44 protein-coding genes and 1 pseudogene are annotated in these 51,039 nt (G+C 32.3%); 30 read left to right on the top strand and 15 right to left on the bottom strand.

The features are described 5' to 3' along the window. From BOW55_RS12110 to BOW55_RS12090, 5 genes are all read left to right on the top strand, one after another. A partial coding sequence (locus tag BOW55_RS12110; protein WP_129024331.1) for a gliding motility-associated C-terminal domain-containing protein occupies window positions 1–2,647 on the top strand: 2,647 nt, incomplete at its 5' end. Window positions 2,648–2,693: 46 nt separating this feature from the next. Further along, entirely contained in the window at window positions 2,694–3,626 is a 933-nt protein-coding gene (locus BOW55_RS12105; protein WP_129024330.1) for a type IX secretion system membrane protein PorP/SprF, read from the top strand. A 12-nt stretch (window positions 3,627–3,638) separates the two neighbouring features. After that, on the top strand, window positions 3,639–5,573 hold the full coding sequence (locus tag BOW55_RS12100) for an OmpA family protein (RefSeq protein ID WP_129024329.1): 1,935 nt from the start codon (window positions 3,639–3,641) through the stop codon (window positions 5,571–5,573). Between the two features lie 245 nt (window positions 5,574–5,818). After that, window positions 5,819–7,825, top strand: coding sequence for an NAD-dependent DNA ligase LigA (gene ligA / locus BOW55_RS12095; RefSeq protein WP_129024328.1), 2,007 nt, complete (start codon window positions 5,819–5,821; stop codon window positions 7,823–7,825). After that, window positions 7,812–8,507 carry a hypothetical protein gene (locus BOW55_RS12090; protein WP_089056055.1) on the top strand — a complete coding sequence of 232 codons (696 nt, stop codon included), beginning with the start codon at window positions 7,812–7,814 and terminating at the stop codon, window positions 8,505–8,507. Before ligA ends, BOW55_RS12090 begins: the two co-directional genes overlap by 14 nt. Here BOW55_RS12090 and BOW55_RS12085 read toward each other — a convergent pair. Next, complete coding sequence (locus BOW55_RS12085) at window positions 8,493–9,404, bottom strand: bifunctional UDP-sugar hydrolase/5'-nucleotidase (RefSeq protein WP_129024327.1); 912 nt, start codon at window positions 9,402–9,404, stop codon at window positions 8,493–8,495. The two genes, BOW55_RS12090 and BOW55_RS12085, sit on opposite strands and share 15 nt — an antisense overlap. A gap of 124 nt (window positions 9,405–9,528) precedes the next feature. Further along, the gene (locus BOW55_RS12080; protein WP_129024326.1) at window positions 9,529–10,308 is read right to left on the bottom strand and encodes a 5'-nucleotidase C-terminal domain-containing protein; all 780 of its coding nucleotides are present in this window, start codon (window positions 10,306–10,308) and stop codon (window positions 9,529–9,531) included. Window positions 10,309–10,355: 47 nt separating this feature from the next. On the opposite strand from BOW55_RS12080, the gene BOW55_RS12075 reads away from it, so the two are divergent. From BOW55_RS12075 to BOW55_RS12000, 16 genes are all read left to right on the top strand, one after another. Beyond that, window positions 10,356–10,868 (top strand): hypothetical protein, encoded by a 513-nt coding sequence (locus BOW55_RS12075; RefSeq protein ID WP_129024325.1) that lies wholly within the window; start codon window positions 10,356–10,358, stop codon window positions 10,866–10,868. Window positions 10,869–10,881: 13 nt separating this feature from the next. Then, the gene (gene dapA, locus BOW55_RS12070) at window positions 10,882–11,760 is read left to right on the top strand and encodes a 4-hydroxy-tetrahydrodipicolinate synthase (protein WP_129024324.1); all 879 of its coding nucleotides are present in this window, start codon (window positions 10,882–10,884) and stop codon (window positions 11,758–11,760) included. Window positions 11,761–11,899: 139 nt separating this feature from the next. After that, the gene (locus BOW55_RS12065; RefSeq protein ID WP_129024323.1) at window positions 11,900–12,694 is read left to right on the top strand and encodes an outer membrane protein assembly factor BamD; all 795 of its coding nucleotides are present in this window, start codon (window positions 11,900–11,902) and stop codon (window positions 12,692–12,694) included. A gap of 8 nt (window positions 12,695–12,702) precedes the next feature. Then, window positions 12,703–13,020 (top strand): DNA-directed RNA polymerase subunit omega, encoded by a 318-nt coding sequence (locus BOW55_RS12060; protein WP_008463064.1) that lies wholly within the window; start codon window positions 12,703–12,705, stop codon window positions 13,018–13,020. Between the two features lie 9 nt (window positions 13,021–13,029). Further along, on the top strand, window positions 13,030–14,241 hold the full coding sequence (gene coaBC / locus BOW55_RS12055) for a bifunctional phosphopantothenoylcysteine decarboxylase/phosphopantothenate--cysteine ligase CoaBC (RefSeq protein WP_129024322.1): 1,212 nt from the start codon (window positions 13,030–13,032) through the stop codon (window positions 14,239–14,241). 68 nt (window positions 14,242–14,309) lie between these two features. After that, window positions 14,310–15,194 carry a DUF4835 family protein gene (locus tag BOW55_RS12050; RefSeq protein ID WP_129024321.1) on the top strand — a complete coding sequence of 295 codons (885 nt, stop codon included), beginning with the start codon at window positions 14,310–14,312 and terminating at the stop codon, window positions 15,192–15,194. 51 nt (window positions 15,195–15,245) lie between these two features. Then, window positions 15,246–16,898, top strand: a complete 1,653-nt coding sequence (gene recN / locus BOW55_RS12045; RefSeq protein WP_129024320.1) for a DNA repair protein RecN — start codon at window positions 15,246–15,248, stop codon at window positions 16,896–16,898. A gap of 106 nt (window positions 16,899–17,004) precedes the next feature. After that, window positions 17,005–18,195 (top strand): enoyl-ACP reductase FabV, encoded by a 1,191-nt coding sequence (fabV, locus tag BOW55_RS12040; protein WP_129024319.1) that lies wholly within the window; start codon window positions 17,005–17,007, stop codon window positions 18,193–18,195. 121 nt (window positions 18,196–18,316) lie between these two features. Next, a complete protein-coding gene (locus BOW55_RS12035; protein ID WP_129024318.1) occupies window positions 18,317–19,315 on the top strand; it encodes a glycosyltransferase family 2 protein in 999 nt (332 codons plus the stop codon). A gap of 3 nt (window positions 19,316–19,318) precedes the next feature. Further along, the gene (coaE, locus tag BOW55_RS12030) at window positions 19,319–19,915 is read left to right on the top strand and encodes a dephospho-CoA kinase (RefSeq protein ID WP_129024317.1); all 597 of its coding nucleotides are present in this window, start codon (window positions 19,319–19,321) and stop codon (window positions 19,913–19,915) included. 59 nt (window positions 19,916–19,974) lie between these two features. Next, complete coding sequence (locus BOW55_RS12025) at window positions 19,975–21,561, top strand: sensor histidine kinase KdpD (RefSeq protein WP_089055961.1); 1,587 nt, start codon at window positions 19,975–19,977, stop codon at window positions 21,559–21,561. Window positions 21,562–21,564: 3 nt separating this feature from the next. Continuing rightward, on the top strand, window positions 21,565–22,281 hold the full coding sequence (locus BOW55_RS12020) for a response regulator transcription factor (protein ID WP_071637402.1): 717 nt from the start codon (window positions 21,565–21,567) through the stop codon (window positions 22,279–22,281). A gap of 787 nt (window positions 22,282–23,068) precedes the next feature. Further along, window positions 23,069–24,460, top strand: coding sequence for an RtcB family protein (locus tag BOW55_RS12015; RefSeq protein ID WP_129024316.1), 1,392 nt, complete (start codon window positions 23,069–23,071; stop codon window positions 24,458–24,460). A gap of 10 nt (window positions 24,461–24,470) precedes the next feature. Then, window positions 24,471–25,082, top strand: coding sequence for a hypothetical protein (locus BOW55_RS12010; RefSeq protein ID WP_129024315.1), 612 nt, complete (start codon window positions 24,471–24,473; stop codon window positions 25,080–25,082). After that, window positions 25,070–25,759 carry a peptide chain release factor H gene (prfH, locus tag BOW55_RS12005; protein ID WP_129024314.1) on the top strand — a complete coding sequence of 230 codons (690 nt, stop codon included), beginning with the start codon at window positions 25,070–25,072 and terminating at the stop codon, window positions 25,757–25,759. The genes BOW55_RS12010 and prfH overlap by 13 nt, the downstream gene beginning before the upstream one ends. Continuing rightward, window positions 25,746–26,273, top strand: a complete 528-nt coding sequence (locus BOW55_RS12000; protein ID WP_129024313.1) for a hypothetical protein — start codon at window positions 25,746–25,748, stop codon at window positions 26,271–26,273. The genes prfH and BOW55_RS12000 overlap by 14 nt, the downstream gene beginning before the upstream one ends. Before the next feature lie 216 nt (window positions 26,274–26,489). On the opposite strand, the gene BOW55_RS11995 is transcribed toward BOW55_RS12000, so the two are convergent. The 6 genes from BOW55_RS11995 to BOW55_RS11970 form a co-directional block, all read right to left on the bottom strand. After that, window positions 26,490–27,236, bottom strand: a complete 747-nt coding sequence (locus BOW55_RS11995; RefSeq protein ID WP_129024312.1) for an acyl-[acyl-carrier-protein] thioesterase — start codon at window positions 27,234–27,236, stop codon at window positions 26,490–26,492. A 283-nt stretch (window positions 27,237–27,519) separates the two neighbouring features. Beyond that, complete coding sequence (gene miaA, locus BOW55_RS11990; protein WP_129024311.1) at window positions 27,520–28,440, bottom strand: tRNA (adenosine(37)-N6)-dimethylallyltransferase MiaA; 921 nt, start codon at window positions 28,438–28,440, stop codon at window positions 27,520–27,522. 155 nt (window positions 28,441–28,595) lie between these two features. Then, complete coding sequence (locus tag BOW55_RS11985) at window positions 28,596–29,435, bottom strand: ion transporter (RefSeq protein WP_129024310.1); 840 nt, start codon at window positions 29,433–29,435, stop codon at window positions 28,596–28,598. A 29-nt stretch (window positions 29,436–29,464) separates the two neighbouring features. After that, window positions 29,465–30,826: an exonuclease domain-containing protein gene (locus BOW55_RS11980; protein WP_129024309.1), complete on the bottom strand. Its 1,362-nt coding sequence runs from the start codon at window positions 30,824–30,826 to the stop codon at window positions 29,465–29,467. A 234-nt stretch (window positions 30,827–31,060) separates the two neighbouring features. Then, window positions 31,061–31,357 (bottom strand): putative quinol monooxygenase, encoded by a 297-nt coding sequence (locus BOW55_RS11975; RefSeq protein WP_129024308.1) that lies wholly within the window; start codon window positions 31,355–31,357, stop codon window positions 31,061–31,063. Window positions 31,358–31,572: 215 nt separating this feature from the next. Then, entirely contained in the window at window positions 31,573–32,400 is an 828-nt protein-coding gene (locus BOW55_RS11970) for an S-adenosyl-l-methionine hydroxide adenosyltransferase family protein (protein ID WP_129024307.1), read from the bottom strand. A 280-nt stretch (window positions 32,401–32,680) separates the two neighbouring features. Here BOW55_RS11970 and BOW55_RS11965 point away from each other — a divergent pair, with 280 nt between their 5' ends. The 7 genes from BOW55_RS11965 to BOW55_RS11935 all read left to right on the top strand — a co-directional run bounded on the left by BOW55_RS11965 (window position 32,681) and on the right by BOW55_RS11935 (window position 39,927). Next, the gene (locus BOW55_RS11965) at window positions 32,681–33,631 is read left to right on the top strand and encodes a PhoH family protein (protein ID WP_089055972.1); all 951 of its coding nucleotides are present in this window, start codon (window positions 32,681–32,683) and stop codon (window positions 33,629–33,631) included. Between the two features lie 256 nt (window positions 33,632–33,887). Then, a complete protein-coding gene (locus BOW55_RS11960; RefSeq protein ID WP_164975028.1) occupies window positions 33,888–34,478 on the top strand; it encodes a hypothetical protein in 591 nt (196 codons plus the stop codon). Then, window positions 34,475–34,837 (top strand): DUF1801 domain-containing protein, encoded by a 363-nt coding sequence (locus BOW55_RS11955; protein ID WP_129024305.1) that lies wholly within the window; start codon window positions 34,475–34,477, stop codon window positions 34,835–34,837. The genes BOW55_RS11960 and BOW55_RS11955 overlap by 4 nt, the downstream gene beginning before the upstream one ends. Window positions 34,838–34,847: 10 nt before the next feature. Further along, complete coding sequence (locus BOW55_RS11950; protein WP_129024304.1) at window positions 34,848–35,309, top strand: hypothetical protein; 462 nt, start codon at window positions 34,848–34,850, stop codon at window positions 35,307–35,309. Window positions 35,310–35,466: 157 nt separating this feature from the next. Continuing rightward, window positions 35,467–36,303, top strand: coding sequence for a Cof-type HAD-IIB family hydrolase (locus BOW55_RS11945; protein ID WP_129024303.1), 837 nt, complete (start codon window positions 35,467–35,469; stop codon window positions 36,301–36,303). Between the two features lie 193 nt (window positions 36,304–36,496). Then, window positions 36,497–38,845 (top strand): prolyl oligopeptidase family serine peptidase, encoded by a 2,349-nt coding sequence (locus BOW55_RS11940; protein WP_129024302.1) that lies wholly within the window; start codon window positions 36,497–36,499, stop codon window positions 38,843–38,845. A gap of 128 nt (window positions 38,846–38,973) precedes the next feature. Continuing rightward, window positions 38,974–39,927 carry a phosphoribosylaminoimidazolesuccinocarboxamide synthase gene (locus BOW55_RS11935; protein ID WP_129024301.1) on the top strand — a complete coding sequence of 318 codons (954 nt, stop codon included), beginning with the start codon at window positions 38,974–38,976 and terminating at the stop codon, window positions 39,925–39,927. Window positions 39,928–40,053: 126 nt separating this feature from the next. Here BOW55_RS11935 and BOW55_RS11930 read toward each other — a convergent pair whose 3' ends face one another. After that, window positions 40,054–40,596 (bottom strand): SRPBCC family protein, encoded by a 543-nt coding sequence (locus BOW55_RS11930; protein ID WP_129024300.1) that lies wholly within the window; start codon window positions 40,594–40,596, stop codon window positions 40,054–40,056. Window positions 40,597–40,945: 349 nt separating this feature from the next. On the opposite strand from BOW55_RS11930, the gene BOW55_RS11925 reads away from it, so the two are divergent. Continuing rightward, the gene (locus tag BOW55_RS11925) at window positions 40,946–41,326 is read left to right on the top strand and encodes an ankyrin repeat domain-containing protein (RefSeq protein ID WP_129024299.1); all 381 of its coding nucleotides are present in this window, start codon (window positions 40,946–40,948) and stop codon (window positions 41,324–41,326) included. Between the two features lie 162 nt (window positions 41,327–41,488). Here BOW55_RS11925 and BOW55_RS11920 read toward each other — a convergent pair whose 3' ends face one another. The 6 genes and pseudogenes from BOW55_RS11920 to BOW55_RS11895 all read right to left on the bottom strand — a co-directional run bounded on the left by BOW55_RS11920 (window position 41,489) and on the right by BOW55_RS11895 (window position 50,215). Next, window positions 41,489–44,587: an efflux RND transporter permease subunit gene (locus BOW55_RS11920; protein ID WP_129024298.1), complete on the bottom strand. Its 3,099-nt coding sequence runs from the start codon at window positions 44,585–44,587 to the stop codon at window positions 41,489–41,491. A gap of 3 nt (window positions 44,588–44,590) precedes the next feature. Then, on the bottom strand, window positions 44,591–45,676 hold the full coding sequence (locus BOW55_RS11915; RefSeq protein ID WP_089055981.1) for an efflux RND transporter periplasmic adaptor subunit: 1,086 nt from the start codon (window positions 45,674–45,676) through the stop codon (window positions 44,591–44,593). Window positions 45,677–45,688: 12 nt separating this feature from the next. Beyond that, the gene (locus tag BOW55_RS11910) at window positions 45,689–46,936 is read right to left on the bottom strand and encodes a TolC family protein (RefSeq protein ID WP_129024297.1); all 1,248 of its coding nucleotides are present in this window, start codon (window positions 46,934–46,936) and stop codon (window positions 45,689–45,691) included. An 87-nt stretch (window positions 46,937–47,023) separates the two neighbouring features. Then, on the bottom strand, window positions 47,024–48,382 hold the full coding sequence (locus BOW55_RS11905; RefSeq protein WP_129024296.1) for a HAMP domain-containing sensor histidine kinase: 1,359 nt from the start codon (window positions 48,380–48,382) through the stop codon (window positions 47,024–47,026). After that, window positions 48,379–49,059: a response regulator transcription factor gene (locus tag BOW55_RS11900; RefSeq protein WP_089055984.1), complete on the bottom strand. Its 681-nt coding sequence runs from the start codon at window positions 49,057–49,059 to the stop codon at window positions 48,379–48,381. The genes BOW55_RS11905 and BOW55_RS11900 overlap by 4 nt, the downstream gene beginning before the upstream one ends. Window positions 49,060–49,127: 68 nt before the next feature. Next, window positions 49,128–50,215: pseudogene (locus BOW55_RS11895) on the bottom strand (M42 family metallopeptidase). 81 nt (window positions 50,216–50,296) lie between these two features. Between BOW55_RS11895 and BOW55_RS11890 the strand changes: the two are divergent. Further along, window positions 50,297–50,980: a DUF4294 domain-containing protein gene (locus tag BOW55_RS11890; RefSeq protein ID WP_129024295.1), complete on the top strand. Its 684-nt coding sequence runs from the start codon at window positions 50,297–50,299 to the stop codon at window positions 50,978–50,980. The last annotated feature ends 59 nt before the right edge of the window (window positions 50,981–51,039 follow it).

The raw sequence follows: 51,039 nt of genomic DNA, 5'->3' as shown, positions 1-51,039 counted from the left end.
TGCTGCCTTAAAAGATGGGACAACAACTTGTGAAAGCAAAGTAAGACAAGCTGTAGTTGTAAATGTTACAGATCCGGGTACGCCAAATATTGCAGATAAAGATCAAGACTTCTGTTTGATAAATGCACCAACAATTGCAAGTATTAATACAAATCCAGAAACAGGAAATATAGTTTGGTACGATGCCTCAACAGGAGGAAATGTAGTAACATCAGCAACAGCATTAACTACAAAAACGTACTACGCTGCTCTTAAAGATGCTACAACAACTTGCGAAAGCAATGTAAGATTAGCAGTTGCGATAAATGTATCAGATCCGGGTACGCCAAATATTGCAGATAAAGATCAGGACTTCTGTTTAATAAATGCACCGACAATTGCAAGTATAAATGTAAGTCCAGAGGCAGGAAATATAGTTTGGTATGATGCATTAACAGGAGGGAATGTAGTAACAGCAGCAACAGTGTTGACTACAAGAACGTACTATGCTGCTCTAAAAGATGCCGTAACAACTTGCGAAAGTAATGTAAGGTTGGCAGTAGTGGTAAATGTTACAGATCCGGGTACAACAAACATTGCGGATACTGATCAAGATTTCTGTTTGGTAAATGCACCGACAATTGCAAGTATTAATGTAAGTCCAGTAACAGGAAATATTGTTTGGTATGATGCATTAACAGGAGGAAATGTTGTAACAGCAGCAACAGCATTAACTACAAGAACTTACTATGCAGCTTTAAAAGATGCTGCAACGACTTGCGAAAGCAAAGTAAGACAAGCTGTAGCTGTAAGTGTTACAGATCCAGTTACACCAACAACAACTTCTGGAACGCAGGTTTTCTGTTCAGGAAATAATCCAACAGTAGCCAACATCCAAGTTAATGAAAGTAATGTGATTTGGTATAACGCAGCGACTGGAGGAACAATGATTGCTTCAAGTACACCATTAGTAAATGGAGATTATTTTGCAGTATTAAAAGATGCTGTAACAGGTTGCGAGAGCAGTAATAGATTAAAAGTAACCGTTACTGTTGGTAATTCAATTACACCGACAACTAATAATGCAGCGCAGGAGTTTTGTTCAACGACAGCACCAACCATTGCTAGTATTAACGTAAATGAAAGCAATGTATCATGGTTTAATGTTCCTTCTGGAGGAACTGCAATTCCTGCCGCCACTACGCTAACTTCTGGTATCTATTACGGAGAAATCACAGAAACTACAACAGGATGTAAAAGCGCAGCTCGCTTAAAAGTTACAATTACAGTAACAAATCCGAGTCCAACGCCAACTACAACAGATACAACACAAGATTTCTGTTCAACTGCTTCGCCTACTGTAGCAAGTATACAAGTTAATGAAGCAAATGTAATTTGGTATAACACCCAAACCGGAGGTACTGCTATTCCTGCTTCTACAGCTTTAGCAACCGGAACTTATTATGGAGCGGTAGCAAGCACTAAAAACTGCGAGAATCCTAATAGATTAGCAGTTGCAGTAACAGTAAATACGCCTGGAAGAATTACAACACCAAGAACAGCACAAATATTCTGTTTAGCAGCGTCACCAACATTAGCTAATATTCAGGTTAATGAAGCAAATGTGGTTTGGTATTCAACACCAACAGGAGGAGTTCCGTTAACTGCAAGTACATTGTTAACTGCTACGACATATTATGCAGATGCGCTTGTCAATCTTACAAATGGTTGTGGAGGAGCTTCAAGATTAGGTGTAACAGTTAGTTTTGAAAATGATGCTTTAGTTCCAATTACAACCAATGATGATACACCATGTGTTTTTCAAGGTGTGACTTATTCAATAGCAAATGGAAAATCAAATTACGTTTGGTCTGTAACTAACGGAACCATAATTAATGGCGGTGGAACATCAGATGATGATGTTACAATTTCATGGTCAGATATTGGACCGGGTAAAGTTCAAGTTACGTATATCAATACTTGTAATGAAACTACCACCAAGACTTTGGGTGTAACAGTTGCGACTTGTTCAGATATAACAATTACAAACACAGTCGATAATCCAACACCTAATTTTGGCGATCATGTAACCTTTACAGTGACTGTAAATAATGTAGGACAAGGTAGTTTTATAAATACCATCGTCAGCGAATTGCTGCCTAGCGGTTATGATTTGGTAAGTTCAAGTACAACAATAGGAGTTTATGACCCAAAGACACAGCTTTGGACGATTCCAACGTTGAATTCTGGTCAAAGTGCTATACTTACAATTGTGGCTGAGGTATTGCCAAGCGGAAATTATTTGAATGTGGCTACAATAGAAATTTCAACGCCACTAGATGTTGATGCTTCAAATAATTCAGCTTCAGTTTCGGTTACTCCAATTTGTTTAACAGTTTACAATGAATTCACGCCAAATAACGATGGAGCAAACGATCTTTTCAGAATCGATTGTATCGAATCATATCCAAATAATGAGCTGAAAGTTTATAACAGATATGGAGCATTGGTATATAGTAAACAGCATTACGAAAATGATTGGAACGGAACGGCCAATGTGTCGGGAGTAATTAATAGAGGAGATATGCTGCCAACAGGTACTTATTTTTATGTGATTACCATTGGAGATGGAACGGTTAAAAAAGGATGGTTATCTATTATGAGATAAGCGTTTTGATTAATCATCTAATTAATTAAACTAAATAAGTATCGTTATGAAACTATATATAAAATCATTAGAAACGTATTTTGTAATAATATGTTCTTTAATCACATTTTGTGCAACTGCGCAGCAAGATCCAGAGTACACACAATATATGTACAACACAATGGCGGTAAATCCAGCTTATGCTGGGTCTACCGGCAGTTTAGAAGCAGCTCTTTTATATCGTTCGCAATGGATTGGAATTCCTGGAGCACCAGAAACACAGTCATTTTCTCTTCAGACACCACTTCGCAACGAAAAGATTGGTTTAGGATTAAGTATTGTAAATGATAAAATCGGCCCGTCAGATGAATTGTATCTAGATGGAAACTTCTCTTATTCGATTCCTTTAGGTTACGAACAAAGATTAGCATTCGGATTAAAAGCGGGTATGCGAATGTTAAATATAGACTGGTCAAAAGGGAGATATTATGATTCAAACGATGTTTTACTCAATCAAAACATTAACAATCAGGCAAAATTGGCTGTTGGAGCAGGAGTGTATTACTATACAGATAAATGGTATGTAGGTTTATCAGTTCCTAGTTTTATTCAAAGCACTTATTACGATGATGTTCAGGAATCTGTTGATTATGACCGTTTACATTATTATTTAATGGGAGGTTATGTTTTTGACTTAAATCCAAACTTAAAATTCAAGCCCGCATTTTTAGTAAAAGCAGTGAGTGGAGCACCACTTACTGCTGATATTTCGGCAAATTTTATGATTGCCGAGAAATTTGTCATCGGTGCATCGTATAGAACAGATGATTCTGTCAGTATTTTAGCGGGTTTTCAAATATCTAAGAGTTTTTATTTAGGATATGCTTTCGATTACACAGTGAGCCAGTTAAATAAATATAACGATGGAACACATGAAATCATTTTGCGTTACCAGTTCAACAAAGGTCAAAGTAAAATTAAATCTCCTCGATTCTTCTAAAATTAAAAACCTATGAAAAAACTATATATCCTTAGTTTAGTATTGAGTTTGACATTTGGTTTTGCTCAAACTAATTTAAAAAAAGCCGATGCCTTGTTTAGAAACTATTCTTATCTCGATGCTTCAAAAGCCTATGAAGAATGTTTGCAAAACATTAAAAAACCATCGACACAAACGTTGAAGAACGCCGCCGATTCCTATTATTTTATATCCGATGCTCGAAATGCGCTTAAATGGTATAAAAAACTATATGAAGCTCAGGATAATAATATGACAGACGTTTATTATCTGCGATACATCCAAACAATGAAAGCAGTTATGGATTATGATGATGCTGATAGAATTACGAAAGAGTATCTTAATAAAAAAGGAGATCAAAAAGAGATTAATCGTTATGTGACTCAGAAAAAACAAATGGACAGTTTAGCGAAAACAAAATCGCTGTATCAGATTAAAAACTTGGATATAAACACCAATAAATCTGATTTTGGAGCTACTTTTTTTCAAGATAAAATCGTATTTACATCTGCAAGAGATACAACAAAATTTAGTCAAAAATTATACAACTGGAACAATCAGCCATTTCTAAACTTATATATTGCTGAAAGAAACGCTGCTGATGGAAATTTGCTCAATGCAGAATTATTCCTTCCAAACGTAATGACTAAGTATCATGAAGCTACAGCAACATTTGACAGCAGCGGAAAAACCATTTATTATTCGACAAATATTGTAAAGAAAAAGAAATTAGTAATTGACGAAAGTAAAACGAATAACTTTCAGATTATTAAAGGTTCAATAGTCAATAATAAACTAGAAAATTCTGAAAAAGTCTTCTTTGACAGTGACGATTACTCCGTAGGACATCCTTCTTTAAGCGAAGACGGTCAATTACTTTTCTTTGCATCAGATATGCCGGGCGGATTTGGCGGAACAGATTTATATGTGGTAAAAATTGCAACCGATGGCACAATGAATTCACCTAAAAATCTAGGGCCGAATATTAACACTCTTGGTAATGATCTTTTTCCATTTTTCAGAAACGGAACATTGTATTTTTCTTCCGATGGACATTACGGATGGGGAGATTTAGATGTTTATGAAAGCACATTATTAGACGACGGAAGTTTTTCAATACCGCGAAACCTCGGAGCACCTATTAATAGTAATAAAGATGACTTTGCATTTATTATTGATAAAACCGAAAGCTTCGGATACGTTTCATCAAATAGAGCTGGAGGAAAAGGAGACGATGATATTTATTCGTTTACAAAAGGAAAACCTACTTGCAATCAAAGCATATCAGGTATTGCAATTGATAGAAAATCCAGACTTCCCTTAACAGATGTTACCGTAATGGCATATAACTCATTTAGCGAAGTACTTGGCGAAACAAAAACAAATTTCGAAGGTAAATACGCTATAACAGTTCCCTGTGGAAAAGTAGTAAAAATGATTGCAGCAAAACCAAACTACAGCAGTGATGAAAAAACCGTAGAAACCACAAATGAAAACGAAGGTGAAATTAAAGATGTCAACTTCGAACTAAGCAATTATGATGATTTAGTAGTGAAAAAGCAAGGAGTTGAAAAAGTAGATGTAAAACCAATTTATTTTGATTATGACAAATACGACATTACACCTCTAGCCATCGAAGAACTCTCGAAAGTAGTATTTGTTATGAAGAAATTCCCAAATATCCGTATCAAAATTGAGTCACATACAGATTCGCGAGGAAAAGACGCTTACAACATGAAACTATCCGATAACAGAGCCAAATCGACACGCGATTACATCATTTCGCAGGACGTAGATCCTTCAAGAATCGAAAGCGCCATTGGTTACGGTGAAAGCAGATTAATTAATAAATGTAAAAACGGTGTAAAATGTACCGAAGAAGAGCATTTATTAAATAGACGTTCAGACTTTATTATTATCCAAAAATAGCGTTATATTTGCAATTTAATTACTTGATAGTCAGTATTGAAAATATAAAAGTAGAAACCATTTGGAAGTTGGTTTTGTTTAATTCTTTTTTAAGAATAATGGACAAGAAGAAAATCAGGCTGCATGATTTTGCAGCTTGATTTTTGATTTTAAAAACTTTCAATTCTTATGCTTTTTGAACAAAAAATAATCCTAATTTTGATATTCAATTATTCTCGATCAAAATCAGCATCATTTTATTATTTATGAGTATCCAAGAAAACATTCAATCTTTAAGAAACGAACTAAATCAGCACAATTACAACTATTATGTGCTGGATAATGCCACAATTTCAGATTATGATTTTGATCTTAAATTAAAAGAATTACAAGATTTAGAAAGTAAATATCCTGAGTATTTTGACGAAAATTCACCTACACAACGTGTTGGAGGAACCATAACAAAGAATTTTAAAACCATTGCACATCAGTACAGAATGTACTCGCTTGATAATTCCTATTCAAAAGAAGATTTAATTGATTGGGAAAACCGTATTCAACGTGTTTTAGGCAATGTAGATTTACAATATACGTGTGAATTAAAATACGATGGAGCTTCAATCAGTATAACTTATGAAAACGGAAAACTAGTGCAAGCATTAACCCGTGGAGATGGTTTTCAAGGAGATGAGGTAACCAATAATATTAAAACAATCAAGTCAGTTCCTTTACAATTAAAAGGAAACTATCCTGAAAAATTTGATATTCGTGGAGAAATCATTCTTCCGTTTGCAGGTTTCGAAAAAATGAATCAAGAGTTAATAGAGATTGGCGAAACACCGTATTCAAACCCAAGAAATACAGCTTCAGGAAGTTTAAAATTGCAAGACAGTGCCGAAGTTGCAAAACGTCCGTTAGAATGTTTGTTGTATTTTGTAACAGGAAATGATCTTCCGTTTACAACCCAATATGAAGGATTAGAAGCCGCAAGAAATTGGGGATTTAAAGTGCCAAAAGAAGCCAAATTAGTCAATAACATGCAAGAAGTGTTTGAATTTATTGATTATTGGGATGTGCACCGTCACGAATTACCTTATGAAACAGATGGTGTAGTAATCAAAGTAAATAGTATTCATTCGCAGGAAGAATTAGGATATACCGCTAAGTCGCCGCGTTGGGCAATAGCATACAAATTCAAATCAGAACAAGTTTCAACAAAATTAAAATCAATATCTTATCAAGTGGGGCGTACTGGTGCCATTACACCAGTTGCAAATTTAGAACCAGTGCAATTAGCAGGAACCATTGTAAAAAGAGCCTCATTGCATAATGCAGATCAAATTGAGAAACTTGATATTAGAATAAACGACACCGTTTTTGTTGAGAAAGGAGGCGAAATTATCCCTAAAATTATAGCAGTAGATTTAGATAAACGCCCAGAAAACTCAGAAAAAACAAATTATATTACACATTGCCCTGAATGTCAAACCGAATTGGTAAGAAATGAAGGCGAAGCCAATCATTACTGTTCTAATTTTTACGGCTGTCCGCCGCAGATTATTGGACGAATTCAGCATTTTATCTCAAGAAAAGCGATGGATATTGAAGGATTGGGAGGCGAAACAGTTGCACTGCTATTCAATAATGGTTTAGTACATAATTACGCAGACCTTTATGAATTGAAAGTAGAAGACATTCTTCCACTAGAAAGAATGGCGCAAAAATCTGCTGAAAACTTGGTTAAAGGAGTTCAAAAATCAAAAGAAATTCCATTTGAGAGTGTTTTGTTTGCTCTTGGAATTCGTTTTGTCGGCGAAACCGTTGCAAAAAAATTAGCCAAACATTATAAAAACATTGAAGCACTTAGCCAAGCCTCGCTAATGGATCTAATTTTAGTAGATGAAATTGGAGAAAGAATTGCCAAAAGTGTTATAGAGTTTTTTGAGAATGAAGAAAACAAACGCATCATAGAACGTTTAAAAAGTTATGGAGTTCAATTTGAAATAATTGAAAAAATCAACCCAAATGCTACTGAAAAATTTATAGGAAAAACTTTTGTTGTTTCTGGAGTCTTTAACACATTTTCTAGAGATGAATTAAAGAAAACAATAGAAGATAATGGCGGGAAAGTAGGAAGTTCTATTTCTGCAAAAACCGATTTTGTAGTAGCAGGAGATAATATGGGACCAGCTAAATTAGAAAAAGCAAACAAGCTGAATATTCCAATATTGTCAGAGGAAGATTTTATAAACAAATTGAATGAAAGCGAATAAACCATCGTTGATTTTATTTTTTTCAGCATTGCTGTTTACAGTCATTTTTGATTGGACAGGGCAGGATTTTTTAGCAATCTATGCTAAAGCAATCGTGCTTCCTGCAATTTTTATTTATTTTTTGATAAGCAACGATTTCAAGATTAGAAAAACCGAAGGATTTATTTTTCTATTTTGTTTTATAGGACAGGTTTTCGATCTTATGGACATCGAAATTTCTGAAATAGGAGGAGTGATAAGTTTCTTGATTGTATATCTGTTAATCATGAAACTTTTCATTTTCGAGCACGAAAAAATAATACTGAAAAAAAAGGACATTCTGCCAATATCTATCGTGGTAATATTTATTGTATACCTTTTAATCTCAGTGCTTAGTCTGCAATTTGATAAAATGAAAAGATTTAATGCAGTCTATACCATTTACGGTATAGTACTTAGTGTAGTGAGTTATTTTTCATTTGTAAGTTACATCACAAAAGGAACATTTTTGGCTTTATTAATGTCCCTGATGGCAATAAGTTATATTTTTTCGGATATATTCTATATTTTCAATGAATACTTTTCGTACTCAATTGTATTAGTCTTAATTCGAGACGTAACACAAATTCTGGCTTACTATTTTATGGTTGAATATTTCCTTGAAAAAGAGAAAAATAATAGAAAAGCGTTATACAACAATTGATCTAGCCTGATTGCTGTGCGCTTTATCTTTATCAAAGTAAAAATCAATTCGGCCTAAATTTATTCCATAGCAGCCAACTTGATTTACCAATACATTTTCTCCCGCCTTATTTTTAACAATAGTAGGTTTGTCAAGAAAAGTATGCGTATGACCGCCAATTATTAAATCAATATCCTGAGTAAGTTCAGCTAATTTTAAATCGCAGATTTTAGCAGAATCATCTCTATACTTATAGCCTAAATGCGAAAGACAAACAACTAAATCACATTTTTTCTCTTTCTTCAATAATTGAGTCATATCCTGAGCAATTTCAACAGGATCATTATAAACAGTTTCCTTATAAAGTTGTTTGTCAACTAATCCTGCCATTTCTATACCAAGACCAAAAACACCAACCTTAATACCATTTTTATTAAAAATCTTATAAGGTTTTACAAGCCCGTTCATGACCGTATTTTTAAAGTCATAATTAGAACAAATAAAATCAAAAGAAGCGTGAGGCATTTGCGCATACAAACCATCCAAACCATTATCAAAATCATGATTACCTATAGTCGAAGCATCATATTTCATCATACTCATTAACTTAAATTCAAGTTCGCCCCCATAATAATTAAAATAAGGAGTTCCTTGAAAAATATCGCCCGCATCTAATAAAAGAACATTTGGATTTTCCTGACGAATAGATTCAATAAGCGCCGCCCTGCGAGATACACCGCCCTTGTTTGGATTACGAGGATCATCAGCTGGAAAAGGATCTATATGACTATGAACATCGTTCGTGTGAAGAATCGTTAAATGTTTAACATCGTTACTTCCAAAACTGCTTAATGATAACCCTAAGCTTAATAAAGCAGTACTTGCAGCGGTTTTTTCGATAAATTCTCTTCTTTTCATTGTATATATATTTTTGCGGGAACGCTCGTATTTTTATTTTTTAGTAATTCTGTTTTTTTGACCGCTGATTTCACGAATTAATACAAATTGCTTTTTTAGCATTTTAAAATTCGTGGCGAACTTTTTACTCTTCAGTAATTCTAATGTTTTTAGGTACTGGAATAGTGTCAACTTGTTTGAAATAATCAATAAGTACATTTCGAAGCTTATAATTCAAATCAAATTTCTGAACATTTTTTAGGAAAAAATTCATACTGTCTCCGCCATTAGCCAAATAATCATTAGTAGCAACATAATAAACCTTATCGAGATCAAGAGGTTTACCCTGAATAAGTATATTTTTAGCAGTTTGATCCTTTGCAATCGTAAACGTCATTCCAGATAAAGGATGAGGTTTTTTCTCCTTAATAATATAAGCAGTCATTTCTAAAACCTGCTGTCCTTTTAAAGCCAGAACAACAAGATTATTTTCAAAAGGCATAATTTCAAAAGCCGATCTTGTAGTGACATTACCCTTTGGTAAAATAGCGCGAATACCGCCATGATTTAAAAAGCATAAATCAATATCTTTCTTTTCACGAGCCTTAAAAACAAGATTTCCTCTCTCTAAACAAACATCAGCCATTAAGCAGCCTATGCTAGTTTGCCATTTGCCGGTACTTTTGTCAAGAGTTTCAGGGCAGTAAGCTAGAATACTGTCTAAGTCTTTATTTATATGATCGCGATAAGGCTTTACAAAAGACTCAATTTCTGGTGTTTGTGCACTTTTTTCTGTAACAGGAATTTGTTTTCCTTCTATTTTTGTTAGATTGTATTTTTTAGTACTGCAGGAAAATATTGAAAATAGTGTTAAGAATATAACAAAAAGTTTTAAAAATCGGTTATACTTTTTTAGTTTTACCATTTTAAATGCGGCTTAAATAATTAATTTTGTAATTTGGTAAAAGTACTATGTTTTTAAATTATATAAAGGAATTTTTTGTAAAAAAATCATTAAAAAATAACTTGAATAATCTCAAAAACGAAGTCTTTACAAGCAATGTACAAACAATTGGTTTATTGGTTGATGAAAGCAAATTTCAGTATTCTAAAGAGTTAGTAAAAGAATTAACCCTTTATGGAATTGCTCCTGAAAACATAAAAATCGTTGCGTACAGAGATAAATTTAAAGTAAAAGAAACGTATTCAGAACCCACTTTTGGTAAAAATCATATCAATTGGAAAGGAGAGATTACAGAAGAATTTTTAAACGAATTTATCGAAACAGAATTTGATCTTTTGATTAGTTACTACGAAATCGAAAAAGCGATTTTGATGATGATAACCAACAGCTCAAAAGCTAAGTTTAAAGTAGGATTTGCTTCAGTAGATAATAGATTAAATCGCTGGATGATTAAAACCGAAATTGAAAATTATAAACTTTTCATTAAAGAATTGTTTAAGTATTTAAAAAGTATAAAATAAATTATAAATTAATATGCAATCATTAATAGGAACTGGTGTTGCACTTGTAACTCCATTTAAAAAAGACTTTTCAATAGATATCGAAGCCTTACAGCGTATCGTTAATTTTTCGATAGACGGAGGAGTTGAATATCTTGTAGTTATGGGAACAACAGCAGAAAACGCTACCTTAACACAAGAAGAGAAAGAGTTGGTTATAAACACCGTTATCGATGTTAATAAAGGAAGACTGCCTCTAGTTCTTGGAGTAGGAGGAAACAATACTCTGCAGATTGTAGAAGAATTAAAAACAAGAGATTTTTCAGCTTTTGAAGCTATACTTTCTGTCTCGCCATATTATAATAAGCCAACGCAAGAAGGAATTTACCAGCATTTTAAAGCAATTGCAGAAGCATCTCCAGTGCCTGTAATTTTGTATAACGTACCAGGAAGAACAGCAAGTAATATGCTGCCGTCTACAGTAGTTCGTTTAGCAAATGATTTTAGCAATGTAGTTGCCATAAAAGAAGCTGCCGGAGATATGGCTCAAGCAATGCAGATTATCAAAGATGCACCAAAAGATTTCTTGGTAATTTCAGGAGATGATATGATTGCTTTACCGATTGTTTTAGCAGGAGGAGCAGGAGTAATTTCAGTAATTGGACAAGGTTTTCCTAAAGAATTTTCAGAAATGATTCGTTTAGGATTGAATAAAAAAGTAAGCGAAGCGTTTAAAACACAATATTTATTGTCAGATTGTATCGATATGATTTTTGAGCAGGGAAATCCAGCAGGAATTAAACAAATCTTTCAAGCTCTTGGTATTGCTGACAATACAGTGCGTTTACCCCTCGTAACTGTTGATGATTCATTAGCTCAAAGATTAAATGATTTTGTAAAAGCGAGTATTTAGTAACTCTAAGATTATCGGTATTTTATTATACGAAAAAAATATTTTGCATTCGCTAAATTAATAACTAAATTTGCCACCGAAACTTCGGTGTGATTTTGCTTTGGCATAACGTCTAAGGAATCATAATAAAAGTAAGAAAATGAAAAAACTAGTATCTCTATTAATTATTGTTGCCCTTTTTTGTTCTTGTAGTGAATACCAAAAAGTGTTAAAAAATGAAGACGTCGCAGCAAAATTTGAAATGGCGACAAAAATGTATGATGCTGGAAAATATTCAAAAGCAATTCGTCTTTTTGAGCAATTAGCACCTACATATAGAGGAAAACCTCAAGCAGAAAAGCTTTTTTATATGTTTTCACAGTCTTACTATAAAACAAAACAATATTATTTAGCAGGATATCAATTCGAAAGTTTTGTATCAGGTTATCCACGAAGTGAAAAAGTACAAGAAGCAGCTTTCTTAGGTGCTTTCAGCTACTCAAAATTAGCGCCGGTTTACAGTTTAGATCAAGCAGATACAGTAAAAGCATTAGAAAAATTACAAGCGTTTATTGATAATTATCCAAACTCAGAATATCTTGCTCAAGCAAATGATGCTGTGAAGATATTAAATGGAAAGTTAGAGAAAAAAGCCTACGAGAATGCTAAAGGATATAACACAATTTCAGATTACAAATCAGCATTAGTTGCATTTGATAATTTTATTGCAGATTTCCCTGGAACACCATTTAAAGAAGATGCTTTGTTTTACAAATACGATTCAGCATATCAATTAGCAATTAATAGTATTCCATCAAAAATGGAAGAACGTTTAAACGTTGCGAAAGTTGCATACAATAATTTGATAAAGTTTAAAAGCGATACAAAGTACAAAGAAAAGGCAGAAGAAATGAATGCCAGAGTTGAAACAGATTTACAAAAATTTACTAAATAAATAAAGTCATGGATTTAAAAAAGACGAATGCTCCTGTTAACACAATAACTTACAATAAAACAGTTATTGAAGAGCCAACAGGAAATGTGTATGAAGCAATTACCATTATGGCTAAAAGAGCAAATCAAATTAATTCTGAAATAAAAAAAGAATTAACTGAGAAATTAGAAGAGTTTGCTACTTACAATGACAGTCTTGAAGAAGTTTTTGAAAATAAAGAGCAAATTGAAGTTTCTAAATTTTACGAAAAATTACCAAAACCACACGCTCTAGCTGTTCAAGAATGGTTAGATGGTAAAACTTACCATAGAAGTTCAAATAAATAATATAGTATAATGTCAGTTTTAAACGGGAAGAAAATTTTACTAGGAGTTTCTGGTGGAATTGCAGCGTATAAAACAGCCTCATTAGTACGACTTTTTATAAAAGCAGGTGCACATGTCCAAGTGATAATGACACCTGCTTCTAAGGATTTTGTAACCCCGCTTACATTATCTACCTTATCAAAAAATCCTGTACATTCTAATTTCTTTAATCAGGACGATGAAGATGCTGTATGGAACAATCATGTAGAATTAGCTCTTTGGGCTGATTTAATGTTGATTGCGCCCGCAACTGCAAATACATTGTCGAAAATGGCTAATGGAAATTGCGATAATCTTTTAATCGCAGCCTATTTGTCAGCCAAATGTCCTGTTTATTTTGCTCCGGCAATGGATTTAGATATGTATAAACACCCATCTACATTGTCTAGTTTTGCTTCTTTAAAACAGTTTGGAAACATTATGATTCCTGCTGAAAATGGTGAGCTTGCAAGTGGTTTGTCTGGTGAAGGACGTATGGCTGAACCAGAAAATATTATCGCTTTTTTAGAGGCTGATTTAGAAAGTAAATTGCCTTTGAGAGGGAAAAAAATACTAGTAACTGCTGGACCAACATACGAAGCAATAGATCCTGTACGTTTTATAGGAAACCATTCCTCAGGAAAAATGGGGTTTGATATTGCAAATGAAGCTTCAAAACTTGGAGCCGAAGTTGTTTTAGTTGCAGGACCAACACATTTAAAAGTTAAAAACCAGTCTATTGAAGTTGTAAACGTTACGTCTGCACAAGATATGTATGATGCTTGTCATTTGCATTTTAAAAACGCCGATGTAGTAATTGCAGCGGCAGCTGTAGCGGATTATAGACCAAAGGAAGTAGCTTTACAGAAAATAAAGAAAAATTCAGACGAATTTTCTATCGAGCTGGAAAAAACAAAAGATATATTGTCATCTTTGGGAGCAGCTAAAGAAAAACAGTTTTTAATTGGCTTTGCTTTAGAAACTGAAAATGAAATTGAAAATGCTAAGCTGAAAATTCAGAAAAAAAACTTAGATTTGATTGTTTTAAATTCCTTACAAGATGAAGGAGCTGGATTTAAAAAAGAAACCAATAAAGTTACTTTTATTGATAAAAACTTCAAGATCGAGCCAATGGAATTAAAATCTAAGGAATTTGTAGCAATCGATATTTTAAAGAAAGTAGTTTCGTTTTTCTCTAAATAGTTAGGATTTAATACAGCATCTTAAAGCAAATTTGAGATTACTGTTTATAGCAGTTAATATTTTTTTATATGAATAAAATAGTTACTCTTTTAGCGTTTTTAATTTTTGGCTTTACACAAGCACAACAACTAAATTGTATAGTAACTATTAATACTGAAAGACTGCCAAATCCTAATCAGCAAGTTTTTAAAACCCTTCAAACAGCGTTGTCCGAATTTGTAAATAAAACAGATTGGACAGGTTCTGTTTTAAAGCAGAATGAGCGAATTAACTGTTCAATGTATATTACGCTTTCATCTAACAGCTCAGATCAATTTACAGGAACAATACAAGTACAGTCTTCTCGATTGATTTTTAATTCAACATATTCTTCACCAGTTCTGAATTATAATGATAAAGATTTCAACTTTAAATACACAGAATACGAACCTTTATTGTTTAATCCGTCTGTTTATGAATCTAACTTAGTTTCTGTAATATCATTTTACAGTTATTTAATTTTAGGAATGGATGCAGATACGTTTCAAATGGGAGCCGGAAATCAATACCTTGAAACCGCTCAAAATATTGCAAACGTTGCACAGCAAGGAGGATTTAAAGGATGGAATCAATCTGATGGACTTCAAAACCGTTATTATTTAATTAATGATATGGTTTCTCCAATGTTTAGTGATTTACGTCAGGTAACTTATGCGTATCACACTGGTTTAGATGGAATGAGTCTTGATTTGAAAACGTCAAAAGAGAAAGTAAAAAATGCAATTTTAATTATTGGAAGATTAAATACAGTTAAGCCAAATGCTTTTTTAACTAGAATATTTTTTGATGCAAAATCAGATGAAATTGTTTCAATTTTCTCTGGAGGTCCAAGTATTCCAATTTCTGATTTAACAGATGTTTTAAATAAAGTTTCGCCATTAAATTCTTCAAAATGGTCTCAAATAAAGTTTTAATAGCTTTATTTCTTGTTTTTTCATTAGCTTAAATATTTATAAATTCCCCCTATGATAACTTCACTGTCAATTAAAAATTATGCCCTTATTGAAAAGCTTTCAATTGATTTTTCAAAAGGATTTTCTATAATTACAGGAGAAACAGGAGCTGGTAAATCTATAATACTAGGTGCAATTGGTTTGGTTTTAGGAAAAAGAGCAGATCTTACTTCGTTAAAAAATAAAGAAGAAAAATGTGTCATAGAAGCTCAGTTTGAAATTTCTAAATACAATCTAAAAGAGTTTTTTGAGGCAAATGATTTAGATTACGAAGACGAAACCATAATTCGTCGTGAAATTTTACCTTCTGGAAAATCTCGCGCTTTTATAAATGACAGTCCTGTGAATTTGCAGGAATTACAAGATTTAAGTTTATTTTTAATAGATATTCATTCGCAGCAGCAAACTCAGGAATTATCAGAGGAAAGTGTTCAGTTTAAAATTATTGATGCGATTGCGAATAACGGAGATACAATTGCAGCATATCAAGATTTATTAAAAGTTTATAAATCAGATAAATCAAAACTTAACGCCTTGCTTAAAAAACAAAGCGATTCAGGAAAAGAGCAGGAATATAATACTTTTTTACTGAATGAATTGGTTTCGGCTAAATTAAAATCTGGTGAACAAGCAGAATTAGAATCTGATTTTGAAAAGTTAAATAATGTCGAAATTATTAAAGAATCAATTGATAAATCGCTTGTTATTGCAAACGAGGAACAATTTGGAGTTTTTCATAATTTGAATGAGATTAAAGGATCATTGCAAAAAATTGCACCTTTTTCATCTGAATATCAAAATTTGTTCGAAAGGATAACAAGTTTATCTATTGAGTTTGATGATATTTCTAAAGAGTTACAAAATGCCGTTGAAAAATTAGTAAACGATCCAGAGCAATTAGAAGCAATAAGTCAAAAATTGCAGTTAATTTTTAATTTACAGAAAAAGCACCACGCAGCTACTGTAGAAGAATTGCTTCAAATTCAGGAAGATTTAGGAAATACATTGCTTGAATTGGATAATATTGAAGAAGAAATAGAATCTCTTTCAAAAGCAATAGAACAAAAAGCAGCAGAATTGAATGAATTTGCAACTGTAATTCATAAAAATAGAATTGATGCAATTCCGGTTTTATCCAATCAATTAATAACTATTTTAGATACGTTAGGAATGCCTAATGTTCGCTTTAAAATTGAATTGATTCCATCAGAAACTTATTTTCAGAATGGAAAAGATGAATTGCAGTTTTTGTTCGCAGCCAATAAAGGAACTGATTTTGGATTACTGAAAAAAGTAGCATCAGGAGGAGAGATGTCTCGTATTATGCTTGCAGTAAAAGCAATATTAGCTCAGTATTCAAAATTACCGACTTTAATTTTTGATGAAATTGATACCGGAGTTTCTGGAGAAATAGCTATTAGAATGGGTGAAATCATGAAAGAAATGAGTTTAAAAATGCAAATTTTTGCCATTACGCATTTACCTCAAATTGCTGCAAAAGGCGATTCGCACTTTAAAGTTTTTAAATCAATAATTGATGATGCAACGCAGTCAGAATTAAAGCTTTTGTCTCAGGACGAAAGAGTTATAGAGATTGCGCAAATGTTATCTGGAGCAGTAGTTTCAGATTCAGCTTTAAATCATGCTAAAGCCTTGTTGAACTAAAGAAATAATTTATATTTGCCATCTAAAAACGTATTAAACAAACGAAATCAGTTTATCATTTGTGATTATTTATGAGAAGCTGATTTACGAATAAATAAAAAAAAGTATGATTATAGAGCCTAGAATGAGAGGATTTATTTGTTTGACAGCCCACCCAAAGGGAGCCGAACAAAATGTTAAAAATCAAATAGAATATATCAAATCAAAAGGCGCAATCGCTGGTGCAAAAAAAGTACTGGTTATTGGTGCTTCAACAGGTTTTGGATTAGCTTCAAGAATTACAAGTGCTTTTGGATCTGATGCTGCGACAATTGGAGTATTTTTTGAAAAACCACCGGTTGAAGGAAAAACTGCTTCTCCAGGTTGGTATAATTCTGCTGCATTTGAAACAGAAGCTCATAAAGCAGGTTTATATGCGAAAAGTATCAATGGAGATGCTTTTTCAAACGAAATAAAAAGAGAAACATTAGATTTAATAAAAGCTGATTTAGGACAAGTAGATCTTGTAATTTATAGTTTAGCTTCACCAGTGCGTACAAATCCTAATACAGGAGTTTTACACCGTTCGGTTTTAAAACCTATTGGACAAACTTTTACAAATAAAACAGTTGATTTTCATACAGGAAATGTAACCGAAGTTTCAATCGCTCCTGCAAACGAGGAAGATATTGAAAATACAGTTGCAGTTATGGGTGGTGAAGACTGGTCAATGTGGATGGATGCTTTAAAAAATGAAAATTTATTGGCAGACGGCGCTACAACAATTGCTTATTCTTATATTGGGCCTGAACTTACAGAAGCTGTTTATCGTAAAGGTACAATTGGTCGCGCAAAAGATCATTTAGAAGCAACTGCATTTACAATTACAGACAGTTTAAAATCTATAGGAGGAAAGGCTTATGTTTCTGTAAACAAAGCATTAGTTACACAAGCAAGTTCTGCAATTCCAGTTATTCCGTTGTATATTTCGCTTCTTTATAAAATCATGAAAGAAGAAGGTATTCATGAAGGTTGTATCGAGCAGATTCAGCGTTTATTTCAAGATAGATTGTATTCTGGTTCTGAAGTTCCAACAGACGAAAAAGGAAGAATTAGAATTGACGATTGGGAAATGCGTGAAGATGTTCAGGCAAAAGTTGCTGAACTTTGGAAAGAAGCTACGACAGAAACATTACCAGCTATTGGAGACTTAGCAGGTTATAGAAATGATTTCTTAAATTTATTTGGATTTGAATTTGCTGGAGTTGACTACAAAGCTGAAGCAAATGAGATAGTTAATATTGAAAGTATCAAATAAATAAAAATTAACATAAGTAAAAAACCATCAACCAAAAGTTGATGGTTTTTTTATGAATATAGCATATCTTTGTTAAAATTTTTAAAGTTTAAAATATACAATTTAATACCGCATTCCCATTATGATTTTTTCTTTAGTTATACCTGTGTATAATCGTCCAGATGAAGTAGATGAACTTTTAGAAAGTCTTTCAAAATCTGATTATAATGAAGCTTTTGAGATTGTCCTTGTTGAAGACGGGTCGACAATTCCTTGTAAAGATGTTGTAATGACTTATCAAGGAAAATTAAATATTTCATACTATTTTAAAGAAAATTCCGGGCCGGGTGATTCTAGAAATTTTGGAATGCAGAAGGCTAGAGGAGATTATTTTATCATATTCGATTCAGATTGTATAATTCCTCCAAATTATCTAAGTGAAGTTCGTAAAGCTTTAAATGAAGATTACGTGGATTGTTTTGGTGGTCCAGATAAAGCATTAGATAGTTTTTCAGACATACAAAAAGCAATCAATTTTGCCATGACTTCTTTCCTGACAACGGGTGGAATTCGCGGTGGTTCTGAAAAAATCAATAAGTTTCAGCCGCGAAGTTTTAATATGGGAATTTCGAAAAAAGCATTTGAAGCTTCTAAAGGATTTGGTAATATACATCCGGGAGAAGATCCAGATTTATCCATTCGTTTGTGGAATTTAGGATTTGAAACTCGATTATTTCCAGATGCGTATGTATATCATAAACGCAGAATCGATTGGGAGAAATTCTCGATACAAGTTAATAAGTTCGGAAAAGCCCGCCCAATATTAAACAGTTGGTATCCAGAGCATAAAAAGCTGACTTTCTGGTTTCCGACTTTATTTATATTAGGTCTATTATTAGCTTTTTTACTATTAATATTCAATATTGATATTTTATTACAATTATATTTTGTATATTTCGTTATAATTTTTCTTACAGCAACTATTCAGAATAAAAGCATTAAAATTGGGTATCTATCTGTAATTGCAGTTTGGAAACAGTTTTACGGCTACGGAAGAGGTTTTTTAGAGTCTTTCATAAAAGTTGGTTTGTTAAAAAGAAAACCACAAGAAGCTTTTCCTCGTATGTTTTTTAAAGTATAATTCATGGTTAAAGTCATTGGTTTAACGGGCGGAATTGGAAGCGGTAAAACTACAATTGCCAATTTTTTTAAAGAAAAAGGGGTGCCGGTTTATATATCCGATGACGAAGCCAAAAAAGTAATGCAGTCGATTGAAATTATCGATAAAATAAAAAGCGCTTTTGGTGAAACTCTTTTTGAAAACAATATTTTAAATAGAGCTAAACTTGCTGAAATCGTATTTAATAATGCAGATAAGCTGGCACAGCTAAATGCTATTGTGCATCCAGCTGTAAAAAAAGATTTTGAAAATTGGCTCCAGCAGCATAAAAACTATCAATATGTGGTTTATGAAGCAGCTATTTTATTTGAAAGCGGAAGATATAAAGAGTGTGATTACATTGTTACTGTAACAGCCCCAATCGAAGTACGTATTGAAAGAGTAATAAAACGCGACAATACTACAAGAGAACAGGTTTTAAGCCGAATGGAAATGCAGTGGAATGATGAAAAACGAATTTCTTTGAGCAATTTTGTTATTAATAACAGTAATCTTAAAATTGCTAACGAAGAAGTTGTTAAAATTCTTAAAATTTTAAATATAAAACAAAATCAGTCTTAAATGTTAATATTTGGTTAATGTATTATTTAGTATATTGTTAAAATATTAATTTTGTTTCGATGAATAAATTATTTTTTAGAATACTTGTTTTATTGATGAGCTTGTCCTTAATAGGGATAATTCTAGTACAGGTATTTTGGTTCAATTCTTCGTTTAAAAATAACGAAGAACAGTTTAAATACCACGTTACACAGGTAATCGGGAATGTTGCCGATAAGCTTGAACAGCAAGAAGAGTACAGTTTTTACGATAAATATAATCGCATTAAAGACAGTACCGGAAAAATTCCAAAAAAAGAAGATTTATTGCAGGTTTTTTATGTTCAGAGAAATGCAAAGACGAATAAAACTATTATATACTCGAATACATTAACTTCTGAAGATTATGATATAAGCGGTTCGCTTTTTAATAAAAAATTCAGCAGTGAACGATTTAAAAATTTTAGTACAAAAAGAGTAACTGAAGTTTATAACAATAATAACGGTATTGATAATAATAATTTAGGACAGAGTTTAATACCTGATCTAAAGATTGAAAAATCAGGTAGTTTAGATATTCTTAATAAAGTTCAACAGCAAATTCAATATAAAGATATTGCGTCATTAACCCCAATTGATGGCAGAATTACAAAAGATAAACTCTATAAACTCTTAAGGAAAGAATTAGAAGAATACGGCGTTAAAACCAAATTTGAATTTGGAGTTTACAGCAGCGGCGTTCCAACTAAAATAAAGTCGGATGGATTTCATTACGACAAAGAGGCAACGTACAGTATTCCAATTTTTACAGATAACGAAGGAAATAGTAAATATCAGTTATCGGTTACATTTCCTCATAAAAAGAAATTTTTATTATCTGAATTGTTAAGCATTACGATATTATCAATCGTTTTTACATTAATTATTATAATAGCTTATACTAGTGCATTAAATCAGTTGCTGCGTCAGAAACATATTTCTGAAATTAAAACTGATTTTATAAATAACATGACGCATGAGTTTAAAACTCCAATTGCGACGATAAATTTAGCATTAGATGCAATTCGGAATCCAAAAATTATTGAAGATAAAGAAAAGGTTTATCGCTATCTTCAAATGATTCGGGATGAGAATAAGAGAATGCATGCGCAAGTTGAGAATGTATTGCGTATTTCTAAACTTGAAAAACGAGAATTAGATATTACAAAAGAGCCAACTGTAATTACTGAGATAATTGATGATGCAATTGAGCACGTAAATTTAATTTTAGAAGATAGAAAAGGGACTGTTGTAAGACATTATAATGCGGCCAGAACCACTTGTTTGATAAATGAAGTACATTTTACAAACGTATTGGTTAATATTTTAGAAAATGCAATAAAATATTCACCAGATATTCCTGAAATTGAAATTTTTACAGAGAATGTTAAAGACATGATTCTGATAAAAGTAAAAGACAATGGATTAGGTATGAGTAAAATTGCTCAGAAAAGGGTTTTTGAGAAATTTTACAGAGAACATACAGGAGATTTACATAACGTAAAAGGACATGGTTTAGGTCTTGCTTACGTAAAAAGAATTGTAGAAGACCACAATGGTCAAGTATATGTTGAAAGTGAAAAAGGAAAAGGTAGCACCTTTATAATAAAAATACCATTAATAAATTAAAATATGGAAAATAATAACAAAAGAATACTTTTAGTAGAAGATGACCTTAATTTTGGGGCAGTTCTTAAAGATTATCTAATGTTAAATGACTTTGAAGTTACTTTAGCTAAAAACGGTATGGAAGGTTTCGAGAAATTCAAAAAAGATGTATATGATTTATGCATTCTGGATGTAATGATGCCTTATAAAGATGGTTACACTTTAGCCAAAGAAATCAGAGAAAAAAACAGTGAAGTGCCTATTATCTTCTTAACAGCAAAATCGATGAAAGAGGATGTGTTAAAAGGATACAAAGCTGGTGCTGACGATTATTTGAATAAGCCTTTTGATTCAGAAGTTTTATTGATGAAAATAAAAGCTATTATTCAAAGAAAATCTGCTGATACAAAAGCAGAACAAGTTCAATTTGAGTTTAATATTGGTAAATTCCACCTTAATTCTAAACTTAGATTTTTAACTTTTGAAAACGAAGAACCAATAAAATTATCTCCAAAAGAGAACGAATTGCTTAAAATGTTGATTCTTCATGAAAATGACTTAATGCCAAGAGAATTAGCTTTGACTAAGATTTGGAGAGACGACAATTACTTTACTTCAAGAAGTATGGACGTTTACATCGCAAAACTTAGAAAATATCTAAAAGCAGATGAAGATGTAGAAATCTTAAATATTCACGGAGAAGGTTTTAGATTAGTTGTTAAAAGCAAAGTATCTGAATAATAAATTCACCCGAAAAAATCAAAGCTCTGAGTAATCAGAGCTTTTTTTATGTCCAAAAAGCAGTAGTGCATAATCTTGTCATTTCGACAGAGGAGAAATCACACTAGAAATTCCGCAAACAAAATCGCCAATCTTTGTCAAATTACGCGTGCGATTTCTTCTCTGTCGAAATGACAAACTTTGTGAAAAAACATTGGAATTTGATGTCTTTCATTGTATTAGGAGCAATTTCCTGCTATCTGCTCGTATCCTTTTCTTGCAAAAGAAGTAAGAAATAGGATACCGCTTCAAACTAAGTTCACGGAATTCCAATTAGAATAAAAATTAAGTGAAATAATTAGAGTTAGGATTTTAGTTATCAAGTAGATATTGCAGTTTTGATAAGTTTTAAAAAACATCAGTTAATTTATTTTAAAGAATTTTCTTTAAAATAAATTTGGAAATTCAAAAAACAATTCTGAATATTTGCAGACGAAAAAATAATAACCCTTTTAAAAACGAAGAAAAATGTTTGTACTTACATCAACATCACAAAGCTTCACACCAAACAGATTTGGTGCAGCGACTCTTCGTGGCTTATTTCAATCTTAGAAATTCTTTTTAGATATATAAAAAAGCCCGAAGACATTTAGTTTCGGGCTTTTTTTATTCTAGACACTTCAAATTTTCCCGAAAGAATAATTTAACAACTATCCGAAAGGATTAAAGATTTCGCATGTTTATTTCATTTTGAACCATTTTGAGTTCGATTTGATTTGAGCTTGCACAACAAATAATTAAATAATTTATGGGAAATAAATTAACTGGAAAAGACCTGATTAAATTAGGTTTTCCAAAGAATAATTCAATAAATATCGCCTTAGGGCAGATAAACAGATATAGAAAAAGAGAAAAAAAAGAATCTATTCTAACAGAAGCAAAAGACGTTTTGTTACATCCGGAAAAGTACGAAGGAAATGGAACTTGGGGCAAAGTTGCTGAAGGTTTAATAAAACCAGTTCAAGTAAGAATGCATCAACTTAAAACAACAAGGGCTCCTTTTACCATTTTTGGTGAAAATGAAATCGACCAACAGGCAAAATTTCAATTGTACGATTCGTTGAAACTGCCAGTTTCAATTGCTGGAGCATTAATGCCAGATGCGCATTCGGGATATGGATTGCCAATTGGCGGGGTTTTAGCAACAGATAATGCTGTAATTCCGTATGGAGTTGGAGTTGATATTGGATGCCGAATGAGTCTTTCAATTTTCGATTTGCCAGCTTGTCATTTTAAAGGAAAAGAGCATCAATTAGAAGCAATTTTAAAAGACAATACAAAATTTGGGATGTATGAAACGCATGCTTCAAGAGTTGATCATGAAGTGTTTTATAAAAGCGAATTTCAGGATATTCCATTACTGAAGAATCTTTTGCCAAAAGCTTATAAACAATTAGGAAGTTCAGGCGGAGGAAACCATTTTGTAGAGTTAGGAATCGCTAAAATTGAAAATCCAGAGAACGAATGGAAGCTTGATAAAGGCGAATATTTTGCTGTTCTTTCGCATAGTGGCTCTCGTGGTTTAGGCGCAAATATTGCGAAACATTACACGTATTTGGCAACAAAACAGTGTCCGCTGCCAAAAAATGTACAGCATTTGGCTTGGTTAGATTTAAATACGCACGATGGTCAGGAATACTGGCTGGCGATGAATTTAGCAGGAGAATATGCAAAAGCTTGTCACGACGATATTCACAGGCGAATTGCTAAAGCAATTGGAAAAAGAGTCGTGGTAACGATTGAAAACCATCACAATTTTGCATGGAAAGAAATGGTAAATGGTCAGGAATGCATTGTGCATAGAAAAGGTGCTACGCCAGCAGCAAAAGGACAATTGGGAATTATTCCTGGTTCAATGACTGCGCCAGGTTACATTGTAAAAGGAAAGGGAAATGCTGAAAGTTTAAATTCGGCTTCGCATGGTGCTGGACGTTTATTTTCTAGAGCGAAATGTAAAAGTACTTTCACTCAAAGCGAAATTAAAAAGGTTTTGAAAGCTAATGATGTAACATTGATTGGAGGAAATATTGACGAAGCGCCAATGGCATACAAAGACATTACAAAAGTGATGGCAAATCAAACCGATTTGGTTGAAGTTTTAGGAACTTTTACGCCGAAGATTGTTAGAATGGATCGTTAAAAAGTAGATTATGGAAAGATTTCAAGATGAAAATAAATGGTTAGGGAATTTCTACAATGAGATTTTTGTAAAATGCCCAAAATGTGAATCTAGAGCCATTGTAAAGAGCATACCTAAGAAAAATTGTGAATGTGGAAAATGCATAACAATGACTTTTGAGTGTAAACATTGCTTTTGCAAAATGGATGAGCCTATTTATCAATATGTGGCGTATGGGAAAGAGTATTGTAATAATTGCTTTGAAAAGTTTGAATATAAGTCTCAGCTATTAAAGGAGAAACCGTTAATGTATAAAACCAAATGCCCAAATTGTAACTTTCAAGAAGAATGGAAAACAAAGGCTTATAGAGTTAGAAAGGAATCAAAACAAGATGATGGTTTGGTTAAAGAATGTTGGTATAATTTACCGCTATGGTTTCAAAAAGAAGTAGGCGACAATATTTTCTGGGCTTATAATCAGGATCATATTGATTATTTAGAAAGATATATTCAAGCTGATTTGAGAGAACGGAATTCCAAAGTTAACTATTCATCAAGTTTAGTGGCACGTTTGCCACAATTTGTAAAAGTAGCAAAAAACAGAGAAAAACTGCTTAAAATTTTAAGAAAATGGAAAGAATAATTCAAATAACAGCAGGTCGTGGACCTGCAGAATGCACTTGGGTTGCTGCCCAAGTGCTTAAAAAAGTTTTGGAAGAAGCACAAGATCAGCAATTAGATGTTGTTTTGCTTCAGCGAGAAGCGGGTCAGGAAAATGGAACGGTTGAAACTGCATCAATTGCCGTAAAAGGAATAAATGCAGATAGTTTTGTGAATTCTTGGGTTGGTACGATTCAATGGATTGGTCAGAGTCAGTTTAGGAAAATGCATAAACGGAAGAACTGGTTTATTGGGATTTTTGAAATCGAACCGCAAAAAAATGTCTCAGTTTCAGAAAATAATATTCAGTATCAGGCAATGCGAAGTTCTGGAGCAGGAGGTCAGCATGTAAACAAAGTAAGTTCAGCAATTCGTGCAACACATATTCCAACAGGAATTGCAGTTGTGGCAATGGACAGCCGTTCGCAGCACCAAAACAAAAAACTGGCAACAGAAAGATTATTAAGAAAATTAGAAGACGAAAAACTAACTCAGCTTAAAAATCATGTAGGGAAACAATGGGAAAATCAGCTGAATATTCAGCGCGGGAATCCTATCAGAGTTTTTACTGGAAGTGATTTTAAGAAGAATAAGGTAGAGAAAAGTTATAAAGGAACTCGTCAGAAATTAAAAAACGATTTACGCAATGAAAGCAATTGATAAATACCTTTTTCAAGCTTTAGATAACTATCCGTATTCGCTTGAAGAAACGATTGAATCTTTGGACTATGCTTTTTCTTATGATGCAAAAAATACTATGGTTTTGTGTTTGTATGGAAGAATTCAGGCTGAGCAGTTAATGAACTACGAAGATGCAAAATCCTATTTTCAGGAGGCTTTGGCTATTAATATTTATGCGTTTGAAGTGTATCCGCATTATTTACAGACTTTAATTTTAAATGAAGATTTTGAAGAGGCGCAAAAGTTAATCGATTTTGCTTTGACGATAAAAGGAATTAATAAATCTGATATTTATGTGAAGAAAGCGATTCTATTTGAAGCTCAAAAGGAATTTGAAAAAGCATTAAAAGAAATTAAAAATGCAAAATTATGTACTTTACAGTTTGCTTTTGATTCTGATATTAGTGAAGTAGAGAAAAGAATTCAAGGAAAAATAGATTTGTTAAAGAAGAAAAGGAAATCTAAAAAGAATTCTAAAGAGAAATCGAAATGATTTTAAATAAAAAAACGATGCAACATTGCATCGTTTTTTTTGTTTATCAAAAGTAAACCCACAAAGTTTGTCATTTCGACGAAGGAGAAATCACACTTGTATTTACGCAAAGTGAATCGCCAATCTTTGTAGAGTTTCGAGTGTGATTTCTCCTTCGTCGAAATGACAATATTGCGGGAAAATAGGAAGGAAAGAAAACTTATTTATAAACTTGTTTTACTTCCAATGTAATTCCAACGCAAAACAGGTTTTGTCGCCTTTTGTAATGCTGAATGTTGCTGTAGTGTGATCGTCGTCTTCACTTTCATGGATTACAACATTATCTTTTAATGAAAGTTCTTTCATGAAATTCATTTCGAAGCTTTTTACTTCCTGTTTCATGATTCTTTTTGGGTCAACATGATCAAGACACCATTCGAGGTATTTTACGTTGTTTACGTGGTTTACAATGTCTAAATCAGATAAATAAACTATTTTTTCAAAAACGGCTTCTTTTTCGTGATTGATATTTATTTTAGAAAAGCCTTCTTCAGTTGCTCTATTTTCAGGGAATAATTCGAAATGTTCGTAAGGTAACGCTAAAGCTTCGGGGCGGCGTAATTGTGTATTAAAAACTGCCCAATAGGTTTCGCAGCCTACGATTTTCTTTCCGTTTACATACATTTCTAAAGCACGAACAGAGCGTGAGTTTTCCAGACTATTAATCCATGTTTTTACAGTTACTACATCTTGCCATTTTGGTAAAGCGTGAACTTCAACTCGCATTCGGCTTAAAACCCAAGCTTGGTGAAATTCCTGCATATCATAAAAGCTGATTCCTCCAACTTCTGAATGTGCGGCGGCGGTTAATTGTAAAATATTACACAAATCGGTATATTTTAAGAAACCTGTTGGCGTACATTGTGTAAAATTGATTTCCCAGTCTTTACTTAAAACGGATGTAAAATTTGGAGATATTGGCATTTGATGTTTTTAGAGTTTAGATTTTAGATTCATCTTTCAGAGAATAGAAGAAAGATGAAAGAAAATAGATTTTAAATTTTAGATTTTTTGAAATATGCTGATATTATTTTAAAACTAATGAAAATAAAACCAAATACAATTATTCCGAAAACTATAAATTCTGTCGTGTTTAAATTTTTAAAATGCGGCTTTTCAATTTTTTCTTTTAATGCCAATGAAAATATGAAAGTTAGAGTCATTGTGCAAAAAAGAAAGAAAATATTTCCTATTAGTTTTAAAAACTTCATTTTGTTAAAGAATCTATATATATTATAATTTCTTTTCTATCTGTTGCGTAATCAAACCATTTTGTGTTTTCATTTCGTTTGAACCACGTTAATTGCCTTTTGGAGAATCGTCGTGTATTTTTTTTGATTTCATCTATGGCAAAAGGCAAAGTGAATTCTCCATCAAAATAACTAAATAATTCTCTATAACCAACGGTTTGAAGTGCATTTAACGCTTTATTAGGATACAATTCTTTGGCTTCTTCTAGCAAACCTTCGTTCATCATAATATCAACACGCTGGTTGATTCGGTTGTAAATAACTTCTCTGTCTGCATCTAAACCAATTAAAATAGGAGTAAAGTCTCTATTGTTTTTTTTCTGATTTAGAAATGATGAATAGGGTTTTTGAGCTCCAATACAAACTTCTACAAAACGCATCATTCGCTGTGGATTTTGTAGTGTTTGTGGGTTCTCTATAGTTATTTTTTGATAATATTCAGGATCTAAATTTTTCAGTTGTTCTTGAAGATACTTAATTCCAAGTTTTTCATAGTTAGAATTTATTTGAGAACGAACTTGAGGATCGATTTCAGGAAATTCATCGAAACCTTTTAAAATGGCATCAACATATAAACCTGAACCGCCAATAAGAATGACAAAATCATTGGTTTGAAATAGTTCTTCAATTTTGGATAAAGCTTCTTTTTCGTAATCGCCTACGGTATAATTTTCGAAAATAGATTTATTTTGAATGAAATGATGTTGGGCAGCACTTAATTCTTCTTGATTAGGAACTGCGGTTCCAATGGTCATTTCTTTGAAAAACTGACGGCTGTCGCAAGAAACGATTTCGCATTTGAAATGTTGTGCCAAAGCAATACTTAAGGCTGTTTTGCCTATTGCTGTTGGTCCGACAATGGTAATTAGGTATTTCATATTATTTTTAGCCCGGATGGAAATGAAAACCCCGGACTTATGTTTGTTCGTTTTTTTTGGGATAAAAAAGCGACTTCAGAAGCTCTTTTTATGCCTTTAAAAAACAACAAAGATAAGGAGGAGTTGTAATGTACAGCCGGATCAGCTTCTTAAATTTAACTATTTGGCAATCGAGTTCCGCATTCGTAACAATATTTGGCGTTATCGAAGTGAACTTGCGATTGACATTTTTTGCATGTTTTTTTAGTGTTTACGGAACTGCTTTTTAGACTGCTTTTTGCAAATTCTGCGGTTACAATTCCTGTTGGTACAGCAATGATTCCGTAACCTAAAATCATTACAAATGCAGCGATAAACTGTCCTAAAGGAGATTGTGGCGAAATATCGCCGTAACCAACTGTTGTCAGGGTTACGATTGTCCAGTAAATTCCCATCGGAATACTTGTAAATCCAGATTCTTTGCCTTCGACCAAATACATAATTGTACCAATGATTACGGTGCTGATAAGTACAAAATAGATGAAAACTAAAATTTTCTCTTTGCTGGCTTCTATTGCGTCTTTAAGTTGGGCAGATTGATGCGATATTTGGGGAATATGCAATATTTTGAACAATCGGAAAAAACGCAGCGCTCTGACAACGGATAAAACACTTGCTCCGGGAAAAAATATTGATAAATACATAGGTAAAACGGCAAGTAAATCAATTACTCCATAAAAGCTGAATACGTATCTAACTGGTTTTTGAATGGAGATGATTCTTAAGATATATTCTATTGTGAAAAATACTGTAATTATCCATTCGCAAATAAGCAGCTGGTTGTGGTATTTTTGGCTGATTCCTTCGACGGTATCAAGCATAATAAGAAGAACACTTAGCAATATCAATCCCAATAAAACCAAATCGAACATTCGTCCTAATATGGTATTAGTACCGTATAGAATGATTTTTATTCGTTCTCTGAATATTTCGTAGTTCGTTTTTTTGTTTTTCATATCAGCGAAGCTAATGATAGTTTCGAGCGTTAAAAATGAAGAATCTTGAGGTTCTTGTTTTTACGGATGTAGTTCTGTATAATATTTTTTACATCTCGATTGTGCTGCATTGGTATTAAAATATTCTTTAGAATTTCGATATTCGTAATTTGATAGTTTAGATCGTAATACGCATAACCTTTGTAGATGCCATTTTCGATTAAAACGGCACTTCTTTCATTTACATTTCGGCCTCTATCTTTTAAAATCATGCTTTTATTCTCAAAACTATTTTCAGAGATAAACTGCTGCACTCGGGCATTGTAAACTTCTGGAGTAATTTCGCCAATACAAGCTCCGTCGCATTGCTTTATTTTATATTGAAAACACTCTTTTTTTGTTTGATAAAGTCCTGTCAGTTTTTGACATAGATGATATTTTTCTGTGAATCTAAAAAGAGCATTTTTAGCTTCTTGCAGAGTAACAAACGAAGTGATTTCTCGCTTACGACCGTCGGTTTTTTCAATTTTTAGATTAATATAGCCGTTAGAATCTTTCTCAGAATATAAGGCATATTGAAAAATTGTTTTGCGTTGAGCACGATTGTATCGAGGTCTGTTTATTTTTATTTCTTCGCTTTCTTTTAAAAGAGCAATTAATTCACTTCCGGTTTCATCGTATGTAATAGTAAAAACTTCGGCTTGAATTTTTTTACTTTTTGTTGTGATTCCTGTAAAATGCTGATTGATTCTTTTTCTAATATTTTGACTTTTACCAATGTATATTAAAGTCCCGCTTTCGTTGTAAATATAGTATACGCCGGTTTTTGCAGGCATTTGGTTTAATAGATCTAGAAATTTTGGTGCAATTCCTTTTTCTACTTCCAGCTTTATAAAATCTTTTACGATTGTTTTTTCTAAGTCTTTTTCTAAAAGCATTTTAAACAGCTTTGTAGTTGCCATTGCGTCTCCGCTGGCGCGATGTCTGTCTGCCATTGGAATTCCAAGAGCACGGACTAGTTTTCCTAAACTGTACGAAGGTTGTTCTGGAATTAGTTTTTTTGCAAGTTCAACAGTACAAAGTGTTTTTGCTTGAAAGTCATAACCCAGACGTCTAAATTCTGTGCGTAGAATGCGATAATCAAATGATGCATTGTGAGCGACAATAATGCAGTCTGAAGTTATTTCGATGATTCGCTTGGCAACTTCAAAAAATTTTGGAGCTGACTGCAGCATAGCGTTATTGATTCCAGTTAATTTAACCACAAACGGCTGAATTGGAATTTCGGGATTAATTAGGCTGATAAACTGATCAACTACTTCATGACCATCAAATTTATAGATGGCAATTTCAGTAATTCCTTCTTCATTAAACTGGCCTCCGGTAGTTTCTATGTCTAGTATTGCGTACATTCTTAAATGTCAATGGTCAATGAATAAAAATGAAAATCAAATAATTCGTTTTTTTATCCTTGTAAAAAGAACTTTAAAAACGGGTGGTTTATTTGCTTCTGTATTCTCTTTTATTAGAGAATATCTATTCTTTAATTATAATATATTTTCAGGTTTCAAGATAGAAAATAGTACTCGAAAAACCATTCTTTTTTTAAAATTATTGTAAGTTTAAAATTGAAAATCGAATTTAAACTAAATTAAAGTCACAATTTTGTCGACGCTCCAAGCTTCTGGTTTGGCATTGAATAGTTTTTTTGTAAAACTCCAAACACTGCTAAAAAGTTCAGATTGTCGATAATTTTCTAAATCGCTTTCTGTTTCCCAATAACTATAGGTAAAAAAGATACATTTATCGTTTTTATCTTGATACAATTCTAAAAAACGATTTCCTTCCGCATTGCGTATTTTGTCTTTTACAGATTCAAAATTCTCCAGAAAATCAGAGATTTTATCTTCGTGAAAACTCATTTTTACTATTCTGACAAACATGTATTCAATTTTTAGATTGTTGTTTTTTAGATTTATTGAAAATCTGAAAGCTTATAGGTGGGCAAAAATACCAAAAGGGATTGTTCTTTTTAGGAAAAAGTAAAATATTATAAAATCATAGTTTTTTACAATATTGTCATTTCTAATAAAAAACAACAGAAGTCTTCGCGTAAATTTACTTAATCAGCAAAATCGTTGTGTAATTTGATATATAATCAAGAAAATACAATAGTAATTACATCGCGATAATTCAATCCTAATAAACTATTTGCAGAACCTACTTTTGATGGATTGCTTCTAAAAATGGCTATTTCGAGAAATCCTGCTTCATTAAAAATAGCTAGTTTTTCGCCCTCATAGGTTTTAATAGGATATTTGTCTGAAGTTGCAATATCTGAATAATTGGGCAGTATTGTTTTGATGCTTTTTGGTTTCATGACGATCTCGTATGGGCGTCCTCGTGAAACTTCTAAAAATTGTTTTTTAGAGATATTGGTAACGACATTTCCAAAATGATCGATATAAATAACATATCCTTTAAGCGTATTTCCATCTGCAGAAACAATCGCCTGTAATTCGGTTACTTCCTTAACAGCAGGGATTTCCTTGCCAATAACGTTTAGTAATCCGCCTTTTGCTATGTGGCAGGCAACTTGTATAAAAACATCTAAATCAGTATATTCCGTTGGGAAACGATCGTGAATATTAATAGCTACAATTTTCTGCGGAACGATTTTTTGCGTAAGCATGCTTAAAATTCCATTATCTGCACAGATAAAGAAATGATCGTTCCATTGCATGGCTATATGCTGGTTTTCTTTGTTGCGTTCAATATCAACACCAATCAAGTGAACGGTGCCTTTTGGAAAGCTTAAATAGGATGCTCCAATTATATAACTTGCTTCGGCAGTGTTAAATGGATCAATATCGTGCGATATGTCAATGATTTTTGCCTCAGAAAGCTCTGAAAGTATTTTACCCTTCAGCGAACCAACAAAGTGGTCTTTTAAGCCGTAATCAGTAGTAAGGGTAATTATTGACATCATTTTGTTTATAACTATTGGTAGTATTTAAATCTAATTTTCATTAAATTTGAGAAATGCAAATCTAAGAATAGTAAAAACAAATTGAAAGAAAGAAAAGACAAATTGTAATAAAATATATAGAGTCTCAATTTTCAGTTTCAGTTTTCAGTCTTTTAACAAAAAGTTATTTTAATTGGTATTTAAAAGTACAGATGCTGCTGAAAACCATAACATAAAAAAATACCCGACAGCAATAGATTTACAAAACAAATTTATTTTTAATTTAAATTTATCTCCTTTGAACGAAAGAATTATCGAGCTAATAGACATCGCTCCAAAAGACTTTTGGGGCGCGCAGGATTCTCATCTTGAAATTATTAAAAAGTATTACCCAAAGCTTAAAATCGTAGCGCGAGGGACCACTTTGAAAGCCTTTGGCGAAAAAGAAGTTTTAGATGAATTCGAAAAGAGATTTCAGAGGCTTATGCTTCATTTTACCAGATACAACAACATTGATGATAATGTAATTGAACGCGTAATTATGAGTGATGGTCAGGATGAAAAAAAAGCATACGATCATGACAAAATATTAGTTCACGGAGTTGGCGGTAAAATAATCAAAGCCATGACGCCAAATCAGCAATTGCTGGTGGATACGATCAAAAAAAATGATATGGTTTTTGCCATTGGTCCAGCTGGAACAGGTAAAACATATACGGGTGTTGCAATGGCGGTAAAAGCGCTTAAAGACAAAGAAGTAAAAAGGATAATTTTGACTCGTCCAGCGGTAGAAGCAGGTGAAAATCTTGGTTTTTTACCCGGCGATATGAAAGAAAAACTGGATCCTTACATGCAGCCGCTTTACGATGCTTTGCGCGATATGTTACCCAATGAAAAACTCGAAGATTACATTTTAAAAGGAATTATTCAGATTGCGCCTTTAGCTTTTATGCGCGGACGAACGCTTGATAATGCCTTTGTAATTTTAGACGAGGCGCAGAATACGACGCACTCACAAATGAAGATGTTTTTGACCCGTATGGGAAAAAACGCTAAGTTTATGATTACGGGAGATCCTGGGCAGGTCGATTTACCGCGACGCACTATTTCGGGTCTTAAAGAAGCGATTTTGGTTCTGAAAGATATTGACGGAATTGGAATTATTTATCTGGATGATAAAGATATCGTTCGTCACAGATTAGTGAAAAAGGTGATCGACGCTTACAAGCAAATAGAAAATCACGATTAAGTTTAATTTTTGCGAAATGTTAAATGTAAATCGTAAAGTGTGTTTTAACATTTATTGATATTCGTTTTGTACTTATTTCTTTTTGAAAGGTGCAAAACGAATGTTTTTTTTGAATCATTGACAAATTAAAAAAAAATGTATCAGTTTGTAAAAAATGGAAAGTAAAATTATTTTAATTCTAGGCTTGTTGTTTTTTTCCTTTAAGTTTTATGCTCAAAAAAGGGAAAATAATAGCTCGAAAAAAAACAAAAATAAATTGACAGGTAAAGAGATTGTTTTAGAATTAGATAAATTAAATTTTTTCAATTTAACTGAAAAGAAAGAACTGAAATTAACCAAAGAAGATTTTGAAAAATCTTATGATGAGTTGAGTTTTTTTGAAGGTTATATGAAAGACGATTTAAGTTTTACAGATAATAGATTTTACTTTATTGATTCTGAAACATTATTTGAAGGTGGAGGTTTAACAGGATATTTAGAAACTATAAAACCTTTATTTGATAAACTGAATCTAAAGCTTTCTTTCTCGGACGAAATTAATAATCAAACAAAAGAACATTGGACGTACAAAATAAAGCTTAATGGAAAAGAGTACACTGCTTTTGATAACGATTTTGGTGATTATGACTGGGGAATTGCATATTTAAATTTTATTGAAATGTTAAATGACCAATTAAAATTGCAAAATAGTAATGAACAATTTTATCCTATAAGTTCTGGTAATGACGGGCGAATAGTCTTATTAACTAAAGAACAATTTGATTTTATTACATTAAATTACCCAAATAATAATGAGCGTCCTACAACTATAGATAATTGGAAAAAAGAGCTTGAATTTAAAAAATGAAACAACTTGACGATTTCTACCTAAACCAAGAAGAACCCATAAAAGGGACATTTCTTGCATTAAAAGAAATCATCTTAAAACAAGACAAAGACATTACGCACGTTTTAAAATACGGAATGCCTTTTTTCTGCTATAAAGGAAAAATGTTCTGCTATTTATGGAGGCATAAAAAGAATAAGCAACCCTACATAGGAATTGTAGAAGGAAAACATTTTGATGAACCTTTTTTGCTTCAGGAAAAAAGATCAAGAATGAAAATTATGATGCTTAATTCTGATGAAGATTTGCCTTTGGAACAAATTAAAGTTATTATAGAAAAAGCAATAAATTTATATAAATCAGGAATTGTAAAAGTTTAAAATTTATAAAATGGAATCGAAAATAGTTGGGCAACTTAAGCCTTTAGAGTATGATTTAGATTTTTATGAAAGTGAGCCATTTCCAATATTATATTTTAATAATCAAAAATTAAAAATTGGATTTGTAGAAGCAAAACATCAACCATATTTATTTGAAGCAGATAAAGTATTAGAAAATTTCTTAAAATTAGATTCAAGGGACAAAATTGAAAATTCGCAGCTAGTTTTCAATTATTATGATGAAACTTTAAAATGGGGGTATACCAAATCACTCGACATTAAAACTGTAGATGAAGTTTGGAATTTTGTATATCCATCTGAAATAATTATTGATTGGGATGAAAAAGGTGATTTCTATCTTTGTGTTTGTTGTGAATGTGAATGGGAGCAAGAACATGGGCTTCAGTTGGTTTTTAAAGACGGGATAACTCTTACAAGAGCAAGTGGAAATGATGGATATTACACGGATTAAAGGTATTTTATAAGTAAAAAAATAAAAAGGTCATCATTTGATTAAATAGTTAAATATATAATAAACTTGCATTATTTTAGGGTTTTATGAATGATAATCTTTGTTCTTGTGGGCTTAAAGCCGTAAATTTGCACATCATAAATATTTGATTATTAATATGACAAATCTTAAAAATATAAAAGTTGTAGTAAGTGATTTAGATGGAACTTTACTCAATCCTCAACACCGAATTTCAGATTATACAAAATCAATTTTTCAAGAACTTCACAATCAAAATTATCTTATTGTAGTGGCTACAGGGCGTCATCATCTTGATGCAATGGCAATTATCGAAACTCTTGAAGTTCCTGTTTATTTAGTAAGTTCAAATGGAGCTAGAATTCATTCGCCGGAAAAGGAAGAACTTTTTGCTTTTGATTTAGAAAGCGATATAGTTAAAGCAGCCTTAAATGTTGAAATCGACCCTGAAATCACCGTAGTTTTATTCAAAGAAAATGTTTGGCAGACCAATAGAGTAAATGAAAGGTTAAATGCTTTTCAGGCTGAATTGAAATATCGTCCTGAATTGGTTGATTACAAAACTCTTGAAGATTTTAGCGCGATCAAAATTTTCTTTTCATGTGACAATCACGAAAAATTAGTAGCATTAAAAGATGCTGTTTTGGCTAATTCTTCAGATAATCTTCATCATGCCTTTAGTTTGCCAACTTGTTTAGAGTTTATGGATAAATCTGTAGACAAAGCTGTTGCAATCGAAAAAGTTCTAGAAAAAGAAGGCTTTACTTTAGATCAGGCAGTTGCATTTGGTGATGGTTTTAACGACGTACAAATGTTGGCAGCAGCCGGAAAAGGATTAATTATGGGCAACGCTCCAGCTTTATTAAAAGAGACGTTGCCTAATTTAGAAGTGATAACATCAAATGCTGAAGATGGTGTGGCGAAATATATTGCTTCAAAAATATTGAATAAAGAATTTGCAGTAAACGAAGCATAATTATTAAAATAGATATACAAGGTTTAGGATTTTGAATTTTAGACTTTTGATAAAAATAAGATCCTTGAAGGTAATTCTTCAAGGATTTTATTGTTAAATGGATATTATGTAGAAGATTTTGCAAGGAAATTACAAAAATGTTTTTTTAGTAATTTTCAACGTGTATTTTTGTTTTCTCATAAAAACTAATACCATGACAAAAAACATTTTTATTGCTGCCTTTCTAATTTTTTCAGTAAAAGGATATAACCAAACATTGAAATTAGAGGAAATAATGAAGGGCGAATCTTTTATAGGAAATCAACCCACAAACGGACGCTGGTCTTTAGATAGCAAAAAAGTTTATTTTGATTGGAATCCAACTAATGATTTAGGCGCAAGTACTTATTCCTGGCAAAAAGGCGCTGCAAAGCCTGTTTTGGTTGAACCAAAGGAAGCTGCTTTTTCTAAACTTGATTTTAAAAGAAAACCGGGATCAGATTTAGTTTATTATTTAGATAGCGGAAGATTGTTTTCGTACTCTATTGCTTCAAAAACAACAAAAAAAATCTATCAGCAAAGTACACCAATTTCAAATCTTGAATTAGGCAGCGAATCTGGAATAGTATTTTTTGAGCAAAATGATAATATTTTTAAATACAATGCAAAAGAGGGAAGTGTTTTGCAAATTACTAATTTTAGTAAAGGCGAGAAAAAAAGTAAAACACCTGAGAAAGATTCTTTCTTAAAAACACAACAGAAAGAATTATTTCAGTTTATTAGAGATGCTGAAGCAAAAAAACAGTGGAATCTAGCCAAAAGTAAGGCTGTTAAATCTGATTTTGCTAAAGAATATTTTTATGGAAAGGATAATTTTTACAATCTAAAAGCGAATCCAAACGGGAATTTTGCAACGTTTTGTTTAGTAGAAGAAGCAGATGTTAAAAAAGAAAAAATGGAAGTTTTTATAACTAGTGACGGTTATAATCAATCACCTGAGACAAAGGAAAAAGTGTCTACGGCAAATTTGGTTAAAACAAAATTCGGAATTTATTCTGTTGCTAAGGATTCTGTTTATTTTGTCGATTTTTCAAAATTGAGTCATATTCAAGATGTTCCTAAATATTATGAATCGTACGATAACTTGAAAAGCAAGGCAAAAGAGGATAAGTTAATTGTGGCTCAGGCTCCAGTTTACAACGAAAACGGTTCAATTGGAATTGTTGAAATCAGAAGCCAAGATAACAAAGATAGATGGCTGGTGAGTTTAAATCTTGAGAATGGAACATTTAAAGAAATTGAGCATCAGCATGACGAAGCTTGGATTGCAGGACCAGGAATACCATCTTATTCTTTTGATTCTGGAATTTTAGGTTTCTTAGCAGATAATGAAACGCTGTATTTCCAATCTGAAGTAACAGGATATTCACATTTATACACTTATAATTTTAAATCGAATAAAAAAACACAGCTTACAAGCGGCAATTGGGAAGTTCGCGATGTGACACTGTCTAACGATAAAAAAACATTTTATTTAACAACCAATACCACACATCCAGGAAACAGGAATTATTATAAACTAGCTGCTTCTGGCGGTGCTTTAGAGCCTGTTTTAACTAAAGATGGAGCGCATGAAGTAGTAGTTTCGCCAGATGAAAAAGCGCTGCTAGTACGTTATTCATATAAAAATATTCCATGGGATTTATACATCGCTGATAACAAAAAAAATACTTCACTGCAACAGATTACTTCTTCGGTTTCTGAAAGTTTCAAAAATTATAAATGGAGAGAGCCTGAAGTCGTAACTTTTAAAGCACAAGACGGAACTCCTGTATACGCTAGATTATATACGCCAAAAACGGAAACTTCGAATAAAGCTGCGGTTATTTTTGTTCATGGTGCAGGATATTTGCAAAATGCTCATAATTATTGGAGTAATTATTATAGAGAGTATATGTTTCATAATATGCTGACTGATTTAGGTTATACCGTTCTAGATATTGATTATAGAGGAAGTGATGGTTATGGAAGGGATTTTAGAACTGGAATTTATCGTTTTATGGGCGGAAAAGATTTGACCGATCAATTGGATGGTAAAAAATATTTGGTTGAGAAGTACGGAATTGATGCGGATAGAGTTGGTATTTATGGCGGGTCTTATGGAGGTTTTATTACTTTAATGGGAATGCTTACTACTCCTGGCGAATTTGCTTCAGGAGCAGCTTTACGTTCGGTTACAGATTGGGCACATTACAATCACGGATATACGGGTAATATTTTGAATTTCCCAGAAACAGATCCAGTTGCTTACAAAAAAAGCTCTCCTATTTATTTTGCAGATAATTTAAAAGGAAACTTAGTGATGCTTCACGGAATGGTTGATGATAATGTAGAGTACAAAGATATTGTTCGTTTGTCACAACGTTTTATAGAGTTAGAGAAAAAGAATTGGACATTAGCCTCTTTCCCTGTTGAAGCACACGGATTTAAGGAAACTTATTCTTGGATAGATGAGTACAGCAGAATTCTGAATTTATTCAATTCGACTTTGCTGAAGAAATAAGTGTTAGCGATGTAGCTTTATAATTTAAGGTTTACACGGAGATTAAAGAAAAAAAGAATCTGAATAGATCTTTTTTCTTTTAAATAGTTTTAAATTTGCATTCATAAAAAACAACACAACTTAGGATAATGAGTAATACAATCACAACTACAAATTTTAATTTTCCGAATCAAAAGTCAGTTTACCGCGGAAAAGTTAGAGAAGTTTATAATATCAACGACGAGCTTTTGGTAATGGTCGCAACAGATAGACTTTCGGCTTTTGATGTGGTTTTGCCAAAAGGGATTCCGTACAAAGGACAAATTTTGAATCAAATTGCAACAAAATTTATGGAGCTTACAGCTGATATTGTTCCAAATTGGTTAATTGCGACTCCAGATCCAAATGTTGCTGTTGGATATTTATGTGAACCTTTTAAAGTTGAAATGGTTATTCGTGGTTATGTTTCTGGTCATGCTGCACGTGAATATGCTGCAGGAAGAAGACAAATTTGCGGTGTAACAATGACCGAAGGTTTGAAAGAAAATGACAAATTTCCTGAGCCAATTATTACGCCAACTACAAAAGCTGATAACGGTTCACATGATGAAGATATTTCTCGTGAGGATATTTTATCTAAAGGAATTGTTTCTGAAGAAGACTATTTGGTTTTAGAAAAATATACACGAGCGTTGTTTCAAAGAGGAACCGAAATTGCGGCTTCTCGCGGTTTGATTTTAGTAGATACAAAATACGAATTCGGAAAAACAAAAGACGGAGTTATTGTTTTAATTGATGAAATTCATACACCAGATTCTTCTCGTTATTTTTATGCTGATGGATATCAGGAAAGACAAGATAAAGGAGAGGAGCAAAAACAATTGTCTAAAGAGTTTGTTCGCCGCTGGTTGATTGAAAATGGTTTTCAAGGACAAGAAGGACAACAAATTCCTGATATGACAGAGGCTTATATTGAATCAGTTTCTGAAAGATATATCGAATTATACGAAAATATTTTGGGAGAAAAATTTGTTAAAGCTGATATCGACAATATTGATCAGCGTATTAATAAAAATATATTAGATTATCTAAGTAATAAATAATAAGTCAAAGGTTTTTAATTTATTTTTAAACCAGGCTTCTCAAACTAAAAATGCCTTGCAGATTTATGATCGCAAGGCATTTTTTATATTTTAAAAGACTATTTTCTACGAAATTAAATTTAGATCTTATTTTTGTTCCATTTGATCTTTTAAATTTTCAAGACCTTTTTGCAAATCGTTTCCAATCATTTGATCCATTTTCATCATTGGCAGCATTATATTCATAGGAAAAGGAATAACACCATTGACTCCCCATTTTACTTTAGTTTGATTTCCGCCCAAACTTTCGGTTGACATGAAACCATTGGCGGTGTCATCCATTGGCTCTTTAAAACGAAGTGCAAAATCAAGACGTGAGTTAGGAATAATTTTGGTTATTTCCTGTTCTCCAACACCAACTTCTTTAACTTTACTTTCCCATGCTGAAATTGCACCAACAGTTCCATCAACACCTTTAAAAGTTGATTTCATTTTTGGGTCAATGTTTGCCCAGACACTAAATTGATTTTGATTTTTTAGATATTTTACATAATTAAAAACGGTATCAACAGGTTTGTTGATCGTAATTTCTCTTTCGACCGCATAATTTTTTGGCATGAAGTAAGCTGCAATTAATACAATAGAAAAAACTAAAATTAAGATAACCAGAATTTTTTTGATAAGTCCCATAATCTTTGGTTTAGATAGTTAATTACTTTTTTGAAAATTAGTTAAATAATAAGCATTAATGATTGTAAAGTTATAAAAGTAAAACGCTGTATTTTAACACGTTTAATTTTTTTTGAAGATTTTTTTTATAAAATTTCATTTTTAGTGTAACATTTTTGTAATCTCTGCGTCTATATAAGTGTAGGCAAATAAGTTTAATAACAATTAGATTAAATTTATAAGCCTTTCATTAACTGAATGTTAGTAATTTGTTAAAACATATTACCTTGTAATACATAATACATAAAATTACTTACATTTACATAGAATTTAAAAATCATCAATATCAATCAATTAACAATCAATCATTATGAAAAATTCAATCATTTATTTAGGAGTTGCTTTAGTAGCGTTTGCCAATGTTTCAATGGCATCAAATCAAACATCATTTGTGAAACCACAAATGGAAATTACAAAGATTTTCTCTTCGCCATTAAATGTGGCAGTTAGTAAAGGAGATCTTGCATTTGTAAAAAAACTTATTGAGTACGGAGCAGATGTAAACGAAATGTCTGAAGATTTATCACCTTTAATGACAGCAGCACGCTATAACAAAGCTGAAATTATGAAAGTTTTAATAGCAAATGGAGCTCGCATAAACGAAAAAAATGAAAAAGGTTATACAGCATTAAAATATGCTGAATTATCAAATGCGACAGATGCTATCGCTATTTTGAAAGAAGCAAAATAAACATTTGTTCTAAAAGTTTAAAGAGTTTGAGTTAGTAAATGAAACGATCTTCCTGAGCAGAAGGTCGTTTTTTTTGTACCTAGAAATCAAAAAAGCATCATTAAAAATGATGCTTTTTCTTTTTGAACGTATTTAATTAACCACTAATTAATTTTAAAATCTTTATTCGATAGGCGCATGTTTTCTGCGATTAAAAATCCAGAATAAGATAGGGAAGACCAACAGCGTTAGAATTGTTGCTGTAACTAATCCTCCAATAATTACAATCGCAAGAGGTTTTTGAGATTCAGATCCAATTCCAGTTGAGATTGCAGCTGGCATTAAACCAATTGACGCCATTAATGCAGTCATAATTACCGCTCTTGTTCGCGCTTTTACGCCTCTAAAAATCGATTCTTCGAGCGAGAATTTTGCCTTGATATTGTGATGAAATTCAGATATTAAGATTACTCCATTCTGAATACAAATTCCGAGTAAAGCGATAAATCCAACTCCGGCAGAAATTCCGAAATTCATACCTGTAAGATGCAAAGCAATAATTCCTCCAATTACGGCAAAGGGAACATTTGCCAATACAAGCAGTGAGTCTTTTAGATTTCCAAACAAAATAAACAGCAGTACAAATATTCCAATTAAACTTATTGGTACAACTTGCGCTAAACGTGCACTTGCACGAACTTGATTTTCAAATTCGCCAGTCCAGCCAGTTGTATAACCAGTTGGCATTTTTACTTCGGCTACTTTCTTTTGTGCTTCTGCAATTGTACTTCCTAAATCTCGATCTCTCACAGAAAATTTAACTCCTATAAAACGTTTTGTATTATCTCTATAGATAAAAGCAGGTCCTGTAATCGTTTTAATGTCGCAGATTTCTTTCAATGGAATTTTTACACCGTTTATAGTTGGAACTTTTAATTCGGCTAAATCTTCTTCGTCTTTTCGATACTCTTTAGAAAAACGTACTCGAACATCAAATTTCTTCTCATCTTCATATTTTTCTGTTGCCGTTTTTCCTCCAAAAGCTAATTCTAGTACAGCTTGAGCATCACTTAAAGTTACGCCATATGCTGCCATTTTTTCGCGATCTAAAACGACGCTTATTTCTGGCTGACCTACATTTCGCAGAATTCCAACATCTTTGATTCCTGGAATGTCTTTAATTTTTGCTAAAACCTGATTAGAAAGCTCGTCAAGTTTATCTAAATCATCTCCATAAATTTTCACCGCATTCGAAGCTTTAAAACCAGCGACAGATTCTGCTACGTTGTCAATAACAGGCTGCGAATAGTTATAGGTAATTCCTTGGTGAACTTTTAGTTTCTCGTCCATTTCATTAATTAAATCATCCATTGTAATTTTTCGCTTCCATTCGGCTTTTGGTTTTAAATCAACTTGTAGCTGAATAAATCCAAAACCATTAGGATCTGTTCCGTCATTGCTTCGACCTGTTTGCGAAAGTACTTTTTTAACTTCAGGAAAAGTTTCTAGATCTTTTCTTATCATTGCAGCAGTTTTTACACTTTCTGGCAATGATGTGCTCATTGGTAATTCTGCCGTTACCCATAAGGCGCCCTCGTTTAATTGAGGTAAAAATTCAGTTCCTAAAAAAGTAGCTGAAAAAAATGTAGCAGCAATAATTCCTATTGATAGAACTAATGTTTTTACTTTGTGTTTAAATGTCCATGCAAATCCTTTACCTACAATTCTATCCCAAAAGTTCACAAACGGATTATTCTTTTCTTTTACATTTTTGTTCAGTAAAATATGAGATAAAACTGGAACTAAAGTCAGCGTGAAAAGTAATGCACCCATTAAAGCAAAACCTAATGTATAGGCTAGGGGAGAGAACATTTTTCCTTCTACTTTCTGGAAAGAGAATATTGGAAGTAAAGCTGTAATAATTATTAATTTAGAGAAAAAGATGGCTTTACCCATTTCAGTTCCCGTTTTCTTAATAATGCTTCCTTTGGCAATTTTATTATACGCAGTCATTCCTAATTGATGCGCACGGTGGTCTAACACTACAAACAATCCTTCAACCATTACCACCGCACCATCAATAATTATCCCAAAGTCAACCGCTCCCAAACTCAGCAGGTTGGCACTCATTCCCATCATTTTTAGACATAAAAAGGCAAACAATAAGGAAAGCGGAATTACAATTGAAACCGTAAAAGTTGTTCGCCAATCGGCCATAAAAAGAAATACAACACAAGTAACAAGTATGATTCCTTCAAATAAATTATGCATTACCGTTTCGGTAGTGAAATTCATTAAATTATCACGATCATAGAAAGTTTCTATCTTTATATCTTTAGGAAGTACATTTTCATTTAAATCCTTTATTTTGTCTTTAATTAAGGCTAATGTTTCTTGTGCATTTTCGCCTTTTCGCATTACAATAATACCTTCAACAGCATCATCATTTTTGCCTATACCGGTTTGACCAACTCTAGGCATCGCACTTTCGTAAACAGATGCTACATTTTTTACCAAAATAGGATTTCCTCCGGCGTCGTCGACAATTATGTTTTCGATATCAGAAATAGATTTTAGTAAACCAACTCCTCTAACAACAAATGCCTGTCCGTTTTTTTCAATAATGTCTCCTCCAACATTCAAGTTTCCTGCATTTACAGCATTGTAAACTTGAAGTGGTGTAATGTTGTATTTTGCCAGTTTTATAGGATCAACACCAACTTCATACGTTTTATCTTGACCTCCAAAAACATTTAAATCGGCAACACCTGGAACTGCACGCAATTGTTTATCAATTATCCAGTTTTGGTAGGTTAGTAATTCACGGCTGTCTCTGCTGTCGCTTTTTACAATATATCTAAAAATTTCTCCAGTTGGTCCATACGGAGGTTGAACATCTGGCTCAACATCATCAGGAAGTTTTACATTTTTAAGCAGATTGTTTACTTGAAAACGAGCAAAAGTATCATCTACACCATCATCAAAAATAATTTTGATAACAGATAAACCAAACATTGTAATACTTCGTACACTAGTCTTTTTTTGAACCGAGTTCATCGAAATTTCGATAGGCGAAGTCACAAAACGTTCAACTTCTTCGGCGCTTTTTCCATTCCATTGAGTGATGATTATGATCTGCGTATTGGTTACATCAGGAAAAGCATCAATTGGCATATTTTTGAAGGAAATAAATCCTGCAACGGCCAGTACTCCAACCCAAAAAAAGGTAAATGCTTTGTTCTTAAGAGAGAAAGCAATAATGTTTCTTATGAATTTGTTCATGTCTTAATCGTTTAATGCGCGATAAATAAATAACTGATTATTAGTAATGACCTTTTCATTTTCCTTTAAACCGCTTGAGATGTAAGTTGTATCGCCTACGACTCTAAAAACTTCAACTTGTCTGGTTTCAATATTATGACGATCTTTAAATATCATAACAAAGTTTTTACTTTTGTCAAAAACAATGGCATCACTAGGAATTGCTATCATTGATTTATCCTCATTAAAAGATAATTTTATGTTTGCATTCATATCAGGTTTTAGTAAAAAACCCGGATTTTGAAGTTTTATTCTTGCCTGCATCGCCTTAGTTTGCGGATCAATTACATTGAATATTTTATCTACTTTACCTTTAAAGATTTTATCAGGATAACTTAAAGTTGTTACACTCGCGTCGATACCTAATTTTACTTTATTAATATCGATCTCGTTAATGTTTGCCATTGCCCAAACTTCACTGATTTCTGCAATGTCAAAAATGTTTTCAGAGCGGTCAGATCTTAAAAGCATATCTTGATTAATGCTTTTTTGAATAATAAACCCACTAATTGGAGCAGTTACTTCGTAAATTGAACCTGCTTTTATATTATAGATTTTATAAGTTTCTTGAATTTTACTTAGTTGCGATTGTGCTTTGTTAACTTCTGATTTTGCTTGAAGTACGTCACTTTCAGAATTTAACTTTCCGTCAAATAATTCCTGTGCCACCTTTAGATTGTTTTTAGCGACTAATAAATCACTTTTAGCATCTATAGATTGCTTTTCAAAATCAGCTACATCAGTACTTTTTATAATAGCCAAAACTTGTCCTTTATGTACATAGTCACCAAGCTCTACATTAACTTTGATTACATTACCGCCAACAAGAGGGTAAACATCTATCATTTTATTATTGTCGGCCGTAATTTTTCCATAAAAGCTTAATTCATTTTTTACAATTTGAGTCGTTGCAGTTGCGGTGCTTGTGGTTTTAAGCATGCTGTCGCTTAGAGCAAATGAAGAATTAGTTTGAGGATTTTCTACTTCCTTTTTGCAGCTTGTCAGAGATAAACTAACAATTGCAATTCCTATAATTAGTGTATGTTTCATTATTATTTAGTTTTAGAATAAATCCTTGTTAATTGTACTGTTTAATTCTTCTCCAGATAAGGCTAGTTTTTTCTTTAGTTCGTTAACTTGAAGATTTGCTTGATTGTAGCTTTCCATAAAATCCGTAAATTCTAATAAGCTGATATTTCTTTTTTGAAAATTGGATAAAATTCCGTTGTAAACTGCTTCAAAATCGGAGTTAACAGTTGGTTTAATTACAGTATAATTTTTTCTGGATTCATTCCATTTACTCCAAGCCGATGTAATTTCAGTTTGCAGTTGCAGATCAAAATTTTGCTTTTCTACTTTTGACTGCGCCAGAATGGTTTGCGCGTATTTAATGTTTCCTTTGTTTTTGTTCCAAAGCGGGAGCGGAATTCCAATTGATAGATTTGCTTCTTTTTCAAAAGCGCCGCTTCGTTGATCATAGTTTGCACCTAAAGTGATGTCAGGAATAGAAAGTGATTTTTGCCATTTGACATTTAATTCATTTGCTTCAATTTCTTTTTGCTGAGCTAAATAATCAGGACGATTTGCAATTGCTTCATCTTGAAAAGATTTTAAATCAAATGGTATTGTTTTTAAGTATTTGTTAAAATCATCTTTTGAAACATTTGGAATAATAGTTTCAGTTTCGTTTAATAGCAATTTTAAGTTCGCTTGCTCTTCAATACTATTATTTACAACTTCCATTCTCTCATTCTTAAAGTTTAAATAAAGTGATTGTAAACGAACAAGATCTTTTAATGCAATATTTCCTTTTTGTACTTGTACAGAATATGAATTGATTAAGTCTTCAATATGCGCAAGCTGATTATCTGTCGTTTCAAGGCTTTTTGTGTTGTAGTAAACCGTGTAAAAACTTTTACGCAGCTGCAGCTTTAATGTTCGAAGCAAATCGTTGAATTGGAGTTCTGCTAATTGTTCATTAGTTTTTGCCAGTTTTACTTCGTTGCGTTTTTTTCCGCCCAAGTAAATCAACTGTTCTATACCAAATGCTTTTTGACCATCTTTTCCTATATCAAAATACTGATTCCTTTCAGGATTATAAGCATTTAATTCCGCAGTAATAGTTGGGTTGTCCCAAATTTTTGCCTGAATGGTCAGTGCTTTCGAGGCATCGATATTGTATTGAGATGCCAATAAAAAAAGGTTCTTTGTAAGAAATTGGCTTTCACAGTCTTGAAGAGTAACTGTTTTCTGAGCCACAATTACTTGATTGAAGAATGCAAGTAACAGCAATGCATATAGTTTTTTCATTGTATCAAATTTATTTTATACAAATATGCTATCAGTAGACTTTAAGACACCTTAAAATCTACCTTAAAAATACCTTAAAATAAATTATTAATGAAAAATTAATTGAAATAAATTTATGTTTTCGTCTGTAACACTGTAAGTTATGCTTGATTGGTGCAAGTTTAAGATACGGTTTACAATGCGTAAACCAAGTCCGAATCCTGTTGTTCCTTTTGAATTTTCCCCGCGCATAAAAGGTTGAAAAAGATTTTTCTGCTCATTCTCAGTCAGCGTTTTTCCAGTGTTTGAAATCGAAATAACTAGAGAATCGCCTATCGTTCTTATTTTTACTTTTGCCTGTTTGTTATCCGAATAAACACAGGCATTTTTTAAAACATTGCTTATTGCAATTTCTAAAAGGTTTTTATTTCCCTTAATTTCCAATGCAGAATCTAAGTTTTCGCTTTCTTCCATTTCAAAAATAATAACAAAGTCAGGAAAGCTTTTGTTTAGATTTTCAATTGCCGAAAACAAAATTTCATCTAAACGATGAGTTTCATTATTTTCCTGATTTTTGGTATCAATTTTAGAAAGAGTAAGTAATGAAGTAATTAACTCTGTCAGTTGATTTACATCTGATAAAATTGTTTTTAAGAAGCTTTTATTTTCAGGAGTTGTTTTAGGATCTGCAACTACATTTTCTATTTGAGATGTAATTCTAGATAATGGCGTTCTAAGTTCATGTGATGCGTGCGCAGTAAACTCTTTTTGTTTTTGATAAGAAATTTCAATTCGATCCATCATGAAATTAAATTCATTGGCAATTAAATCAATTTCATTTTTATTACTTTTTGATTTTATGCGAGTATCGAGATTGTTCTCGTTGATGTTTTTTATTTTTTGATGAAATAAACCTAACGGATTCATTGCTTTTTTAACCATAAAAGAGGTTAATACCCAGCAAAGACAAGTAAAGAAGATATAAGACACAACTAAGGTATATCGTAAAAAAAGCAATTTTCGTTTACCGTAATCATCTGTTGCTGATATTAGAGCGTAAAAATCTTTATCTTTAGTATCATAGAAAACACCGTATACTTCGTAGTCTCCTTGTTGTTTAAAGAAGGTTTTATGCTTTTTAAGATATTTTAAATCATCAACAGACCAATTAATTTTAGCGTCATCAATACTGCTGTAAATGAGTTTAAATTGTGAATCAAATACCAGTGTTTTTTCGTCATACAGTTTATTTATAGAATTTTGATCGATCATTTTTAAAAGTTGATCATCAACTTCTTTAACATTAACCAATAACTTAATGTTTGAAAGCGCTTTTATTTCTAATCGATCTCTAAATTCTTCTTTTCTAAAATTAGAATATAAAACAAATATCACAGTTGAAGCCAATCCAAAAAGGATTGTAAACAGCAAGCTTACTAAAAGTGATATTCTGTTTTTTAAAGTCATTCTTGATTGCTTAAATAGTATCCGTAACCAATTTTAGTTCGTATAAGTTTTACTTCATGATCCTTATCGATTTTCTTACGCAGAAAATTGATATAAACTTCAATCGTGTTTTGATTCGTTTCTATATGATAATCCCATAATTTTTCGGCAATAAACTGCTTTGATAATACTTTACCTTTAGCATGAGCTAGAATTAGAATCAGATTAAATTCTTTGGGAGTCAGTTTAATTTCTTCTCCAGCGCGAAAAACTTTCATTTCATCTTCTTGAATTTCTAGATCTTCAATAAGAATTTTTTGTTCTGTTTGCTGCGGAATTTCTTTTCGTCTTAACAAAGAGGAAATTCTCGCATACAATTCTTCAAAATGAAAAGGTTTTACCAGATAATCATCAGCACCATTGTCAAAAGAAGCTAATTTATCTTCAATTTCACTAAATGCCGTAAGCATTATTATTGGTGTTTTTTTATCAACCTCACGAATACCTTTGCAAACCTCAATTCCATTTGTTCCTGGAACATTTATATCAAGAATGATTAAATCATATTCATAAGGAAAGTATTTTTTAAGAAGTAAAGTTCCGTCATAGAATGGAAAACACTCGATTTTTTTTGTGGCGAAAAATGCTGAAATTTCTTTAGATAAAGTAAAATCGTCTTCGAGTAGTAAAATTTTCATGATGTTTTTTAAGTATTAGTCAATTTGGCTGCTCTTAAAACAGCCAAATTGACATTTTGTAGACTCTCTTATTTAAAATAAGAAAAAGTTTCATTGTTTTCAATCTTCAATATTGAAGCGTAAATCAGCTGAATTACATTTTCTACATCTTCTCTGTGCACCATTTCTACAGTTGTATGCATATAACGTAAAGGCAGCGAGATTAATGCAGATGCTACACCGCCATTACTGTATGCAAATGCATCAGTATCCGTTCCTGTAGCTCTTGAAGTTGCATGACGTTGAAAAGGAATTTTACATTCCTCAGCCGTATCAACAATTAAGTCACGCAATTTATTTTGAACTGCTGGAGCGTAAGCAATAACAGGACCTTTACCCATTTTTAGATCTCCCTCAACTTTTTTGTCAATCATTGGAGTAGTAGTATCATGGCAAACATCAGTTACAATTGCAACATTGGGTTTAATAGTTTGAGCAATCATTTCAGCTCCGCGTAAACCAATTTCTTCCTGAACAGAATTTACAATATACAATCCAAAAGGAAGTGTTTTTTGTTTTCATGCAATAAACGAGCAACTTCGGCAATCATAAAGCCGCCCATTCTATTATCGATTGCTCTGCAAACAAATTTGTTTTCATTTAGAACCATAAATTCATCAGGATACGTTATTACGCAGCCAACATGAACGCCCATCGCTTCGACTTCTTCTTTTGTCTCACAGCCTAAGTCAATAAAAATGTTGCTTAATTTTGGAATTTCTTCCTTGTCTCGTAAACGTGTATGAATTGCCGGCCAGCCAAAAACACCCTTTACAATTCCTTTTTTAGTATGAATATTAACTCTTTTCGATGGCGCAATTTGATGATCAGAACCACCATTTCTAATTACATATAATAAACCATCATCAGTAATATAATTTACATACCATGAAATTTCATCAGCATGTCCTTCAATAACAACTTTAAAAGGAGCATCAGGGTTAATAACTCCAACTGCTGTGCCATATGTATCAGTTATAAAAGTGTCAACATATGGTTTTAAATAATTCATCCAAAGTTTTTGTCCTTCACTTTCGTAACCCGTCGGAGAAGCATTATTTAGATAACTTTCTAAGAAAGAAAGAGAGGTATCATTTAAGATAGATTTTGTACTCATAAAAATATTTTTGCGCTAATTTATAAATTTGGTATTAGAGTTGTGTATAAATATATAATTTTACATTTAAATTAAGACTCCATGAGATTTACCTGCAGTATTTTATTTTTATTTATGATTTCGTTTTCCAGTATTGCACAAGTTACTCCGAAAGAAAATCAAGAAATGGGTTATATATTAACCGAGAAAGATTCTATTCTTAACGATACAATACAACTACCTGAAATTATTGTTTCAAAAGGTCAAAAATTAAGTCCCGAAGAGCAAAAGCAATTTCAGATTCTTCAGAATAGAGTTTATAAAGTTTACCCTTATGCAAAATTAGCATCAGATAGACTAACTGCATTAAATAAAGGTATGTCTCGTTTAAATAGCAATCGCGAAAAGAAAAAGTATTTTAAGATTGTTGAGGACTATCTTAATAATGAATTTGAAGACAGGTTAAAGAAGTTATCCAGAAAGCAAGGTCAGATTCTTGTAAAATTGATTCATCGCCAAACTGGGATAACAACCTATGAGCTGATAAAGACATTAAAAAGTGGTTTCAAAGCATTTGTGTCAAATACAACTGCGAATTTATTTGATATAAGCTTGAAAACCGAGTATAAGCCATATGAAGTAAATGAAGACTATCTAATAGAAACAATTCTGGTTCGTGCTTTTGAATCTGGACGTTTGCTGAATCAAGCACCGGCTAATCCTGTAAATTATGATCATTTGATGGAGCATTGGGAAGCCAAAGCAAAAGCAGTCAATGAAAACTAATACTATTATATATAGTAATCACAACCCGGCAGGTTTTCGAAACCTGCCGGGTTTGTTTT

Origin of the sequence: Flavobacterium sp. YO12 (assembly GCF_004119495.1) — a bacterium.
Taxonomy (GTDB): Bacteria; Bacteroidota; Bacteroidia; order Flavobacteriales; family Flavobacteriaceae; genus Flavobacterium.
This window is presented reverse-complemented; position numbering and strand designations above follow the sequence as displayed.

Bases quoted from the DNA above. Each gene is read 5' to 3' on its own strand.
- BOW55_RS11890 (WP_129024295.1), top strand. From the start codon at position 50,297: ATGAGATTTACCTGCAGTATTTTATTTTTATTTATGATTTCGTTTTCC.
- miaA (WP_129024311.1), bottom strand. From the start codon at position 28,440: ATGAAATACCTAATTACCATTGTCGGACCAACAGCAATAGGCAAAACA.
- BOW55_RS12105 (WP_129024330.1), top strand. From the start codon at position 2,694: ATGAAACTATATATAAAATCATTAGAAACGTATTTTGTAATAATATGT.
- BOW55_RS11915 (WP_089055981.1), bottom strand. From the start codon at position 45,676: ATGAAACATACACTAATTATAGGAATTGCAATTGTTAGTTTATCTCTG.
- coaBC (WP_129024322.1), top strand. From the start codon at position 13,030: ATGTCAGTTTTAAACGGGAAGAAAATTTTACTAGGAGTTTCTGGTGGA.
- BOW55_RS11940 (WP_129024302.1), top strand. From the start codon at position 36,497: ATGACAAAAAACATTTTTATTGCTGCCTTTCTAATTTTTTCAGTAAAA.
- BOW55_RS11950 (WP_129024304.1), top strand. From the start codon at position 34,848: ATGGAATCGAAAATAGTTGGGCAACTTAAGCCTTTAGAGTATGATTTA.
- BOW55_RS11995 (WP_129024312.1), bottom strand. From the start codon at position 27,236: ATGCCAATATCTCCAAATTTTACATCCGTTTTAAGTAAAGACTGGGAA.
- BOW55_RS11900 (WP_089055984.1), bottom strand. From the start codon at position 49,059: ATGAAAATTTTACTACTCGAAGACGATTTTACTTTATCTAAAGAAATT.
- BOW55_RS12080 (WP_129024326.1), bottom strand. From the start codon at position 10,308: ATGGTAAAACTAAAAAAGTATAACCGATTTTTAAAACTTTTTGTTATA.
- BOW55_RS12050 (WP_129024321.1), top strand. From the start codon at position 14,310: ATGAATAAAATAGTTACTCTTTTAGCGTTTTTAATTTTTGGCTTTACA.
- BOW55_RS11955 (WP_129024305.1), top strand. From the start codon at position 34,475: ATGAAACAACTTGACGATTTCTACCTAAACCAAGAAGAACCCATAAAA.
- BOW55_RS12100 (WP_129024329.1), top strand. From the start codon at position 3,639: ATGAAAAAACTATATATCCTTAGTTTAGTATTGAGTTTGACATTTGGT.
- BOW55_RS12065 (WP_129024323.1), top strand. From the start codon at position 11,900: ATGAAAAAACTAGTATCTCTATTAATTATTGTTGCCCTTTTTTGTTCT.
- BOW55_RS11910 (WP_129024297.1), bottom strand. From the start codon at position 46,936: ATGAAAAAACTATATGCATTGCTGTTACTTGCATTCTTCAATCAAGTA.
- BOW55_RS12060 (WP_008463064.1), top strand. From the start codon at position 12,703: ATGGATTTAAAAAAGACGAATGCTCCTGTTAACACAATAACTTACAAT.
- dapA (WP_129024324.1), top strand. From the start codon at position 10,882: ATGCAATCATTAATAGGAACTGGTGTTGCACTTGTAACTCCATTTAAA.
- recN (WP_129024320.1), top strand. From the start codon at position 15,246: ATGATAACTTCACTGTCAATTAAAAATTATGCCCTTATTGAAAAGCTT.
- BOW55_RS11945 (WP_129024303.1), top strand. From the start codon at position 35,467: ATGACAAATCTTAAAAATATAAAAGTTGTAGTAAGTGATTTAGATGGA.
- ligA (WP_129024328.1), top strand. From the start codon at position 5,819: ATGAGTATCCAAGAAAACATTCAATCTTTAAGAAACGAACTAAATCAG.
- BOW55_RS11930 (WP_129024300.1), bottom strand. From the start codon at position 40,596: ATGGGACTTATCAAAAAAATTCTGGTTATCTTAATTTTAGTTTTTTCT.
- BOW55_RS11980 (WP_129024309.1), bottom strand. From the start codon at position 30,826: ATGTACGCAATACTAGACATAGAAACTACCGGAGGCCAGTTTAATGAA.
- BOW55_RS12020 (WP_071637402.1), top strand. From the start codon at position 21,565: ATGGAAAATAATAACAAAAGAATACTTTTAGTAGAAGATGACCTTAAT.
- fabV (WP_129024319.1), top strand. From the start codon at position 17,005: ATGATTATAGAGCCTAGAATGAGAGGATTTATTTGTTTGACAGCCCAC.
- BOW55_RS11935 (WP_129024301.1), top strand. From the start codon at position 38,974: ATGAGTAATACAATCACAACTACAAATTTTAATTTTCCGAATCAAAAG.
- BOW55_RS11975 (WP_129024308.1), bottom strand. From the start codon at position 31,357: ATGTTTGTCAGAATAGTAAAAATGAGTTTTCACGAAGATAAAATCTCT.
- BOW55_RS12015 (WP_129024316.1), top strand. From the start codon at position 23,069: ATGGGAAATAAATTAACTGGAAAAGACCTGATTAAATTAGGTTTTCCA.
- BOW55_RS12000 (WP_129024313.1), top strand. From the start codon at position 25,746: ATGAAAGCAATTGATAAATACCTTTTTCAAGCTTTAGATAACTATCCG.
- BOW55_RS11970 (WP_129024307.1), bottom strand. From the start codon at position 32,400: ATGTCAATAATTACCCTTACTACTGATTACGGCTTAAAAGACCACTTT.
- BOW55_RS11905 (WP_129024296.1), bottom strand. From the start codon at position 48,382: ATGACTTTAAAAAACAGAATATCACTTTTAGTAAGCTTGCTGTTTACA.
- BOW55_RS12075 (WP_129024325.1), top strand. From the start codon at position 10,356: ATGTTTTTAAATTATATAAAGGAATTTTTTGTAAAAAAATCATTAAAA.
- BOW55_RS12090 (WP_089056055.1), top strand. From the start codon at position 7,812: ATGAAAGCGAATAAACCATCGTTGATTTTATTTTTTTCAGCATTGCTG.
- coaE (WP_129024317.1), top strand. From the start codon at position 19,319: ATGGTTAAAGTCATTGGTTTAACGGGCGGAATTGGAAGCGGTAAAACT.
- BOW55_RS12010 (WP_129024315.1), top strand. From the start codon at position 24,471: ATGGAAAGATTTCAAGATGAAAATAAATGGTTAGGGAATTTCTACAAT.
- BOW55_RS11920 (WP_129024298.1), bottom strand. From the start codon at position 44,587: ATGAACAAATTCATAAGAAACATTATTGCTTTCTCTCTTAAGAACAAA.
- BOW55_RS12025 (WP_089055961.1), top strand. From the start codon at position 19,975: ATGAATAAATTATTTTTTAGAATACTTGTTTTATTGATGAGCTTGTCC.
- BOW55_RS11985 (WP_129024310.1), bottom strand. From the start codon at position 29,435: ATGAAAAACAAAAAAACGAACTACGAAATATTCAGAGAACGAATAAAA.
- BOW55_RS12035 (WP_129024318.1), top strand. From the start codon at position 18,317: ATGATTTTTTCTTTAGTTATACCTGTGTATAATCGTCCAGATGAAGTA.
- BOW55_RS11925 (WP_129024299.1), top strand. From the start codon at position 40,946: ATGAAAAATTCAATCATTTATTTAGGAGTTGCTTTAGTAGCGTTTGCC.
- prfH (WP_129024314.1), top strand. From the start codon at position 25,070: ATGGAAAGAATAATTCAAATAACAGCAGGTCGTGGACCTGCAGAATGC.
- BOW55_RS12085 (WP_129024327.1), bottom strand. From the start codon at position 9,404: ATGAAAAGAAGAGAATTTATCGAAAAAACCGCTGCAAGTACTGCTTTA.